We start from the raw sequence: 54,682 nt of genomic DNA, 5'->3' as shown, positions 1-54,682 counted from the left end.
GCGGACACGTCGACACCCCCGAGGCGGAACGTCGTCGGCGAGAGCACGAGCTCCCCGTCCTCCGCCACCGCGGACAGCCGCACACCCAGCGGGATGGTCGCGCCGAAGACGGACAGCTCGGTGTCGAGGGCGACCTCGGGGGCGTCGAGCGACACCGCATCCACCGGGAATCCGTCGACGCGGGTGAGGATGCCCCGCACCTGCTGCTCGTCGAGGACGACGACCGCGCGGGCGCTGCTCCAGTCGCCGCCGCCCCACACCGGGGCATCCTGGATGTCGACGTCGACGTCGCCCGAGACACCCTCGATCTCGACGTCCTCCGCCGCCAGATGCATCTGCGGGATGCTGCCGACCACCAGCTGCGGCAGCCGCAGACCCGGGATGTCGACGTCGATCGCCTGGTCCTCGGCGAGGCCCAGGTTGGCGACGAGCTGCGACCTGACGACCTGCGGCACGATCGCCCGCGCCGCGAATTCGAGGGCGACGACCAGCGCCGCCAGGACGACCAGCACCACGATCGCGACGATCCAGCCGCGGGGACGGCGACGACGGGCGGCGGCGGTGGTCATGTCACATCCGCTCGGGTGCGCTGACGCCGAGGAGGTCGAGACCGTTGCGCAGCACCTGGCCGGTGGCGTCGTTCAGCCACAGACGCGTGCGGTGGAGGTCCGTGATCTCCTCGTCGCCGAGGGGCGTCACACGGCAGCTGTCGTACCAGCGGTGGTACAGGCTCGCGAGCTCCTCGAGGTAGCGGGCGATGCGGTGCGGCTCGCGAAGCTCTGCGGCGAACGCGACGAGCCGCGGGAACTCCTGCAGCGCGCCCAGGAGCGCGGACTCGGTCTCGTGCGTGAGCAGCTCGGGGGCGAACGCGTCGCGCGCGACACCCGAGTCGGCGGCGTTCCGCGCGACGTTGTGGGTGCGGGCGTGCGCGTACTGCACGTAGAAGACAGGGTTGTCGTTCGTGCGCTTCTGCAGGATCTCGGGGTCGAGGGTCAGCGGCGAGTCCGCCGGCGACCGCTCGAGGGAGTAGCGCAGCGCATCCGTGCCGAGCCATTCGCGCAGGTCGTCGAGCTCGATGATGTTGCCGGCCCGCTTCGACAGCCGCGCCCCGTTCACCGACACGAGCTGCCCGATGAGCACCTCGATGTCCTTCTCGGGGTCGTCGCCCGCCGCGCCCGCGAGCGCCTTGAGACGGTGGACGTAGCCGTGGTGGTCGGCACCGAGGAGGTAGATCTTGTGCGCGAAGCCGCGGTCGCCCTTGTTCAGGTAGTAGGCGGCGTCGGCGGCGAAGTAGGTGTACTCCCCGTTGGAGCGCCGGATGACGCGGTCCTTGTCGTCGCCGAAGTCGGTCGTCCGCACCCAGACGGCACCCTCGGAGTCGAAGACGTGCCCCTGCTCGCGCAGCCGGTCCACGGCCTCGTCGACGAGGCTCGGGCCGCCGTCCTCGCCCGCCGCATGCAGCAGGCGCTCACTGAAGAACACGTCGAAGTGGACGTTGAACTTCTCGAGGGATGCCTGGAGCTCGCCGAGCTGGAACGCGTACGCACGGTCGCGAGCGAGGATCAGCTGCTCGTCGTCGGGCAGGTCCAGGATGCCGGGCTCGGCATCCTTCACGCGGTCGGCGAGGTCGTCGATGTACGCGCCGGCGTACCCGTCCTCGGGCGCCGGCTCGCCCTTCACCCGCGCAAGAACGGAGCGTCCGAAGCGCTCCATCTGCGCGCCGGCGTCGTTGATGTAGAACTCCCGCACGAGGGTGGCCCCGCTCGCGAGCAGCAGACGCGCGATGGCGTCGCCGAGCGCGGCCCACCGCGTGTGGCCGATGTGCATCGGCCCGGTGGGGTTCGCGCTGACGAACTCGAGGTTGATGGTGTTGCCGTCCTGCGACCGGTTGTGACCGAACGCGGCGCCCGCCTCGACGATGGTCTTCGCGAGTGCGCCGGCGGCTGCGGCATCCAGTCGGATGTTGATGAACCCCGGGCCGGCGACCTCGACCGACGCGACACCGTCGACGGCGGCGAGCGCCGTCGCGACGTCGGCGGCGAACTCGCGCGGGTTCGCACCGATCTGCTTCGAGAGCTTCAGGGCTGCGTTGGAGGCCCAGTCGCCGTGGTCGCGGTTCTTCGGCCGCTCGACCGGGAAGTCCGCAACGGTCAGCGCGTCGCTCGCACCGGGTCGTCGCGCCTCGACGAGGGGGGCGATGACGGCGAGGAGGGCTGCGGAGAGGGCGTCGGGAGTCATAACCCGTCAAGTCTACGGTCGCGCCCGCCCGGCCATGCGCGGCGCCGGCGCGCTCACGAGACGGGGAGGACCACCCACACCCGCGCACCGCCGAGCGGCGAATCGTCGATCCCCATGCGCCCGCCGTGGGACTCCGCGATCCGGCGGCACGTCGCCAGGCCGATGCCGAAGCCGGGCGCCGTCGTGTTCGACCCGCGCTCGAGGGGCTCGAACACGAGCTCCCGCTCGGCGAGGGGCACGCCGGGGCCGTTGTCGTCGACAGCGATCTGCACGCCGCCGATCGTCGGACGCACGGTGATCTCCACGCGGGCCGTGCCTCCGGCTGCGCCGGCGAACTTGACGGCGTTGCCGACGAGGTTCTGCACGAGCACACCGAGCAGCGTGGGATCGCCGTCGACCGCGACGGTCGTGTCGACCGTGATGTCCGCGCCGTCCGCCATCCCCGCCGTCCGCAGGTCCTCGACCGCCGATGTGACCAACGGGCGGACGTCGACAGAGGTGCGGCGAACGGGCGCGCCCCCGACGCGGGCGTAGTCGAGCAGGCGTCCGATCATGCCGGTCATGCGGTCGGCGACGGATTCGGCGCGGGCGAGGGCGCGGGATGCCGCCGGCAGCCCGGCCACCTCGGGCACCTCCGAGGCGAGCTCGATGTACCCGGCGAGCGCCGTCAGCGGGTTGCGCAGGTCGTGGGCGACCTGCGCCGCGAAGCTCTCGAGCTGCTCGTTGGACTCGCCGAGCTCCCGGGTCAGACGGCGGAGCTCGAGGACGTCCACGATCTGGTGCGCGATCAGCTTCAGCGCTTCGCTGTCGGCGTCGGCCAGTTCGCGCGGTGTCTCGTCGAAGACGCAGATGGTGCCGATTGGCACACCCATGGGGGTGATGAGCGGGCTCGACGCGTAGAAGCGCACGTTCGCGATCTCGCCCGTCACGAACGGATTGGTCGCGAACCGCTCGTCGAGGGTGACGTCCTCGATCACCGTGTGCCCGGGTTTGCGGAACACCACCGCGCACATCGAGTCCTCGCGGCTGCAGACGGCGGGCTCGATCCCGACCGCCGCGATCTGGTGCTGGAAGCGGTCGTCGATGATGTTGATGACGGCGGTCGGCGCATCGCAGACGGTGGCCGCGAGCTGCACGAGTCCCTCGAGGTCGGGTTCGGGCGCCCGCCCGACCACACCGTAGTCCTCGATGATCGCGCGTCGGATCGCGTCGTCAGCCGTCTGCACGTGTCCATCCCCCCAGGAAGTCTCGCGATTCACCCTAGCCATGCCGACGAGGGGACGGGTCCGTGTCGCGTCGGCGTCACGACAGGGAGACGAGCTCCGCGCGGTCATCGAGGAGGGGGTCGGATGCCGCGGCGACGAGCTCGACATCCCCCTCGACGCGCGCATCGACGAACATCCGCCGCAGGGTGAGGTTCGCGCCGTAGTAGCTCAGGAAGGCGCAGTCCGCGGCATCCCTCCCCGTCGCGATGCGCACGAGGCCTCGGCGGTGCGAGAGCCGCGTCGCGTCGACGACGAGCCACCGGCCGTCGATCCACGCCTCGGCCACGGCGTGGAAGTCCATCGGGATGAGACCCGGCGCGTAGCAGGCGACGTATCGAGCGGGCACGTCCATCGCGCGCAGGAGCGCGATCACCAGGTGGGCGTAGTCCCGACAGACCCCGCGGCCGGTCGCCAGTGTCGTCACCGCCGAATCCGTCCCGAGCGACAGCCCCGGTGAGTACGTCACCGTCTCGGCGACGAAGCGCTCGACGGCGCGCAGGAGGTCGGCGCCGCGCAGCGCGCCGAACTGCCTGCGCGCCTGTGCGAAGACGGAGTCCGAAGGCGCGTAGCGACTCGGCCGCAGGTAGACGGCGGTGTCGAGGGACGAGGCGGCGGCCGGCGGGCCGGCGTCGCCGACGACCGCGTCGTAGCGGATCTCCAGCGGTCCTGGTCCGACCCGGAGGCGATGCAGCCGGCTGCCGGTCGCGTCCAGGACGACCTCGGGCTCGAGGTACTCGCCGTCGCGGCTGAGCGTCATGCGCTCGCTGTGCCGGGGGACGCCGTCGGCCACCGCGACCGAGAGGATGAGGTCGAGTTCGCCCTCCACCTCGAGGTCGAGCTCGGACCGGACGACGCGCTGCACCGGGCAATCCTCGCACGGGGCATCCCCCACCGGCCGATCCCTCGGCATGGCGTTCGCGGGTCGCGTTGCTCGCGCCGAGAATTCATCGCACTGGATGCATCCGTCATCGCTTACCCTCGTTCGCATGACTTCTGAACGACGTGCGCGGACCTGGGGGCTCGCCGTCGTCGCCACCGGTGTGGCCGCGATCGTCGCCCTCTCCGCCTGGCAGCCGTGGCGTACTGCGGCGACCCTCGACGCCGCGTCCGGTGCCGCGTCGGCGTCGGACGTCGAACCGCTCTCGGTGCCGGCCGACGCGCGGGTGCTCGTCTTCGGGGACTCCTGGACCTACGGGGCTGCGGCGAACCGCCCGACCGAGGGGTATGCGTACCGCCTCGGGGAGCTCGAAGGATGGGATGTCACCGTCGACGGCGTGCGCGGCTCGGGGTACATGCGCGCCGGCATCGACGGTCCGGACTTCGCCACCCGCGCCGAGTACCTCGACCCCGACGCCGACTACGACCTGGTGATCATCCAGGGGTCCATCAACGATCGTCTGCAGGGCGCCTTCGGGTATCGCGACGCCGTCGACGTCGCCTGGGACAGGTTCGAGCGCACCTACCCGCGGGCGCAGTTCGTGATCCTCGGACCGACGCCCCATGCGTTTCCGGTGCACGAGGGGACGGGCCGCATCGACCGCGACCTCCAGGCCGAAGCCGCGGAGCGCCACTGGTGGTATATCTCCCCGCTGCAGGAGCAGTGGATCACGCCCGCCAACTACCTCGACGTGATCGACCCGGGCGCGGGTCGGTGGCACCCCTCGACCGAGGGGCACCGCTACCTGGCCGAGCGACTGGTCGCCGCATTGGCCGAGCGGACCGCGACGACGGATGCCGGTGCTCCGGCCGACGAGGATCTGACCCCGGTCGTGCCCTGACCGCCGGGGGCCCTCACGACCCCGATCGGCGTCAGCCGCGGATCGCCTCGGCGATCGGTGTCTGCCCCGCGTTGAACGAGATGGTGCGCCGGACCGTCGTCGCATCGTCGACGGTCGCCGCGATGACCGCCGCGACGTCTGCCCGCGAGACGGACTCGCCCTGCTCGGCGTCAGCGTCGATCCGCCCCGTGGGCTCGTCCAGCGTGAGCGCGGACGGCGCGAGGATCGTCCAGTCCAGACCACTCGTGCGCAACCGCTCGTCTGCGGCGGCCTTCGCCTCCGCGTAAGCGAAGAAGGCGTCTTCGGGGTCCACGCCGTGATCCGCGCCTGCACCGAAGTACGACACCATCACGTAGCGCGGGACGCCCGCGGCCTCGGCGGCCTCGATCGATCGGATCGCGGCGTCGCGGTCGACCGCCCAGGTGCGCTGCGGGTCGCCCCCGCCGGCACCCGCGGACCACACGACGACGTCGTTGCCCGAGACGAGGTTCGTGAACTGGCCGAGGTCGAAGCCTTCGACGTCGGCGACGAGGGGCGTGGCGCCGGTCGCGGCGACCTCCTCCTCGTGCGCGGGGTTGCGGAACACCGAGGTCACGTGATGCCCCGCCTCGACCAGGAGGGGGGAGAGCAGGAGGGCAACCTTGCCGTGTCCACCGATGAGCAGGATGCGGGCCATGACGGCTCCTTTCGTCGACTCACGACCCTAGGTCGGACATCTCGACGAGCGGGTCCCCTTGCGCTTGTAGCCTCGACGTGGAAGACGGCGCGACCGCCGGCGAAGGGGGACCCTGATGACCGAGACCGTTGCCGCCGGCTGGTATCCGGCGCCGCACGCCGGAGGCGAGCTGCGCTACTGGGATGGTGCGGCCTGGCATGCCGCTCCCCCGTTCGTGCCGCCGGGGACGGCGCCGGGCATGTCCCGTCCGCACCCGTACGGGCCTGCGGCGCCGACGGCACGCCAGGGCGTGGCGGTCGCCGCGCTCGTCGTGGGCGCCGGCGCGCTGTTCCTGGGTCTCGTGCCGTTCGTGGGTGCCGCGATCGCCCTCGCCGGTACGGTTCTCGGGATCGTTGCGCTCGTGAAGCGTCAGCACAGGGTGCTGTCGGTCCTCGGCCTCGTGCTCTCGGGGGTCGCCCTGGTCTGGGGCGGACTCGTGACGGCAGCCGTCGTTGTCTCGATCGTCGATGCCGCCGGAAGCAGCGTCGATGCCGAGGCGCCGTCGGCGCCGGCGCCTGAGGCATCCGACCCCTCGGACGGGACCGGGATCGGCCCGCTCGCCCCCGAGTCCGGAGCGGGCTCGTTCGCCGAACCGCTCCCCCAGCCCTACGTGTCCGAGGGCTCATCCGGCGTCGATTACCGCGCCGAGGTGCGGATGTGGGACGACGACGCCACGGCCGAGGTCGCCGCGTGGAACGAGTACAACCCCGCCCCGGGCGCGGGCGAGAAGTACGTGCTCGTCGAGATGACGGTCACGGGCGGCAACCCCGAGGGGACCGAGGCCTCGTATGCGGCATACGATCTCTCGCTCGCCACCTCGGCGCAGGATGTGTACGGCCCCGCCTTCATCCTCGGCGAAGAGGGCGGCGTGCCGCTGCTGACCGACTTCGGAACCCTCGACGAGGGTGAGCGCGTCACCGGCGTCGTGGCGTACCTCGTGCCCGTGGGCGCAGAGGACTTCGAACTGGCCGACTACCGGTCCTTCTACGACTTCTGAGGCTCCCGGCCGGCAGGGGGAGCCGGCAGCGGGATGACCCGGGAGGCATCCCATCGTTCGTCCCACCCGAGCCGGGACAGCAGGCCGTCCAGGATGAGGGCGGTGAACCCCCAGACGAGCCGCTCGCCGCGCGCCGTCGGCAGGAGGAAGGCGGGACCGCGGAACTCCCCGCGGTCGCTCCGGACGATCGTCACACCACGGTTGGCGGGATCGACCAGGTCGGCGACAGGCGCACGGAAGACGTCCGCCGACTCGGCGACGTCCATCACCTGCACGGGCGACGGCCGTCGCCACCAGCCGACCACCGGGGTCACGAGGTGACGCGAGAAGGCGAGGGGGATGCGCTCGAGCACACCCAGCACCTCGACGCCCGTGACATCCAGCCCCGTCTCCTCATGGGCCTCTCGGAGCGCGGCGGCGACGGCATCCGCGTCCTCGGGGTCCACCCGGCCGCCGGGGAAGGCGACCTGACCGGGATGCGCCCGCAGCGTCTCGGCCCGCGAGAGGAGCAGCACGTCGAGATCGCGCGAGACCGCACCGTCCTGTGGCGCACTCCGCGAGGGCGAGCGGTCGAGCACGCCGAAGAGGATGAGCACCGCCGCATCGCGCGCGTCGGCGGCCGCCGGCATCGACCGGAGGGCGTCGAACGCCGCATCCGATCGCCCCGCCGTGACGTCTGCGATGACGGCCTGCAACTGCTCGCGCGCCGTCGACGGTCGCGCGGTCAGGTCCATGACGACAGGCTAAGCGACCGGGACGACGGCGGCGCGGGGACGGTCTCCACCGGTGATAGTCTCGACCGGTGCGCCTCCGTAGCTCAGGGGATAGAGCGCTGGTTTCCGGTACCAAAGGTCGGGGGTTCGAATCCCTCCGGGGGCACAGGAGAAGCGAAGGGGACTCGGCCTAGCCGGGTCCCCTTCACTGTTGGAGCAGCCGTCAGTCGCTCTGCTCGTCCTCTTCGGGCTCGAACGTCGACGTGGTGCCGGTGTGACCGGCGGCCACGCCCTCGGGGTCGCTCGGGATCGTCCCGTCCTGCCCGAGACCGTCGGGCTTCGGGGTCCCTTCGTCGTCGTGGGTGGGCACTTCGACGTCTGCACCCTCGTACGCGTTCTCGTCGCGGTCCAGCTGGCTGTCGTCGGACATTCGCTCCTCCTGTCGCAGGCGGCCGGCCCCGCCTCGCGAGGCTGCCGATGCCGCGACGGTAACCCTGGCAGCAGGTGCTCTGCGCGGGGTTGACAGGGTGGGCGCGCTCAGTCCGACACGATCTTGAGGCCGACGATGCAGGCGACGATGCCGAGCAGCAGCAGCACCTTCACGATGGACACCGACTCGGCGCCCGTGATCATCGCCCAGGCGACCGTCAGCGAGGCGCCGACGCCCACCCACACCGCGTACCCGGTGCCGGTGGGGATCTCCCGCAGGGCGTATGCGAGACCGCCCATGCTGGCGACGAGTGCGACGCCGAAGGTGACGGTGGGCCAGAGTTTCGTGAAGCCCTCCGAGCGCCCGAGCGCCGTCGCCCAGACGGCTTCGAGGATCCCCGCAAGGATGAGGATGACCCAAGACAACATCACTGACCTCCTGGCCAGTCTTGTCGCTCACCGGGTACTGATCCGTCGTCCGGAGGTCCGATCGGGACCCGCGGGGAGTCTATAGAGCCGGCCTGGGCACCGCCTGGGCAGGGTGCCGCGTCTCGGTTCACCTGTCGTGACATGCCGTGGGGCGCTGCTCTTCGCGACAGGGGAACCGGGGGTGGGATGCAGACCCACCACCGCTCTCGCGAGCGACATCATCCTCAAGGATGACCACGTCGAGCCCGCGGGCGGACGCGCAGCGGTAGGGCCGATTCATACCGTCGAATCATGGCCACAGCGACCCTCTCGACTCCCTCGACCTCACGTGCGCGCAGCACCGCGTCAGCGGCAGTGCTCTCAATCCTCGGCAGCGTCGCCGCCATCGCGATCGCCGCCGTGGGCCTGCTCGTCGTCCCGGTCGCGCTCGCGATCGTCTTCTTGCCGACAGTGATCGAGCTGTTCTGACATCTCCGACGCGGGAGCGCCCGCCCACATGAGAACCGCCGCCGCGCTGCAGGCGAACTGCGCGCGACGGCGGGTCGGGGTCGATCAGGGGTCAGCCGCCCGAGGGGTTCTCGATGGGCGTGCCGTCCTCATCGGTCGTCACCGGCGGATTCTCGTCGGGCGAGCCGCCCGACGCGGTGTCGGCCTCGGTCCCCTCATCCGGGACGCCGTGGGTGTTGTGCTGGTCCGAGCCGTTCGTGTCGCTCATCGCGGTCCTTCCGGTCGCTGTCGGTCACGTGATCGCGACGCTACGCATCGCTTCGGCCGACACGGAGGGCCTTGACAGTCCGCGCCGATCAGAGGTCGACCGTCTCGTTGCGGCCCTCGTAGGGCTCGCCCGTCACCTTCGACTTCACGAGACTCACGATCGACGCGACCACGCCGCCGGGGCTGCTCCAGTACTCCCCCGACACCGCGTCGATCTTGGCGAGCGTGATGTTCGGGTCCTCCGGCCCGTCGGGGAACCAGGCCTCGACGGCCGGCGACCAGTACTCGCGCAGCCGGGCGGGATCGTCGACGATCTCAGCCCGACCCGCGAGCGACACCCACGCGTCGTTCGTGCTGAGTGCGACCCCGACGCGCGGGCGCTGCGCGATGTGGGCCGCGAACGATGAGTCGCGGGCGACGATGAACCACAGATCGCCGTCGAACTCCCTGTCCTGCACCGTCAGCGGACGCGCCGTCAGCGCGCCGTCCTCGTCGGTCGTCGTGACCATCGCGAAGCGGAACTTCGGCAGCAGGTCGATGAGTGTCGCGCGCGGATCCTTCTCGGTGGCCATGCGGCCCTCCTTCGTCTCACCGTCAGGCTCGCACCGCACCGGCGAGGGCTCGCAGGGCTTGACAGCCGCGGGGACTGCGCGTCCGGGATGCCGCGACGGCGGCGCGTGTGCCAGGCTCACCGCATGTCGACGCGACAGCTCCGCATCCTCATCGCCGTCCTCGGGACCGCCGCCGTCACGGCCTATGCCGTGGTTCTCCTCCGCCAGATCACCGTCTGGAACCCGATGGCCGCCGTCCCGGGGCTCACGCTGGAGGAGATCGGCGCCCAGGCGGCGGCGCGGGGCGACACGGTCTTCAGCGCCTTCCCCCCGTTCGTCGCCGGCGCCGGGATCGTGGTGGCGGTGGGAATCCTCGTGCTTGCGACCGTGTCGAGGCGCGGGAGTGCGCCCGCGTTCGCGGCGATGTACCTGGCGCTGCTCGTCGGTGGCGCACCCGCCTACGTCACCGCATCGTTCGGCCCCGGGATGGCGATCGCCGATGCGTTCGCGACGAGCGGCGGCGATCACGCTCCCGGCGGCTCGTACCTCATGGCCGTCAGCGCCGCCGCCGGTGTCGCACTCGTCGTGTGGGTCGTCGCCCTCGCCACGTCGTCCCGTCGCGTTCAGGCCGCGCCGGCGCGCTGAGCCCGACGCGCGTCAGGGCGACGGGACGAGGAAGATCGCGTCCAGCAGGCCGGGGTTGTGCGCATGGACGAGCACACCGAAGACGACCGCGTCGAACAGCAGGTGGACGGTCACGACGTAGGCGAGAGACTTCGTCCGCAGGAAGATCACGGCCTGGAGCAGGGCGAATGGGATCGTCAGCGCGGGACCCCACGCGCGGTAGCCGAGCTCCCACAGGAACGAGACGAAGACGATCGCCTGCAGCACGTTGGCCGTCGCATCGGCGAAATGCCGACGCAGGAGCGCGAAGCACGTGCAGATGAAGAACAGTTCGTCCCAGATGCCGACGGCGCCGACCCCGACGAACAGCCGGGCGATGAGGTCCGAGGTGTCGACGACGGGCCAGTTCTCGTAGACGCCCGACGTGATGAAGTAGAACGGCAGCAGCAGCCAGCCGAGGACGAGCACCCCCACCAGCCACGCCCACTGCCATCCGGTCCACCGGCCGCCACCCCGCCAGGGGAACCGGATCGCGTGATCACGGTAGACGAACCGCGACACCAGGTACGGGACCAGCACCGCGCCGCCGAGCGCCAGCGTGAACCGGAGCATCGCCGCGTTGTCGAGCTCGGCCTTCAGCGGGATGACGCTGACGATGAGCAGTCCGACCGCGATGAGCGAGAGGTCGCGCGTCAGCGATGGGGTGGATGCCGCGGCATCCCGCCGTTCGATCAGCACCGCGACCGCGAGCCCCGCGGCCAGCAGCAGCCACCCGAGCCACGGGATCAACGCGACGAAGAACGCGGGAGCCGCGAGACAGACGAGCAGCGCCGGCACGACGCGCACGTCGACGACCGGCCTGACTGCGGCGTCCCCGCGGACCATCAGGGGGTCCGCGGCCCGCGCCGGTACGTGAGGTCCCGGATGTCGCGTCCCTTGGCGATGCCCTTCCGCTCGAACGCGGTCATGATGCGGCCGTCGAAGCGCTCGGCCCACTCCCCATCGAACGCGGGCACGAGATCCGCTGCGCCCGCGAGGACCTCCCGCATCTGGAGCGCGTAGTCCTCCCAGTCGGTCGCGAGGCGCAGGATGCCGCCGTCGCGCAGCGCGCGGGCGGCGAGGGCGGGGAACTCCCCCGCGACGAGGCGGCGCTTGTTGTGCCGAGCCTTGTGCCACGGGTCGGGGAAGAAGATCCACAGTTCGTCGACGGATGCCTCGGGCAGCAGGTGCTCGAGCACCTCGGGCGCGTTCGCCTCGACGAGACGGAGGTTCCGGGCGCCCGCCCGGTCGGCGTCGAGCATCGTGCGGGCAAGGCCCGCGCGGAACACCTCGACGGCGATGAAGTCCCGACCCTGGTCCGACGACGCGGCGTGCACGATGGCGTGCCCCTGGCCGGAGCCGATCTCGACCACGAGGGGTGCGGCGCGGCCGAACTCGAGCGCCGGGTCGATCGTCGTCCCGGGGCGGATGCTGGTGGCCGCGGCATCCCGTTCGACCTCGAGCAGGTACGTGCCCGAGAGTTCCTCCCAGGCCCGTTCCTGCGCGTCGCTCATGCGACCGCTGCGGCGGACGAACGAGACGGGCTTGTCGCGGAAGCGCGGCGCGGACTCCGGCGCGTCAGGGTCGGGCATGCCACCAGGGTATCCGGCGGTCGCCGGCGGACCCGCGGGGCCCTTGCGCCTGCCGCTCACGCGGTCACGAAGTCGATCAGCTCCTCGACACGGCCGAGCAGGGCCGGGTCGAGGTCGCGATAGGTCTTCACCGAGCGGAGGATGCGCTGCCAGTTGCGGGCGAGGTCGACATGGTCGTCCGCGGGCCAGCCGAGCGCGCGGCTGACGCCGGTCTTCCAGTCGATCCCCCGCGGCACCTGCGGCCACGACGGGATGCCGAGGGTCGCCGGCAGCACGCACTGCCAGACGTCCACGTGCGGGTGCCCCACGATCTTGAGGTGTCGGCCGTGCGGCCCGCGGAGGATCTGCTCCGCGATCCGGGTCTCCTTCGACCCCGGCACCAGATGGTCCACGAGCACGCCGTAGCGCCGCTCCGCGGTGGGCGGCTCGTCGCGGAGCAGCTCGTCGAGCAGGTCGATGCCCTGCAGGAACTCGACGACCACGCCCTCGATCCGGAGGTCGTCGCCCCAGACCTTCTCGACGAGCTCGGCGTCGTGCTTGCCTTCGACGAGGATGCGCGACGCGCGCGCCACCCGAGCACGTGCCTGCGGCGCCGCGAACGATCCCGAGGCCGTCCGCGCACGTCCGGCCGGTGCGGGGGCGGCGGGCGGCGTCAGCTCGACGGCCGCGCCGTCGACGAGGAATCCGCCGCCGAGCGGGAACAGCCGGATGCGGCCGTGGCGGTCCTCGAGCTCGACGTGGCCGGACGCCACGCGGGTCACCGCGCCGACGTAGCCGTCGCCGGCGACCTCGACGACGAGATCCCGCTCGGCGGCCACCTTCGCCACCACCGGGCGTCCTCGATCGCGCCATCCCTTCGCGAGCACATCGCTTCCGTACCGGTCGTCCATCGGCACCTCCCGAAGGCGCGAGCCTAGGACACGAACACATGGTGAACGCACAGGCGCACCGCGCGGATGCCGCTATCGAGACATGCGGAACGCGGCATAGACTCGCGAGAGGCGGTTCCGACCGCACCGAGCGACTCCCCGGAGGACTGGACGATGCGATTCCGCGTGCCAGCCGCACTCGCGGCCGCGGTCGCCGTCGCGCTCGCACCGATCGCATTGCCCGCGGCATCGGCGACCGAGCCCGTGACCCTCGACGCCGACCAGGTGCTCGATCAGGCAGGCGTCCTCTCCGACGACGAGGAGGCGCAGCTGAACGCTCGCCTGGACACCCTCGCCGAAGAGGCCGAGGTGGGGCTCTGGGTCGTCTACGTCGACGCGTTCACCGACCCGGCGTCGGCACGCGAGTGGGCGAACGACACCGCGGAGCTCAACAGCCTCGGTCCGAACCAGTACCTGCTCGCGATCGCCACCGAGGGCCGCGCGTTCTACCTTTCCTCGGACTCGTCGGGACCCATCGCGGACGACCGGATCGGGGAGATCGAGCAGGACGCCGTCGCGCCGCGTCTGGAAGCGGGCGACTGGACGGGCGCGGGCGTCGCCGCGGCCGACGGACTGCAGGAAGCACGCTCGGGTGGCGGGATGGGCGGTCTCTGGGTCGTCCTCCTCGTCGTGGCGGCCATCGCTGCCCTCGTCGTCTGGGCGGTGCTGCGACGACGTCGTCAGCGCGGCACCCAGCCCTCCGCGGCACCGCAGGTGCCGCTCGAGGACCTCGAACGGCAGGCAGGGACCGCCCTCGTGCAGACCGACGACGCGGTCACCGCGAGCGCGCAGGAGCTCGGTTTCGCCAAGGCGGAGTTCGGCGACGCCGCGACCGTCGAGTTCGAGCAGGCCATCGCCGCTGCGCGAACCGCGCTCGAGCGCGCGTTCGCGCTGCAGCAGCAGATGGACGACGAGACGCCCGACACCCCTGAGCAGCGACGCGCCTGGTACACCGAGATCATCGAGCTCTGCCGGAACGCGGACGCGGCACTCGACGAGAAGGCCGACGCGTTCGACGCCCTCCGCAGCCTCGCGAAGAACGCACCCGAGGCACTCGGGCGCGTCCAGGCTCGCCGCGCCGAGGTCGCAGCGAGCCTCGACGCCGCATCGACCCGGCTCGACGAGCTCCGCGGGGACTACGCCGCCGGCGCCCTGGCCACGGTCGCCGACAACCCCGCACAGGCGCGGGACCGGTTGGCCTTCGCCGACGAGCGGCTGACCGAGGCCCAGACCGCGGTCGAGTCGGGCGACGGCGCGGCGGCGGCTGTCGGCATCCGCGCGGCCGAGCAGGCCGTCGACCAGGCGGCAGTCCTCGAGGAGGCGATCGATCGCCTCGGCGCAGACCTCGCCACCGCGGAGCGCGCCGCCGCCGCACTGCTGACGGACCTGGACGCCGACCTCGCCGCCGCTGCGGCGACCCCCGATCCCGAGGGCCGCCTGGCGCCGGTCGTCGCCTCGACCCGGCAGAAGGTCGACTCGGCGCGTCAGACGCTCAGCGGCGCAGCGCGCGACCCGCTCGCCGCCGTCGCCTTGCTCGACGGCGCGAACGCCGAGATCGACGCGGCACTCGGCGCCGTCCGCGACGCGCAGCAGCGCGCCGACCGGGCGCGGTCGGTGCTCGCACAGACGATCCTGCAGGCCAAGGCCCAGGTGTCCGCGGCCGAGGACTTCATCAGCGCGCGCCGCGGCGCCGTCGGTGCGACCGCAAGGACGCGACTGGCCGAAGCGGGCGCCACGCTCGTCCAGGCGACCCAGCTGCAGGACACCGACCCCGAGCGGGCACTGTCCCTCGCCCAGCGCGCCGGCGCTTTGGCCGGTCAGGCGACGCAGCACGCGCAGAACGACGTCGGGTCGTTCGCCGGCGGCGGAACCGGTGGCGGCGGAGGCGACTTCGGCGGCATGCTGGGCGGCATCATCCTCGGATCGCTGCTGAACGGCGGCGGGGGCGGCTTCGGCGGCTCCAGCCGACGGAGCGGCGGATTCGGCGGCGGAGGGTTCGGCGGCGGTGGCGGCTTCGGCGGGCCGTCCCGCGGCCGCTCCTCCGGCGGCCGCAGCAGCGGCTCCCGATCCCGACGAGGGGGCGGTCGATTCTGATCTTCCGACGACGTGCCCCGCAGAACCAGACCCCACGACCTCCCGCTAGGAAAGGAAACACGATGGCAAAGCAGTCCATCTTCGGACGCATCTCGACGCTGGTGAAGGCGAACATCAACGCCCTCCTCGACTCCGCCGAGGACCCGCAGAAGATGCTCGACCAGCTCGTCCGCGACTACACGAACAACATCGCGGACGCCGAGACGGCCATCGCCGAGACGATCGGCAATCTGCGTCTGCTCGAGCGCGACCACGATGAGGACGTGAAGGCCGCCGCCGAGTGGGGCAACAAGGCCATCGCCGCCAGCCGCAAGGCCGACGAGCTGCGGACCTCGGGCAACACCACGGATGCCGACAAGTTCGACAATCTCGCCAAGATCGCCCTGCAGCGTCAGATCAGCGAGGAGAACGAGGCCCGCGCCATCGCCCCCTCGATCGCCGCCCAGACCGAGGTCGTCGAGAAGCTCAAGGACGGCTTGAACGGCATGAAGCAGAAGCTCGACCAGCTGCGGTCGAAGCGTTCGGAGCTGCTCGCCCGGGCGAAGACGGCCGAGGCGCAGAACAAGGTGCACGACGCCGTCAAGTCGATCGACGTCCTCGACCCGACGAGCGAGCTCGGCCGCTTCGAGGACAAGGTCCGGCGCCAGGAGGCCCTCGCGGCCGGCAAGGCCGAGATCGCGGCATCCTCGATCGACGCCCAGTTCAACCAGCTCGAGGACATCGGCGAGCTGACCGAGGTCGAGGCGCGCCTGGCCGCGCTGAAGACCGGCGGCAACGCCGGCGCGATCGAGCAGTAATCAACCGCACGAGACGGCGCCGGGCCCTGGGGTCCGGCGCCGTCGTGCTCCCGGAGGTGCCCCATGACCCGATTCATCGTCGCCCCGCAGTGGCAGGGCTCGCCGTCCGCGCGTGCGATGCGCCTGATCGACGGTGCGGAGGCGATCGCCGGGGACCTGCCGCGCTCCGCGGTCACCCGCGTCGGTGTCCCGGCCGAAGCCGGTGAGGCGGTGGGCACCGGCATCCGACGGTTCAGCACGCTCAGTCGGGTCCGCGACGACATCGCGGACGCCCTCGACGGCGAGCGCGATCGGGTGATCGTGATCGGGGGCGACTGCGCCGTCGCCGTCCCGGCCATCCGGCACGCGGCCGCGCAGCACCCGTCGCTCGCGGTCGTGTGGTTCGACGCGCACGCCGACTCGCACACCGTCGACTCGTCGCCCTCGGGCGCGCTCGCGGGGATGGCGCTGCGGGCGGTGTCGACCGCCGGACCGTTCGTGGACGATCCGCCCGTTCCGCTGAACCGCGTCGTCCTGGCGGGGGCCCGCACCCTCGACGACGCCGAGGTCGATCACGTCACGGGGTCGCCGCTCACGCACCTGACCGTCGACGCCCTCGTCGACCCCGCGGCGCTCGCCGACGCAGTCGCCGCCACCGGCGCCGACGCCGTCTACGTCCACGTCGACCTCGATGTGCTCGACCCGGCCTCGATCGACGGCGTCCTCGAGCCGGTGCCGTTCGGGCTCGAGCCGGCCGCACTCACGGCGGCCCTGGCACGGCTGCGGGAGCGGATGCCCCTGGTGGGCGCATCCGTGGCCGGATTCGCGCCGTCGTCCCCGGACGCGGCGGTCGACGACCTCGGCACGATCCTCCGCATCGTCGGGGCACTCGCGTGAGTCCCGTCCCCCCGGCCGGGTGGGAGGAGCGGGCGGCACGGGCCGTCGAGCGCGGCCGGCGGTGGGACCGGTGGATCCCCGGCATCCTCCTCGACTCACCCCTCAGCCATGCCGGGTACGCCTTCTTCACCGCGTTCGGCTTCTGCTGGGGCCTGCTGTGGTCGACCGGACGGGTCAGTCGGCGCGGCGGCCTGTGGGTCTTCCGCGGCATGCCGAACGCCACCTTCGGCCGCGGCGGCGTGTGCGTCGGCGGATGCTTCCTGACCGGCGCCGGGCGCATCGACGACCGTCTGCTCGCGCACGAGGCCACCCACCGCGACCAGTGGCGCCGCTACGGCGCCCTCATGCCGTTCCTCTACCTCGCCGCGGGTCGCGATCCGCTGCGGAACCGGTTCGAGATCGAGGCCGGCCTCGAGGACGGGCGGTACGTCCCGCGGCGCTGACCGTGCTCAGCCGACGAGGACGCGGCGGAGCGCTGCGACCTCGTCGTCGCCGAGACCGTGCGCCCGCAGGTAGTCGACCGGGCCGCCGTAGCGGGCGCGGAGATCGTCGAACACGCCCCGCATCGCCGACGCCGGCGACCTCGTCGCGAGGTCCTCGAGGTGGCGCGCGTGCGGATAAGTCCCCCGCAGGAACCCCAGGATCCGTTCGTTGCGGGCGACCGGCAGCAGAGCCTCGGTCCGCGCGTAGTCGGCGATGACGGCGTCCTCGTCGACGCCCGCAGCGGCGAGCGCGAGTGCGACGCTCACCCCCGTGCGGTCCTTGCCGACCGTGCAGTGCACGAGCACCGGCTGCGCGGTGACGACGGCGCGCACGACCTCCACCAGGCGCGACGCCGACCCGTCGACGATGGCCCGATAGAGGTCCGCGAGCGACAGGTCGTCGTCGAAGAACGACGCCACCGACCCCGCGAACATCGGCAGATGCACGACGTCGAACGGCAGATCCCCGAGGAGCGAGGGCTCCCACCGGCGTTCGCCGTCATCGCGCAGGTCGACGACACGACGGATGCCGAGGGCCGCCACGGCCGCACGACCGTCGTCGGTCAGGTGCGCGAGGTTCCCCGAGCGGAACAGCACACCGGCGCGGGTCTCGCCGCCGCGGGCGGGCAGGCCGCCGACGTCGCGGAAGTTGAAGGCGCCCGGGACGTCGAGGGCGCTCACGCGTCGTCCGCGGCGGCCTTCGGGGCCGAGCGACGCGGGAGGACCGGGTACCGACCCGCGATGGCGACGCGGTTGAAGGCGTTGATCGACACCAGGAGCCAGCTGAGGGCGACGTACTCCTCCTCCGAGAGGATGCCGCCGACGCGGTCGTACACCTCGTCCGAGACGCCTTCCTCGTGGATGAAGACGTGGGCCTCGGTGAGCTCGAGGGCGGCGCGCTCGCGCTCGGTGAAGATCGACGACTCCCGCCAGACGGCGATCTGGCCGACATCGTCGGCGGTCAGGCCCGCCTTGACCCCGCGGTCGGTGTGGAGGCGGACGCAGTACGCGCAGCCGTTCAGCTGCGAGGCGTGGATGAGGCTCAGCTCCTTGAGGCGCTCATCGATCCCGGCGTCGACGGCGAGGGCCGCCACCGTCTTGGAGAAGGTCTCGAGCGCGTCATAGGCGGGCCGGGCCGCACGCGACAGATGGACGCGGTGCTGGGTGCTCTCCAAGGCCTGTTCGCGCATGAACGCACCCTATCCGCCCGGCGCCGCGATGGGGCCGGCGACGCCGCGGCATCCGTCAGAATGGTCTGCGTGAGCGACGCCGCCATGGACGAATTCTCCTTCCTCCCCTCGCAGGCCGAGGCCCTCGGCGTGCCCGTGCCGGCGGCGCGGCGTGTCTCGCACCGGCTCGCCGACGGCAGAACCGTGAGCGCGCTCCAGTACGGCGACGCACCCGGCGTGACGTTCCTGCACGGCGCGGGCCTCAATGCGCACACCTGGGACACGACCGTCCTCGCCCTCGGCGTCCCGGCGCTGGTCCTCGACCTGCCGGGACACGGCGACTCGTCGTGGCGGGAGGATGCGACCTACACCGGCGCGACCCTCGCCGACGACATCGCCCCGGCGCTCGCGGCATGGACCGACCGGCCGCAGCTCGTCGTGGGGCACTCGCTCGGCGGCCTGACCGCGGCCGCGCTCGCGGCGAGGCATCCGGAACTCGTGTCGGCCCTCGTCCTCGTCGACATCTCCCCCGGCATCGACCCGAACGGCGCCGCCGCGTCCGTCCGCGCGTTCTTCGCCGGGCCCACGGACTGGGCGAGCCGCGATGACCTCGTCGAGCGGGCGCTGTCGTTCGGCCTGGGCGGCACCCGCGAGGCCGCGACGCGGGGCGTGTTCCTCAACTCGCGGGTCCGCGAGGACGGACGCGTCGAGTGGAAACACCACTACGCCCACCTCGCGAACCGACTCGCGGCCGATCCGGGCGCCGCGGAGGCGGTGGATGCACAGCAGCGCGCCGGCGCAGGCATCCTGTCGGCATCCGGGTGGGAGCACCTGGCGGCCGTGACCGCCCCCGTCACCCTCGTCGTCGGCGCCCGGGGATTCCTGACCGACGCCGACCGCGACGAGTTCGCCCGGCGGATGCCGCAGGCCCGGATCATCACGCTGGATTCGGCCCACAACGTGCAGGAGGAGCGGCCGCGCGAGCTCGCCGACGTCGTCCGCGACGCGCGTGACGGCCTGTGACGAGCGCGGCGCCGCGAACCCTGGGCCGTCCGGGACTCTAGGCTGTAACGCGCACCCGAGCACCGCGGCCGCGTCGGCAGCGACGACGCCCGCGCTCCCTGCGAAAGGATCCCCCCACATGTTCCGCCGCTCCGCCCTGGCCGCAACGGCCCTCCTCGCCGCCGGCGCACTCCTGCTCGCCGGCTGCACGGGCACCCAGCCCGGGCCCTCGCAGTCCGCCGGCACCCCCGACCCCGACGCATCCGTCGCCGTCCGTCTGGTCCTCGAGCCGAGCAACCTCGACGTGCGGACCACCGCCGGTGCCGCGCTCGACCAGATCCTGATCGACAACGTCTACCAGGGACTCATCGCCCGCACGCCCGACCAGGACATCGTGCCCGCGCTCGCGAGCGACTACGAGGTGTCGCCCGACGGTCTGACGTACACGTTCACCCTGCGCGAGGGCGTGACCTTCCACGACGGCCAGGAGCTGACGCCGGAGGACGTGGTGTGGTCGCTCACCCAGGTGCGCGACACCGCCGAGTTCCGCGACTCCGCGCGGCTCGCGAACGTCGAGGACATCTCCGCCAAGGGGCAGACGATCACGCTGACCCTCAGCGCGCCGGACTCCACGCTCCTGTGGAGCCTGACCGGCCGCGCGGGGCTCATCCTCAAGGAGGGTGACGACATCGACCGTCAGACCGACGCCAACGGCACCGGTCCCTTCGAGCTCGGCGAGTGGCGTCAGGGCGACAGCATCGTCTTCGACCGCTACGCCGACTACTGGGGCGAGCCGGCCGCCGCCGCCGAGGTCGTCTTCTCCTACGTCCCCGACAACCAGGCGGCGCTCAGCGGCGCCCTCGCCGGGGAGTTCGACGTCCTCACCGGCTTCGACGCGAACCTGAAGGACCAGATCGAGGCGAACGGCGACTTCGCCCTCTCCGTCGGCGACTCCACCGACAAGGGGACGCTCGCCATCAACCAGACCGAGGGCCCCCTGGCCGACGTCCGCGTGCGCCAGGCCATCCGCCAGGCCATCGACACGCAGTCGATCGTCGACGCCCTCGGCGCAGGTCAGACGCTGTACGGCCCGATCCCCTCCCTCGACCCGGGCTACGAGGACCTCTCCGACGTCGCCCCCTTCGATCCCGAGGCCGCACGAGCCCTGCTCGCCGAGGCCGACGCCGAGGACCTCACTCTCACGCTGACGATCCCGTCGGCATACGGCACGACCGTCCCGCAGATCCTCGTCTCGAACCTGCGCGACGTCGGCATCACGCTGCAGGTGAACCCCGTCGAGTTCCCCGCCTGGCTGAACGACGTCTACGTCAACCGGGATTACGAACTGAGCTTCGTCCTCCACACCGAGGCGCGCGACTTCGAGAACTGGGCGAACCCCGACTACTACTTCACCTACGACAACCCCGAGGTGCAGGAGCTGTACGCACAGGCCGTCGCATCGACCGACGAGGCGGAGGCCGCCGACCTGCTCGCGCAGGCCGCCCGCATCGTCTCCGAGGACCACGCCGCCGACTGGCTCTACAACGGCGCGTCCGTGCTCGCGATCGGGTCGGATGTCAGCGGGATGCCGACGGTCAACGTCAACGAGCGGCTGAACGTCGCCGAGCTGGCCAAGAGCGAGGGGTGATCCGCTACGCGCTGACGAGACTGGCCCTGCTGGTGCTGGGCCTGTTCGTCGCCAGCGCGCTGATCTTCGTGACGCTGCGGGTCCTCCCCGGCGATGTCGCGCAGCTGATCGCGGGCGTGAACTCCACGCCCGAGCAGATCGCCGCCATCCGCGAAGGGCTCGGACTCGACCGCCCGCTCCTCCAGCAGTACGGCGAGTGGATCGCGGGCGTCGTCACCGGCGACCTCGGCCGCTCGCAGCTGACCGGGTCGTCGGTGGCCGCCGAGCTCGCGCAGAAGGCCGAGGTCACGGTGCCCCTCGGCATCCTGTCGCTGCTCATCGCCCTGCTGGTCGCGGTGCCCTTCGGGGTCCTCGCCGCCGTCCGCCACCGTCGCGCCGACGGCATCGCGGTCTCGATCGGCGCGCAGGCGCTCGCCGCGGTGCCGGTGGTGTGGGCCGGGATGATGCTCGTCATCGTCTTCGCGGTGGGCCTCGGCTGGCTGCCGGCGCAGGGCTTCCCGCGCGGCGGCTGGTCGGACCCCGCGGCGGCGCTGCGCGCCATCACGCTCCCGGCGATCACGATCGGCGTCGTCGAGGGCGCCGTGCTGCTGCGCTTCGTGCGGTCGGCCACCCTCCAGGCGATGGGACAGGACTTCGTGCGGACCGCCGCGGCGAAGGGACTCACCCGCACGCGGGCGCTCCTGCAGCACGGGCTGCCGAGCGTCGGCCTGTCGATTGTCACGGTCCTGGGCCTGCAGGTCGCGGGCATCATGGTCGGCGCCGTCGTGATCGAACAGCTCTTCAGCCTGCCCGGCATCGGACGGATGCTGGTGGAGGACACCGGCAACCGCGACCTCGTGAAGGTCCAGGGCGAGCTCCTCGTGCTCACCGGGCTCGTCCTGCTGATCGGATTCCTCGTCGACCTGCTCCACCGCGTCCTCGACCCCCGACAGCGGGAGGCAGACCGATGAGACCGGCATGGGTGCGACGGCTCTGGGCGACGGCGTCGGGGCGGTTCGGCGTGATCGTCGTCGCCGTGATCGCGCTGACGGCGCTCGTCTCGCTGTTCTGGACGCCGCACGACCCGCAGCGCGTCGATATCGCGAACCGCTGGGCGACACCCGGCGGCGATCACCTCCTCGGCACCGACGGCTCGGGCCGCGACATCCTGAGCCTGCTCATGGTCGGGGCACGGACCACCGTCCTCGTCGCCGTCGGCGCGGGCGTCATCGCGACCCTCGTCGGTCTCGCCCTCGCCGTCGCGGGCGCGCTGACGGTGCGGCCCGTGCGCGAGGTCGTGGCGGTCCTCGTCGACATCCTCATCGCGTTCCCCGTCCTCCTGATCGCGATGATGATCTCGGCGGTGTGGGGCGGATCGCTGCTCGTCGTCGTCGTCTCCGTCGGGATCGGCTTCGGCGTGAACATCGCCCGCGTGACCCGGCCCGAGCTCCGTCGCGTCCTGCACAGCGACTTCGTCCTCGCCGGCCGCGCAGCGGGGCTCACGCCCGCGCAGAACCTGTGGCGGCACCTGCTCCCCAACGTCGCCCCCGTCTTCATCGTGCAGCTGTCCTGGGGGATGGCGGTGGCCGTGCTCGCCGAGGCGGGCCTGTCCTATCTCGGGTTCGGGGCGCCGCTGACGCAGCCCTCCTGGGGGCTGCTGCTGTCCGACCTGCAGCAGTACATCAGTGTGCATCCGGGCTCGGTCGTCTGGCCGGGGCTGGCGATCACGCTCACCGTGCTCGGCTGCAACCTGCTCGGCGACGGCCTGCGCGACGCCACCGACCCCACGCTGGCCCGCCGCGCCGCGGCATCCCCTGTCCCCGCGGTGACCGCATGAGTCTCGTCGTGCGCGGTCTCACGATCGACATCTCGGGTCGCCGCGTCGTCGACGGCCTCGACCTCGACGTCGCTGGCGGCGCCCGCGTCGGGCTCATCGGCGAATCCGGATCCGGCAAGTCGCTGACCGCGCTCGCCCTGCTCGGGCTGCTCCCCGACGGGGCGACGGTGTCCGGCAGCATCCGCTGGGACGACCGGGAGCTCGTCGGCCTGCGCGACCGCGACCTCGCGCGCCTGCGCGGCGACGAGATCGGCATGGTGTTCCAGGAGCCGCAGACGGCACTGAACCCCATCCGCACGGTGGGCCGGCAGATCGCGGAGTCGATCCGCATCCACGAGCGCGGCGCGACGCGGAAGGATGCCGCGGCCCGGGCGGTCGAGCAGGCGCGCCGGGTCCGTCTGCCCGAGCCGGAGCAGATCGTCAGGCGGTACCCGCATCAGCTCTCGGGCGGGCAGCGGCAGCGGGTCGCGATCGCCATGGCCCTCGCCTGCCGTCCGCGGCTGCTGATCGCGGACGAGCCGACGACCGCACTCGACGTGACGATCCAGGCCGAGATGCTCGACCTCCTGCAGCAGCTCGTCGAGGAGGACGGCATGTCGCTCGTCTTCATCACGCACGACCTGGCCGTGCTCTCGCAGGTCGCGACCGACGCGGTCGTCCTCGACGCCGGCCGCGCGGTCGAGCGCGGACCGCTCACGACGCTGCTGACCGCACCCGCGTCCGAGGTGACGCAGGGGCTTTTGCGGGATGCGACCGCGACGCTGTGGAGACCGCGGGGGGACGCATGAGCGAGATCATCCGCGGGCGCGAGCTCACCCGCCGCTTCCGCACCCCCGGCACCCGGCCCTTCGAGCGGCCGCGGTGGACGACCGCGCTGGAGGACGCCGACATCGACGTCCGCGCACACGCGGCCCTCGGGATCATCGGCGAGTCCGGGTCGGGCAAGTCGACGCTCGTCCGACTCCTGATGGGGTTGGATGCCCCCACCTCGGGCACGGTCGAATTCGACGGCCGCCCGGTGGACGCGGGTGCGTCGGCGCGGTCGCTGCACTGGCTCCGCCGGCGCACGGGGATCGTGTTCCAGGATCCGTACGCGTCGCTGGACCCGCGGATGAGCGTCGGGCGCATCGTCGCCGAGCCGCTCGGCGCCCTCGGCATCGAGGGCGACCACCGCGCGCGGGTGCGCGAGGTCCTGGCCGACGTCGACCTGCCCGCCGACGCGGCGGAGCGCTTCCCGCACGAGTTCTCCGGCGGTCAGCGGCAGCGGATCGCGCTCGCCCGCGCGCTCGTGCACCGCCCGGACGTCCTCGTGGGCGACGAGCCCCTGTCCGCCCTCGACGTCACGGTGCGCGCGCAGATCCTGGGGCTCCTCCGCGACCTGCGCGAACGCGACGGCCTGACGCTCGTGATGGTCTCCCACGACATCGGCGTCGTTCAGAACCTCTGCGACGACGTCGTCGTGATGAAGGACGGACGCATCGTCGAGGAGGGCCCCACCGAGAAGGTGCTGCTCGAACCGCAGGTCGCCTACACCCGCCGCCTGCTCGCATCGATCCCGGTCATCGACCCGCGAGGCTGACGACCGGCGTGTCGGAGGATGCGGCTAGCGTGGCCGCATGCATCCCATCGTCCCGCCGTACCTGCTCGCCCGTCTCGCGGCCGCTCCGGCCGAACGATTCCCCGCCGCCGTGGCAGCCGCACGCGCCACGCTCGCCGTCGCGCGTCCCTACGCCCCGCTCCCCGCCCACCTCGACCTCTCGGTCGACGGCGACACCCTGGTCGTGTCCGCCACCCCCGATGCCGACCGACTCGTGTCGGACGCGCAGAACCGAGAGGAACTCCCCGGCACGCCCGCACGCGCCGAGGGCGCGGCGCCGACCGGCGACACCGCGGTCGATGAGGCCTACGACGGCCTCGGCGCGACGTTCGCGTTCTTCTGGGAGGCGTTCGAACGGGTCGGACTCGACGGCCGCAGCGGGACGCTGCTGGCGACGGTGCACTACGGCCGCGACTACGACAACGCGTTCTGGGACGGCCAGCGGATGGTCTTCGGCGACGGCGACGGCGAGGTGTTCGCCGGGTTCACGCGCTCGCTCAGCGTGATCGCGCACGAACTCGGCCACGGCGTCATCGAGGCCGCCGGCGGCCTGGACTACTCGAACCAGTCGGGCGCCCTGAACGAGTCGATCGCCGATGTCTTCGGCGCGCTCACCGAGCAGCACCACCGCGGACAGACGGCGGATGCCGCGACCTGGCTCGTGGGCGCCGAGATCTTCACGGACGCCGTCACCGGTTCGGCCCTCCGCTCCCTCGCCGCGCCCGGCACCGCGTACGACGACGATGTCCTCGGCAAAGACCCGCAGCCCGCCCACATGCGCGACTTCGTCGAGACCTCGGGCGACAACGGGGGCGTGCACATCAACTCGGGCATCCCGAACAAGGCGTTCCACCTCGTCGCGACCGCCCTGGGCGGCTACGCCTGGGAACGCGCCGGCCGCATCTGGTACCTCACCCTGACCTCGGGGTCGCTCTCGCCCTCGACGACCTTCGCGCAGTTCGCGGCCGCAACGGCGCGGACCGCGTCGGGCGAGTACGGTGAGGATTCTGAGGAGGCCGTCGCCGTCCGCACCGCGTGGGCGAGCGTCGGGGTCGTGGAGGATGTCGCAGCCGACTGAACGCCTGACCATCCTGGTCGTGCGCACCGGCGGGTTCGCCGGCATCCGCCGCGCCTGGCGCGTGCTCGCGGAGGGCGCCGACACCGAGGCGTGGACGCCGCTGGTCGACGCCTGCCCCTGGGATGCGGTGCACGCGGCCGAGGCCGTCGCGAGCAGTCCCACCGCGGGCGCGGACCGGTTCGCGTGGGAGGTGGCCGCCGCGCGCGGAGACGCCGACCAGCGCGCGCTGCTGTCCGAGACGGATGCCGCGGGCCCCTGGCGCGAGCTCATCGACCGCGTGCGCGCCGACGGCGAACCGGTGCCGCCCCACGCCGCGTGAGCGCTCGGGTCAGCGCACGCGGAGCTTCGTCAGCAGCGAATCCTTCTTCTTCGGCGTCAGATGCTTCTGGAGGTAGATGGTGCCGAGCGAGCGTCCGAACTTGAAGCCGACCTTGCCCATGCGACCGACCTCGACGAAGCCGAGCCGCTCGTGCAGCGCGAGCGAGGCCTCGGCTCCCTTGTCGCTCACGACGGCGACCATCTCGCGGATGCCCTTCTCCTCGCACGCCTCGATGAGCGCCTGGAGGAGTGCCTTGCCCAGGCCCTTGCCGGCGGCCGCCTGCCCCAGATAGATCGAGTTCTCGACCGTGTAGCGGAACCCGCTTTTGCCCGTCCACGGCGACACGAGTCCGTAGCCGAGGACCTGCCCCGTCGGTGAGACGGCGACCAGAAAGGGCAGGCCGAGCTTCGTCAGGTAGTCGTACTTCTCGACCCACTGCCGGTGCGTCCATCGCTTCTCGTCGAAGGTGACGACGGAGTTGGTGACGTAGTAGTTGTAGATCTCGCGGACGTCCGCCATGTCGGTGCGCAGCGCCGGACGCAGCTCGAAGGCGAACGATGCCTCGGGTTCGGCGCGGCGGCGGAGGTGACGAGGCAGGCGCCGACGGTCGCGCTCGTACTCCTCTTCCAGCATGTGCTCAGCCTAGGCCCCGACTGCACCGCTCACAGCGCCGCGGGCACGCGCCAGTCGATCGGGTCCGCGCCCTGCTGGACGAGCAGCTCGTTCGCCCGTGAGAACGGCCGGGATCCGAAGAAGCCGCGTCTGGCCGACAGTGGGGACGGATGCGGCGACACCACGGCGGGCGTCTCACCCAGCAGCGGCCGGAGGTTCGCGGCATCCTTCCCCCACAGGATCGCCACGAGGGGTCCGCCGCGACCGGCGAGGCTGCGGATCGCGTGCTCGGTGACCTGCTCCCAGCCCCACCCCCGGTGGGACCCCGCCTCGCCGGGCGCGACGGTGAGGACGCGGTTGAGCAGCATGACGCCCTGATCGGTCCACGCCGACAGGTCGCCGTGCAGGGCGCGCGGGATGCCGAGGTCGTCCTCGAGCTCGGCATAGATGTTCGCGAGACTCCTCGGCAGCGGACGGACGTGCCGCTCGACCGCGAACGACAGACCGATCGCGTGCCCCGGCGTGGGGTACGGGTCCTGGCCGACGATCAGCACCCGGACACGCGACAGCGGTGCGGAGAACGCACGGAGCACCCGGTCGCCGGCGGGGAGGTACCCGCGGTCGTCCGAGCGGAGTCGTTCGCCGAGCGCGGCGATGTCGGCACCCACGGGGGCGAGCGAGTCCGCCCACTCGGGGTGGATCAGCCCATCGGCCGCCAGCTCGGTCAGCGTGCGAGCGGTCATGCCCCGGCCGGCAGGCCCGCGTCCTCCTGCGCGACGGTGCCGCGGAAGGACCAGGGGAAGTCGATCCAGAGGTCGGTCTCGCGCCACGAGTAGTCGGGCACGGCGATCGAGCCGGGCTTGGTGTAGATGCAGACCGACCGCACGTCCGCTCCTGCCTCCTGGAGCATCCGCACCGCGAGGGCGAGCGTGCGGCCGCTGTCGGCGACGTCGTCCACGAGCAGCACGCGCTTGCCGGGGAGGTACCCCAGGTCGAGGTCGGGCGGGAGCAGCTCCGGGGCCTCGAGGACCGTGCCGATGCCGGTGTAGAACTCGACGTTCAGTGCCCCGCAGCTCTTCACCCCGAGGCCGTAGGCGATGGCGCCGGCAGGCAGCAGCCCGCCGCGGGCGATGGCGACCACGACGTCGGCCTCGAACCCGTCGGTGAGGATGCGTCGTGCCAGGTCTCGGGACGCGTCGCCGAAGCCGTCCCAGGTCAACGTCTCGCGCTCGGTGGTCACCGGCATCCCTTCGTCCATGTCCTTCCCAGCCTAGGCCGCGAGCGCCGCTAGGCTCCCCCTCGTGACCGGCATCCCGCCCCTGCCCTCCCCGACACGGTCGTCGGCCCTGCGCTCGTCCGCGCTCGGCATCACCGCGGGCCTCATCGGCTGGTTCATCGTCGTCGAGATCGTCAGCGGCATCCTGCAGGGCTTCTACGTGCCGCTGTTCAGCGACATCGTCATCGAGCTCGGCATCCGCGACGCGGACGTCAACTGGTTCGAAGCGGGGCAGCTCCTGCTGTGCGCGATCGTGGTGCCGATCCTTGCGAAGCTCGGCGACATGTTCGGGCACAAGCGGATCCTGCTCGTGGCCGCCGTCCTGACCGCCCTGGCGTCGTGGGGCCTCGCCTTCGCCGACTCGTTCTGGACGTTCCTGCTGTTCTGGTCGCTGCAGGGCTTCTACGTCGTCTGGCTGCCGCTCGAGATCGCCCTCATCTTCGAACGCGGTCGGCAGCAGAACCGGGGCGTGTCCCTCACCCGGCGCGCAGCGGGTCTGCTGGTCGTGGGCCTCGAGGCCGGCGCGATCATCGGCGCCCTCGCGGCCGGGCGCGTCTACGCCGCTACCGGCGGCGACCTCACCCTCACCCTCATGGTGCCGGCGGTCTGCGTCACCCTCGTCGCGGTGATCATCTGGATCTTCGTCCCGGAGTCGACCCCCAGCGGGGTGCGGTCCCTCGACACGAGGGGCGTCATCCTGCTCGCCTGGGGCCTGCTGCTCATCACGGGGGCGCTGGCGTGGATGCGGCTCATCGGCGAGCTGCAGCTCGGCGGGGTCGCCTGGGCCGGCGTCGCACTCGTCCTCGTGCTCGGCGTCGCAGTGCTCGTGTGGTTCGTGCGCCACGAGCTGCGGCAGGCCAATCCAGTGGTGGACATGCGAGTGCTCGCACAGCCCGAGATGTGGCCGGTCCAGGCGACGGCGTTCCTCGTCGGGATCAGCCTGCTGGGCGCCCAGGGACCGCTGTCCACCTACGCCGGCACCGACAGCTCTCTCGGGTACGGTCTCGGGCTGGACGCGACCGAGCGCTCCTACGTCATCGGGCTCTATCTCGTGTCGCTCATCGTGGGCGCCGTCGGCTTCGCCGCCACCTCACGCCGGCTCAGCCCCCGCATCGTCCTCATCGTCGCCGCCGTCCTCGTGGGAGTCGGATACGCGCTGTTCCTGCCGTTCCACGTCGAGGTGTGGCAGGTGCTGCTGAACCTCTCCATCGCGGGGATCGGATGCGGCGCGCTCGTGGGCGCGATGCCCGCGGCGGCAGCCGCAGCAGCGCCGTTCGGCAAGACCGGCGAGGCGTCGGGCATGACGAACACGACCAAGACGGTGGGCGGGGCGTTCTCGTCGGCGATCTTCGGCGTCGTCCTGGCCGCGGGCGTCGGCGCCGTCGCCGGCCAGACCGCGAGCAGCCTGGGCGGTTACATGACGGTGTGGGCGATCTGCGCCGCGGGCGGGTTCCTCGCGGCGATCCTCCTCATGGCCGTACCGAAGGTCGCCTTCGCCGACGCCCCCGTCGCCTGACCCGCGGGTCAGTCCTCGATGTTGCGCGGATGCAGCGGCCCGCGCGCGAGCAGGTGCTGCGCCGACTGCGCGACCGGGCGCATGGTCACGAGGTCGAGGTTGACGTGCGCGGGAGCGCCCAGGGCGTAGGCGATGACGTCGGCGACGTCGCCGGCGGTGAGGGGGTCGGCGACGCCGTCGTAGACCTTCTCCGCGGCGGCGCGATCGCCCGCGAGCCGGTTGAGGGAGAACTCCTCGGTCTGCACCATGCCGGGTGCGATCTCGACGACGCGGATGGGCTCGCCGTTCAACTCGAGGCGCAGCGCGTGCACGAGCATCGACTCCCCCGCCTTGGCGGCGTTGTATCCGCCGCCGCCGGGGTAGGCCGTGGTCGCCGCGGTCGAGGTGACGTAGACCGTGTCGGCGTGCCCGTCGCTGTGGGCCGCCCGACGCAGCTGCGGCAGGAGCGCCGCCGTGAGCAGCTGGGCTGACAGGACGTTCGCCTCGAACATCCACCGCCAGTCCGCGGGGTCGCCGTCCTCGACGCGGTCGGTCCCCCGGGCGCCGCCCGCGACGTGGACGAGGGCGTGCACGGGTCCGGTGTCGTCGAGGTGGGCGGCCAGGGCGTCGACGTCCGCCTCGTTCGTGAGGTCGGCGGCGTAGGACTGCGAGCCGACCTCGGCGTCGAGCGCCTCGAGCCGGGCGGCGCGACGGGCGACGCCGACCACGTCCCAGCCCCGCGACCGCAGCTCCCGGACGACCGCCTCCCCGATCCCCGAACTCGCCCCGGTCACCACTGCACGTCGATTCGCCATGCCCCCACGCTAGCCATTCCCCCGCCGCCGCCGGACCACGCAGGTTACGCCCCGTGAACGGGGTCGTTGTCGTCCGCGCGCCGCCCTCGTAACGTCGTCGTCGGGACCGCCGCATCCGATTCGGCGCACCCCGTCCGCATTCGCTCACCCACAGACGCAGGGAGCCCGTCATGTCCGCACCCGAGAACTGGCGCTTCGAGACCAAGCAGATCCACACCGGCGCCGCTCCGGACCCGGTCACCAAGGCCCGTGCCACGCCGATCTACCAGACGACCTCGTACGTCTTCGACAACGCCGACCACGCCGCGAACCTCTTCGCGCTCGCCGAGTTCGGCAACATCTACACGCGCATCCAGAACCCGACGCAGGACGTCCTCGAGCAGCGTCTCGCGGGCCTGGAGGGAGGCACCGGCGCCCTCCTCGTCTCGTCCGGTCAGGCGGCCTCCACCTTCGCGATCCTCAACATCGCGCAGGCGGGCGACCATATCGTGTCGTCGAGCTCGATCTACGGCGGGACGTACAACCTCTTCAAGTACACGCTCGCCAAGCTCGGCATCGAGACGACGTTCGTCGAGAACCAGGACGACGCCGAGGAGTGGCGCCGCGCGGTCCGCCCGAACACGAAGCTCTTCTTCGCCGAGACGATCGGCAACCCGCAGATCAACGTCCTCGACATCCGTACGGTCGCCGACGTCGCCCATGCCTCCGGTGTGCCGCTGATCGTCGACAACACGATCGCGACCCCGTACCTGATCCGTCCGTTCGAGCACGGCGCCGACATCGTCGTCCACTCGGTGACGAAGTTCCTCGGCGGCCACGGCACGACCATCGGCGGCGTCATCGTCGACGGCGGCTCCTTCCCCTGGTCGGAGCACTCCGAGCGCTTCCCCGGCCTCACCACGCCCGACGAGTCGTACCACGGCGCGGTCTACACCGCGGCCGTCGGCGACGCCCTCGCCTACATCATCAAGGCGCGCGTGCAGCTGCTGCGCGACCTCGGCTCCGCGATCTCGCCGCAGAGCGCGTGGAACCTCATCCAGGGCGTGGAGACGCTGTCGCTGCGCATCGAGCGGCACGTCCAGAACGCGCAGGAGATCGCCGAGTGGCTCGAGAACCACACCGACGTCGCGTCGGTGAACTACTCGGGCCTGCCCACCTCGCCGTGGTACGCCGCAGCGAACCGCTATGCGCCCAAGGGCGTCGGCGCGGTGCTCTCGTTCGAGCTGAAGGGCGGCGTCGAGGCGGGTCGCGAGTTCGTCAACTCCCTGACGCTGTTCAGCCACCTCGCGAACATCGGCGACGTGCGCTCGCTCGTCATCCACCCGGCATCCACCACCCACTCGCAGCTCACCCCCGAGCAGCAGCTCACCTCGGGCGTCACGCCGGGGCTCGTGCGCCTGTCGGTGGGACTCGAGAACGTCGACGACCTGAAGGCCGACCTCGAGCAGGCCCTCGCCGCCGCACGCCGCGTCTCGGAGGCCGCGCGCGCCTGATCCTCCCCTCCTCAGGAGACCGACACCCCGCCCGGGTCCGACCGCGGCGGGGTGTCGTGCGTCCGGCGCCGGCACCCGGCCGCGTAACACTCCGCCGGGCCGTGTCCACGCCCGGGAGAATGGATGCATGGACTGGCAGACCTCGGAGGACACGGTGCCCTCGGCGCCGGTGACCGAGGCCGACGCGCGCCTCCTGCTCGGGCGCCCGCCCGCCACCGGCGCATGGCGGGACGGCGACCCGGTCGGCGACCGCCGCTTCGCGCAGTTCGGTGCGTTCACGACCGAGAGCGGGGCGGGGCTTCCCGGCATCCGTCTCGCGTTCGAGACGTGGGGCGAGCTGTCCCCCGCGCGTGACAACGCCGTGCTCGTCCTGCACGCCCTCACCGGCGACAGTCATGTCTGCGGCGACGCAGGGCCCGGTCACGCCACCGACGGCTGGTGGAGCGACATCGTCGGGCCGGGGGCCGCGATCGACACCGAGCGATGGTTCGTCGTCGCGCCGAACATCCTGGGCGGATGCCAAGGGTCGACCGGTCCCGCCAGCATCGGCCCGGACGGCTACGAGTGGGGCTCCCGCTTCCCGTTCCTCACCATCCGCGATCAGGTCGCCGCGCAGGTGATGCTCGCCGATGCGCTCGGCATCGACGTGTGGGCGGCGGTGATCGGCGGTTCGATGGGCGGCATGCACGCCCTCGAGTGGGCCGTCGGGCACCCCGAACGCGTCGAGCGACTGGGCGTCCTGTGCTCGCCGCCCACGACGACCGCCGATCAGGTCGCCCTGAACTCCGTGCAGCTCGCAGCGATCCAGACCGATCCGCGCTTCGCGGGCGGGCAGTACTACGACGCGCCCGACGGCGAGGGTCCGCATCGCGGGCTGTCCCTCGCTCGTCGCATGGCGCTGCTCAACTACCGCACCCCCACCGAGCTCAATCAGCGGTTCCAGCGCTCGTGGCAGTCCGAGAAAAGCCCGTTCGGCGAGGGCGGCCGCTACGCCGTCGAGAGCTACCTCGACTTCCACGGCAACCGCTTCACCCGCCGCTTCGACGCCAACGCGTACATCACCCTCGTCGAGGCGATGAACTCGCACGACGTCGGCCGGGACCGCGGCGGCGTCGAGGACGCACTGGCCCGGGTGACCGCGCGGACGCTCGTCCTCGGCATCGACAGCGACCGGCTGTTCCCGGTGGAGGGACAGCACCGCATCAGTCGCGGCATCCGGACCACCATCGATGACGAGACCGTCGTGCTGCACAGCGACTTCGGGCACGACGGGTTCCTCATCGAGACCGAGCCCGTCGGCCGGCACCTGCGACGCCTGCTCGCGGGCTGAGCCTCAGCCCTTCAGCCCCGACGTGCTGATCCCGCGGATGATCTGCTTCTGCGCGAGGAAGAACACGATGATCATCGGAACCGTCGCGATGACGCTCGCGGTGACGATGATCTCCCAGTGCCACTCACCGCCGAACCCGAAGGCGTCGACGAGCGATTTCAGCCCCCTCGGGATGGTGAAGGTCGCCGAGTCGCGCAGGTAGATGAGCCCTCGCATGAGATCGGTCCAGGCCGCCTGTACCTCGAAGACGAGCACGACCGCCAGCGTCGGCCGCAGCAGCGGCACCGCGATGCGCCAGAACACGGCCCACTGGCTCGCGCCGTCCACACGGGCCGCCTCGAAGAGCTCGCGCGGCAGGGTGAGGATGAACTGCCGCAGCAGGAAGACGTAGAAGGCGCTCGCGAAGAGGTTCTGCGCCCACATCGGCACGAGGGTCCCGACGAAGCCGAGCGAGTTCCAGATGAGGAACGTCGGGATCATCGTCACCGCACCGGGCAGCATCATCGAGGCCAGCACGAGTCCGAACAGCACGTTCCGTCCGCGGAAGCGGAAGTAGGCGAACCCCCAGGCGACCATCGAGCTCGAGATCGTCACGGTCACCGCGGCGAGCGCGGTGACCACGAGGGTGTTCACGAGCCAGAGGGCCAGCGGCGCCTCTTGCCAGACCTGGGCGTAGTTCTCGAGCGTGAAGGTGTCGGGAATGAGCTTGTTGTCGAACACCTCGCCGCGCGGTTTGAACGAGGCGCTCACGAGCCAGACGAACGGGTACGCGAACGCGATCGTCACGACGACGAGCAGGGCGATCGAGACGACGCGCGACGCCTTCGGTCGGCGACGGCGACGCGGCGCGGTCCCGACGGGGTCCGGGACGGATGCCGCATCCCGCCCGTCGGCCGCCGCCGCTCCTGCCGAGCCCGAGATGAGGCCGGTCATCGCCCGCCTCCTTCGTAATAGACGAGTCGCCGCGAGACGATCAGCTGCACGGCGGTGACGGCCATGATGAGGACGAACAGCAGCCAGGCCATGGCGGAGGCGTACCCCATGTTGAGGAACTGGAACGCCTGCTGGAACAGGTAGATCACGTAGAAGAGCGCCGCATCGTTGCTGTACGTCGAGTTGCCGGCGCCGAAGAACGCCGTGTACGCCTCGTCGAAGGTCTGCAGTCCCGCGATGGTGTTCACCACCACGATGAAGAACAGCGCCGGACTGATCAGCGGCAGGCTCACGTGACGGAACCGGTGCCAGCGTCCCGCACCGTCCAGTCGCGCGGATTCGTACAGCTCCTCGGGCACCGACTGCAGCGCCGCGAGCAGGATGATCACCGACGACCCGACGGTCCACAGACTCATGATCACGAGACCGGGCTTCACCCACGCGGGGTCGGTCGTCCACGCCGGCCCGTCGACGCCGACGCCTTCGAGCCCCGCGTTGATGAGTCCGTTCTGGCCGTTGAACAGCAGGAGGAACAGGATGCCGACGGCCACCGGCGGCGTCATCTTCGGCAGGAAGACCATCGTCCGGAAGAAGCCCGACGACCGTCCCGCGCTGTTCAGGAGCACCGCGAGGGCCAGCGAGACGATCACGTAGGCCGGCACCTGAATGACCATGAAGGTGAAGGTGTTCGCGAGCGCGAGCCCCACCTTCGGGTCCTCGAAGAGCAGGGCGTAGTTCTCCCAGCCGACGAAGGACGGATCGTTGATGACGTCGTAGTCGGTGAAGGAGAGGTAGGCGCTGTAGATGAGCGGCCACGCAGTGAAGACCGCGAAGCCGACGATCCAGGGCGAGAGGAAGAGCAGTGCCGAGCCGGTGTTGCGACGTGAGGCGCGGCGGCGGGACCGGGTGCGGTCCGCCCCCGCCGTGACGGTGGTCACCTCAGCGCTCCTCGAGCTCCGACCAGGCGTCGTCGAGCGCCTTCTGCGCCGACTCCTGCGCCTGCGCGAGCGCTGCGGCCGGCTCGGCCTGCCCGTTCAGCACCCTGTTGACGGCATCCTGCATCGCTGTCGTGAACTCGGCGTCGGCAGGGTTGGCCGGGAGGGAGAAGGATGCCTCGTTCGCCTCGTACATGGCCTCGACCGCGGTGTCCCACGGCTCGCCGCCCGAGGTCACCATCCCCTGGATCATCCGATCCGCTTCCGCGTTGCCGGTCAGGATCCCGGTGAACGGCTTGCCGTCGGCCTCGCGGAGCTCGAGGCGCGCATTCGCCGCGGCCTCCCACGCCTCCAGCGAGGTCATCGCGCGCGCCCAGCGGCACGCAGCCTCGGGGTTGGGGCTCCCCGACGGGATCGCCCACGCCGATCCCGAGGCGTAGGCGACGGTGTCGCCGTTCCTGGTGCGGACCGTGTCGAAGGCGAGCGGCGCATCGGGTGAGACGTCGTTCAGGACGTTGACGTACCACTGCTCCATCGGCATCGCACCGAGGACGCCGGTCGCGAACTGGTTGCCCTCGCCGAAGAAGTCCGCGGAGTCCCGGTACGCCTTCACGTCGCTGAAGCCGCCCTGCGCGTCGTAGATGCCGACCGCCCACTCGAGCGCCTCGACGACGGCCGGGTCGTCGAGCTGTGCGGTGCGTCCGTCCGCGGAGATGAGGTCCGCGCCGTTCGCCTTCGCCCACAGGGGCAGGAACTCGGGCAGCTTGCTGTCGACACCGATGACCTCGAGGCGACCGCCCGCCGATGCGGCGAGGGCGTCGTTCGCGGCGCGCATCGCCTCCCAGTCCGAGCCGTTGACGTCCTCGACACTCAGGCCGGCATCTGCGAGGAGGTCGGCGTTGGCCATCGTGATCTGGATCGAGTTGAATTCGGGGATGCCGTAGACCGAGCCGTCGAAGGTCACCTGGTCGAGGGCGGCGGGGACGTACATCCCGGTGTCGATGCCCTCGCCGTCGATGCAGGAGTCGAGCGGGACGATGGCGCCCCGGGCCGCGAGCGAGCCGATCTGATTGCGGTTCGCATAGACGACGGCGGGCGGCTCACCTGACGCGACGGCGGAGAGGAACTGCTGCAGGTCGAGCTCGCCCTCGACGAGCGAGACGTCGACGTCCGCGCCGAGTTGCTCCTCGGCCAGCTCCATGCGGCTCGTGGCGACCTCGTCGACGCCGCTGAACCCCATGACCTGCAGCTCGCCCGTGAGCTCGGTGTCCGATCCGTAGTCGGCGTCGCCGTCTCCCTGACCGCCGGTGCCGACGGCGCAGCCGACGAGCAGCGCCGTCGCTGCGAGCATTCCACCGCCGGCGAGCAGCCCGCGTCGCGTCGTGTGTGTCATGTGAGCCTCCTGGTGCGAAGCGCCCACACGGGCGCGTGACGCGCACGCTATGGACGGCACCGCCGCACCGGGGAGGGGATTGATTCGGCCCGAGAAGTGGTTTAGGCGCGCGTCACCGCGGGGACAGATCCGGCGACACCCGGGTGCCGAACGTGTGCCGGAGGGCCGACCGCGCGGCGTGCCACCCGGCGAGCCCGTGGACGCCCGGGCCCGGGCTCGTGGACGCCGAGCACAGGTAGACCCCGTCGACCGGGGTGCGCCACGGGTCCGCGGACACCACCGGACGCTTGAGCAGCTGCCAGAGTGCGGGGGCGCCCGCTGCGATGTCGCCGCCGGGGTAGTTGGGGTTCTCCGCCTCGACCTCGACCGCGTTCCGCGAGTTCACCGCGACGATGAGGTCGCGAAACCCCGGGGCGAACCGCTCGATCTGCCGGATGACGGCCTCGGCGCGATCGGCCGTGCTGCCCGAGGGGACGTGCGTGTACGTCCAGAGCGTGTGTCCACCTGCGGGCGCCCGCGAGGCGTCGAACCCCGACGGCTGGGCGACGAGCACGTACGGCGCGTCCGGCAGGCCGCCGCGGGCGATGAGGTTCTCGGATGCCGCCATCTCACCGCGCGTGCCGCCGACGTGCACCGTCCCGGCGGAGCGGACCTCCGCGTTCCGCCACGGCACCGGCCCCGACAGCGCGAAATCCACCTTCGCGACCGCACCGCCGTAGCGGAAGCGCTCGAGTGCCCCGCGGTAGCCGGCGGGCACGACATCGCCGGCGATGCGCAGGAAGTCCCGCGGGATGACGTCCATCAGCACGGCTCGGGCGGGCGGCAGCTCGGCGAGCGAATGCACCTCGTGGCCCGTCACGATCTCGCCGCCGTGGGCGCGGAGGTCGGCGGCCATCGCGTCGACGATCCGTTGGCTGCCGCCGATCGGGATCGGCCATCCGCGTGCGTGCCCGTAGGTGGACAGCGCGAGCCCCGCCCCCGCTGCGGCGAGGCTCGGCAGCGACAGGATGGTGTGCGCGGCGACGCCGGTCAGCAGGGCGGGCGCGGCATCCTCCCGGAACCGCGCGTTCCACGCCGGGCCGCCCTGCTCCAGCGCCCGCAGTCCGAACCAGACGGCGGCCGACGGGTGGCGGGGCAGGCGGAGCAGCGGATGCCCCGTGAAGTCCGCGACCTGCGATGCCCGTTCGACCAGCGGACGCAGAAGACGTGCGTAGGCATCGCCGTCGCGTCCGAGCGTGTCGGCGGTGCGATCGAGGTCGCGGTAGGCGATGGCCGCTCGGCCACCGTCGAGCGGCTGCGCGAACGAGGCATCCGGGACGGCGAATTCCACCCGGCGGGTGAGCCCGAACTCGCGGAAGAACCGGCTCTCGAACGCGAGCGGGTGCACCGCCGAGCAGACGTCATGCCGGTAGCCGGGGAGCGTCATCTCCGCCGTCCGCGCACCACCGCCCAGCTGGTCGCCCTTCTCGTAGACCCGCACCGCCAGGCCCGCCCGCGCGAGCGTCACGGCGGCGGCGAGGCCGTTGGGGCCCGACCCGACGACGACCGCGTCGAGGTTCCGGTCGGTCATTCGCCGACGCCCTCGTCCTCGGCGGTGGTCTCGTCGGTGGGCCTGCTCGCACGCCCCTCGGCCAGGTAGGCGAGTCGGTGGAGCGTCTCGGCGTTGCGGAGCTGCAGCGGGATGTCGAGCAGCGGCTTGGGCACGAGACCCCCGGGACCGGCGACCGCCTCTTCCTGGATGCGGACGATGGCGCCCTCCGGGTGCGGCTTCACCTGGATGTCCACGCGCGCCTCGCCCATGGGCCACCCCTTCGCGCGGAGGACGATGTGCCGCGGGTGCTCGTACTCGAGGACCTCGGTCGCGTCGTCGATGAGGACCGGCCAGACGCCGAACGAGTGGTGGAGGCGGGATCCGACCTGCGGCCACGACTCGGCGACCTCACGCATCCGCGACGCACCCACCACCCAGGAAGGGAAGAGCCAGCCGTCGGCGAGGACGGCGAAGACGTCGTCAGGGGTGCAGGCGAACAGACGCGTGTTGCGGGACATCCCCCGACGCTATCGACTGGTCGGCATCCCGGCGGACGGGGTTGCGTGCGCCGGGCGGTCGTGTCAGACCAGCGCCTCGGCGCGCCGCGACGACCGCCGCTCGAGGGCGACGCTGAGCACCGCGATGCCGAGTCCGCCGACGGCGAGCGCGAGGCCCACCCATACCGGTGCGGTGAAGCCGAGTCCCGCCGCGATCACGGCGCCGCCGAGCGCGGCGCCGAGCGCATTGCCCGTGTTCAGCGCGGAATGGTTCAGGGCCGCGGCGATCGACTGGTTGTCGCCGGCGACGTCCATCAGCCGGGTCTGGATCGTCGGGCTCACGGCCGACGAGGCGAACCCGACGAGGAAGACGAAGGCGACCAGCGTGACGATCCAGCCCGAGGTCAGCGCGAGGAGCGCCTGCGCGAGGATCAGCAGTCCCATGAGGCCGAAGAGGGCACGGATGAGGTTGACGTCGGCGAGGTGCCCGCCGATGAGGTTGCCCACCGTCATCCCGATGCCGAGGATCACGAGGACGATCGGCACCGTCCACGCGGGCGACCCCGCCACCTCGGTCACGAGCGGCGCGACGTACGTGTAGACGGCGAAGAACCCACCGAAGCCCACCGCGCCGATGCCCAGCGCGAGCCAGACCTGCCCGATGCGGAAGACGCCGAGCTCGGCACGGATGGTGCGCGAGGGCTCCCCCGCGTGGGCGGGCACGGTGGCAGCGATGAGGGCCGTGGCGGCGGCGAAGATCGCGACCACGAGGACGAAGGCCCACCGCCACCCGAGGTGCTGCCCGAGGAAGGTGCCGAGCGGGACGCCGACGACGTTCGCGACGGTGAGACCGGTGAGGACGAACGCGACGCCCTTCGCGCGGTTGCCGGGTCCCATGACGTCGGCTGCGACGAGGGCGCCGATGCCGAAGTATGCACCGTGCGGGAGACCCGCCAGCAGGCGGGACGCCGCCACCAGCTCGAACGTCGGCAGGAAGAGTGTGAGTGCGTTGCACACCGTGAGGGCGAGCGCGAGGAGCAGCATCACGCGATGGCGGGGGTACTTCGCGACGGACGCCGCGATGGTCGGGGCGCCGATCACCACGCCCAGCGCGTAGAGGGTGATCAGCCATCCGGCCGACGCGATCGCGTCGGCCTGCGATGCGGCCCATGCGGACGGGAGCAGCTCACGGGCGATCTCGGGCAGGAGGCCCATCACGACGAACTCCGTCATCCCGATCCCGAAGCTGCCGACGGCGAGGGCGAACAGCGCACCGGTCGCGGCGCGCCGAGGAGTGGGGGAAGACGTCACTCCGGGAGTGTAGTGCCGCTCCCCTGCCCGTCACGAATCGATTCGATCGCCGACTCGAGGCGCTCGACCTTCCCGTCGAGTTCGCCCGTGTACCCGGGTCGGATGTCGGCCTTGAGCACGAGCGAGACCCGCGAGCCGAACGGCTGGACCGCGTCGACGGCGCCCTTCACGACGGCCATCACCTCGTCCCACTCCCCCTCGACCTCCGTGAACATCGACGTCGTCCGATGCGGCAGCCCGGATGCACGCACGACGGCGACCGCGGCCGCCACGGCGTCGTGGACCGAGCCGTCGGAACGGCCCGTGCCGCTGGGGGCGACGGAGAAGGCGATGAGCATGAGGACCTCCAGGTGCGGAACGGATCAGGACGAGGCGATGACCACAGGATGCCGCGCCGGCGCCGGCAGGCGGACGAGACGGACGAGCATCCAGACGAACAGGGCGGTGAGCGCGAGGTTGCGCGCGGTCAGGACGGTGACCGCGACCGGCTCGGGGACGAGGATCCCGGCGTACAGCACCGGGTACACGGCCTGGGTGAGCGCAGCGGCCAGGAGGACGAGGAGTCCCGGGCGGGCCCAGCGACGCCGGTCGACCACGAGACCGAAGACGACGATCGGGAACAGCCAGGTCTGGAACTGCGGCGAGCCGACCTTGTTGAAGACGATGAGCGCCGTGACGAGGGACAGTCCGAGCACCGGGAAGAGCCGCACGAAGGGCACCCCGCGCCGCACCTGCCACGTGCCCAGACCGGCGACCGCGAGCGCCGCGACGGCGAGGAGCGGCGTCATCGCGGCGATGACGATGTCGACGTGCGTCCCGGTGACCTGGAAGGTGAGCAGCTCCTGGTCGTAGAAGACCCAGAATCCCTCCAGCCCCAGGAGGGCGCCCCAGAGGTAGACCGCGCTCACCGGCGCCTCGACCTGCAGTCCGCGACCGGCCTGCCCCGCGACGAAGCCCAGCGCGTGCTCCGCGCCGCCGGCAGCCACGACTGCGGCCAGGACGACCGCGGTGACGACCGCGGCGCCGCCGACGATGGCGCCCCGGCGCCGCACCGCGATCACCGCTGCCGCGAGCAGCGCAGCCGGCCACACCTTCATCCACGTCGCCGCGGCGAGGAGGACGGACGCGAGCCACGGTCGGCCGATGAGCCACAGGCATCCGAGGATCGCCAGCGGCACCGTCACGCCGTCGATCCGGTACATGCCGACCGGTCCGAGACAGGCGATCGCCACCAGCCAGAACCACGCCGCCACCGCACGGCCGTGCGCGCGCCCCGACCCGAGCAGCACCCGGAAGGCGACCGCGTCGACCACCGTCACCAGGACCGCCCAGCCGAGGATGTAGTCGCCGACGAGCATCGCGGGTCCGTGTGCGAGGAGCATCGGCACGAGGGCGAGCTGCGGGTAGACCCACTGCTCGGTGACCCCGACGACCCCGCGTCCCTCGAACGCGGCGCTCGACCACGGCTCGTAGACGCGGTACACGTCGCCCATCGGCTCGTTCGGCATCAGGAAGCCGAGGACGGCGACGCCCACGTGCACGACGGCGAACGCGACCCAGAGTACGGCGCGGTTCGTCACGCGTCTCAGCCTAGGACGATCGCTCCGCGCTCACGCCGCCCCGCCGATCGCCTCGGCCACCGCGCGCGGCAGGTGCTCGGCGACGTCGAGCGCGGCGATCGGCCCGCCTGCCCGCTCGTCCGCGGCGAGTCGCCCTGCCCGTCCGTGCAGCCACACCGCGGATGCCGCGACCCGCTGCAAGGCCGTGAGGCCGGTCTCGTGCGAGGCGGCGACGGCGGCGCCGAGCGCTCCGGCGAGCACATCGCCCGTGCCCGCGGTCGCGAGCCAGGACGTCGGCGCCTCGACCGCGATCGGGGCCTGCCCGGGTGCGGCGACGCGCGTGGACGCGCCCTTGCGGACCACGACGGCCCCGAGCGCCTCGGCGGTCTCCTGGACGTCGTCGACGTCGGGGTCCAGGCCGAGCGACGCGCGCAGCCGGGCGTGCTCGCCCGCGTGCGGCGTGACGAGCACGGGTGCGCCTGCGCCCGCCGCGAGTCCGAGCGCCCCCGCATCGACGATGACGGGCACGTCCCCCTCGAGGATGCGACGGAGGGCCGCCGTCTCGCGTGCGGACCGGGCCTCGGCATCCGTCCCCGAGCCGATCACCCAGGCCTGCACCCGGCCGTCGGCGGTCACCGTCTCGGGGCGTCGCGCGAGCACGAGATCCTGGGCCCGGCGCGGCCCCGTGTACCGGACCATCCCGATGCCGGTGCGCCACGCGGCCTCGACACCGAGGACGGCCGCGCCCGGGAATGCGTCGGATCCGGTCCGAAGACCCACCACACCGCGGGAATACTTGTCGTCGGAGGCCACCGGCCCCCGGAGCACGGCGGACACGTCCGCCTTCGTCCACGCCCGCGCCGTCATGGCGCCACCCTACTTCGACGGAGACCCCCATGAGCCTGCTGCTGAGCCCTCTCGCGATCGACGGGCGGACCGTCCGCAACCGCCTGTGGGTGTCGCCGATGTGCCAGTACTCCGCCACCGACGGTCTGCCGGGCGAATGGCACCACGTGCACCTCGCGCAGTTCGCGTCGGGCGGTGCCGGCCTCGTGATCGCCGAGGCCAGCGCCGTCGTCCCCGAGGGCCGCATCAGCCCCGGCGACACCGGCCTGTGGAACGACGCGCAGCGGGATGCCTGGGCTCCGATCGTCGCGGCGATCCACTCCCGCGGGGCGGCCGCCGGCATCCAGCTCGCCCATGCCGGGCGCAAGGCGTCGACCTGGCGTCCGTTCGACGACGAGCGCGGCAGCGTCCCGGTCGAGCGCGGGGGCTGGGCGACGGTCGCGCCGTCGGCGATCGCCTTCGACGGCTACGCCGAGCCGGCCGCGCTCGACACCGCCGGGATCGAGCGGCTCGTGACGTCCTTCGCGGACGCCGCCCGACGTGCCGACGAGGCGGGGTTCGACCTCCTCGAGGTGCACGCCGCGCACGGGTACCTGCTGCACCAGTTCCTCTCGCCGCTGTCGAACCACCGGGACGACGAGTACGGCGGGTCGCTCGAGAACCGCGCACGCCTGCTGCTGCGGGTCGTGGAGGCCGTGCGGGATGCCGCGCCCGGCCGGATCCTCGCGGTCCGGTTCTCGGCGACGGACTGGGCGGACGGCGGCTGGCACGTCGACGAGACCGCGACGGTCGCCGGGTGGGTCGGCGGGCTCGGCGCACGCGTGATCGACATCTCGACTGGCGGGCTCGTCGCGCATCAGCGGATCACGACGGGGCCGGGCTACCAGGTGCCGTTCGCGGCGACGGTGCGCGAGCGCACCGGTCTGCTCGTCACCGCCGTCGGCGAGATCAGCGACGGTCCGCACGCGGAGCGGATCCTGCAGGACGGCCTCGCCGACGCGGTCATGGTCGGTCGCGGCTGGCTGCGCGACCCGCACTTCGCCCTTCGCGCCGCCGCCGAGCTGGCCGACGACGACGCCGCCGCGGCGCTCTGGCCGCCGCAGTACGTCCGCGCCCGGCCGCGCGCCTGACGGACGCACGAGGGGCGGGGATGCGACGCATCCCCGCCCCTCGTCGGCTCACCGGCGGCGAGTCGCGTCATGCACCTCGCCGACGAGCTCCTCGATGATGTCCTCGAGGAACAGCACCGCGGTGGTCTCCCCCGCCGAGTCGCGCACCTGCGCGAGGTGCCGGCTCGAGCGCCGCATGAGCGCGAGCGCGTCCTCGAGGTCGGTCGTCTCGCCGATCGGGATCATGTGGTGGATCCGCTTCGGCTTGATGGGGCGCGCCACGGTGTCCTCGGACCCCTCTCCCTCGGCCGCGCGCAGGACGTCCTTCAAATGGACGTAGCCGAGCGGCATCCCCTCGTCGTCGACGATCACGTACCGCGAGAAGCCATGCCGGGCGACCGCCCGCTCGATCTCGTCCGGTGTGGTCGACTCGGGCAGAGTCACGAGCTCCGAGAGCGGGACCGCGACATCCTTCGCCTTCTTGTCGGTGAACTCCACCGCCATCGCGACCGCGCCCGAGGCGTCGTCGAGCAAACCCTCCATCCGCGACTGGTTCACGATCGTGGCGACCTCGTCGAGGGTGAAGGTCGAGGCGGCCTCGTCCTTCGGCTCGACGCGGAACAGCCGCACGATGTGGTTGGCGATCCAGTTGAGCGCCACGATGATCGGGTGGAAGACCCGCGAGACGAACACGAGCGGCGGAGCGAGCATGAGCACCGCACGGTCGGGCAGCGAGAACGCGAGGTTCTTCGGGACCATCTCGCCGAACACGACGTGCAGGTACGAGACGAGCAGCAGGGCGATGACGAAGCCCGTGACGTCGACGACCGCGTAGGGCAGCCCGATGGCCTCGAGCGGCACGGCGAGCAGATGGTGGATCGCCGGCTCCGACACGTTCAGGATCAGCAGCGAGCAGATCGTGATGCCGAGCTGGCAGGTCGCGAGCATCAGGGTCGCGTGCTCCATCGCCCACAGCGCGGTCTTGGCAGAGCGCGAGCCCTTCTCGGCGAGCGGCTCGATCTGCGACCGGCGCGCCGAGATGACGGCGAACTCGGCGCCGACGAAGAAGGCGTTGGCGACCAGCAGGACGACCAGCCATGCGATTCCGGCCCAGTCGTTCATCGTCGCTCACCCCCTTCGGTCTCGGCTCCGACAGGCACGGGCGCGGCCACGAACTTGACGCGGTCGACGCGCCGGCCGTCCATGCGCTGCACGGTGATGGTGCCGTCCTCGATCCGGATCTCGTCCCCGACGGCGGGGATGCGTTCCAGCGTCGCCATGATGAAGCCGCCCACGGTGTCGTAGACGTCCCCCTCCGGGACGCGGATGCCGGTGCGGTCGAGCACCTCGTCGGGTCGGAGGTCGCCCGGGAAGATGATCGAGCCCTTGGCACGCACCACGCCCGCGCGGCTGCGGTCGTGCTCGTCGAGCACCTCGCCCACGATCTCCTCCACGAGGTCCTCGAGGGTCACGACGCCCGCCGTCCCGCCGTACTCGTCGACGACGACGGCCATCTGGTAGCCGCGGGAGCGGAGCTCCGACATCAGCCCGTCCAGGTGCACGGCCTCGGGGACGCGGAGCGGCTCCTCGGCGATGGCTGCCACGGGGACGTCGCCGCGACGCTCCCGGGGCACCGACACGGCCTGCTTCAGATGCACGATGCCCGAGATGTCGTCCATGGACTCGCCGTACACGGGGAAGCGGCTGTGGCCCGTGCGGCGCGCCAGCTGGATGACCTCTTCGACGCAGTCGTCGGCGGCCACCGCGTGCAGGCTGGGGCGCGGTGTCATCACATCTGCCGTGGTCAGCCGCGAGAAGGTGAGGGTCCGATCCAGCAGCGACGCGGTGTCCTTCTCGAGCACGCCCGCGCTCGCCGATCGGCGGACGAGGCTCGACAGCTCCTCGGCGGTGCGGGCGCCGGAGAGCTCCTCCTTGGGCTCGACGCCTATCGATCGCAGCACCGCGTTGGCGCTGCCGTTGAGGAGTGTGATGGCGGGACGGAACACCGTCGTGAAGACGGTCTGGAACCCGATGACGAGCTTCGCGGTCTGTCGCGGCACGGCGAGGGCGAAGTTCTTCGGGACGAGCTCACCGATGATCATCGAGAAGATCGTCGCAGCCGAGATGGCCACGACGGTCGCGATGGGGCGGGATGCCGCTTCGGGCACGCCCCACGCGGTGAACAGCGGGCTCATCAGGTTCGAGAGCGCGGGTTCCATGGTGTAGCCGGTCAGCAGCGTGGTCAGGGTGATGCCGAGCTGCGCGCTGGACAGGTGCGTCGAGGTGATCCGCAGCGCGTTGATCGTCAGCGACAGTCGGGATTCGCCGGCCGCGCGACGCGCTTCGAGGTCGGCGCGGTCGAGGTTGACGAGCGCGAACTCGCTCGCCACGAACAGGCCGGTCCCCACTGTCAGCAGGAGCCCCACGCCCAACATGACGTAGTCCATCACGCGTCACCCCCGTCCGTCGGGGAGCTGGGTCGGTGGGGCGAGGGTCTACTGGGAGGGTCGTCCATTGTGCCGACGATTCTACGGCACGCCCGCACCCGCGCGGCAGCCCGGCGGACGCACTCCGGTCACCAGCTGACGGGCAGCGCCTTGCCCTCCTCGTAGCCGGCGGCGGACTGCAGCCCGACCGTCGCGCGCCCGTGGAACTCGGGTACCGTCGCCGCGCCGGCGTACGTGAACGAGGACCGCACCCCGGAGGTGATCATGTCGACGAGGTCCTCGATGCTGGGCCGCAGCGGGTCGAGGTAGATCCGGGACGAGGAGATGCCCTCGGCGAAGAGCTCCTTGCGGGCGCGCTCGAAGGCGTCGAGGCGACCGAAGCGGCCCTGGACCGCCTTCGTGGAGGCCATGCCCCACGACTCCTTGTAGACGCGTCCTTCCGCGTCGGTGCGCAGTTCACCGGGCGCCTCGATGGTCCCGGCGAACCACGAGCCGACCATGACGGATGCCGCGCCTGCCGCCAGGGCGAGGGCGACGTCGCGCGGGTACCGCACGCCGCCGTCCGCCCAGACGTGGGCGCCCGCGGCCCTGGCTGCTTCCGCGGTCTCGAGGACCGCGGAGAACTGCGGACGCCCGACGGCGGTCATCATGCGCGTCGTGCACATGGCGCCGGGGCCTACGCCCACCTTGAGGATCGTGGCGCCCGCCTCGACGAGATCGGCGACGCCCTCCGCCGTCACGATGTTGCCCGCGACGATGGGAAGGCCGAGCTTCAGCTCGCCGACCGTGCGCAGCGCCCGCAGCATGCTCTCCTGATGGCCGTGCGCGGTGTCGACCACGAGGGCGTCGACACCGGCGGCTGCGAGCGCCGTCGCCTTCGCGGCGACGTCGCCGTTGATGCCGACGGCGGCGGCCACGATGAGCCTCCCGTCCGCGTCGACCGCGGGACGGTAGATCGAGGCGCGCAGCGCGGTGCGCTGCGAGAGAGTGCCCACCAGGTGCCCCTGGTGCAGGACGGTGACGATGTCGGCATCCGCCGCGACCAGGAGGTCGAAGGCCGCGCGGGCACCGTCCACGTCGTCGGCGTCGATGGATGCCGCGCGCCCTCGCACGAGATCCCCCAGCTTCGCGTCGGGCAGCGCCGTCCCGAGTCGCTCGGCCGGGACGATGCCCAGGATGTCGTCGACGCGGACATCGGGGCCGCCCGTCGCCACGACGACGCCGTGTCCCGGAGCAGGCGGCAGCAGGGCCGCCGCGTCGGCGACGAGTGCCTCGGGCGGGAGGACGAGCGGGGTGTCCCACGGAACCGGCTGCGCCTTGACCCATCGGATGCCGGCATCCACATCCTGCAGCGGCATGTCCTGCGGCAGGACGGCGAGGCCGCCCCGGCGCGCGAGCGCGGCCGCGAGCCGCGGTCCCGTCACGGAGTTCATGTTCGAGGCGACGAGCGGGATGGTGGCGGGGGTGCCGTCTCCGGGGGACAGATCGACGTCGAGACGGCTCGACACGCCGGAGCGTCGCGGGACGAGGAAGACGTCCGAGTACGTGAGGTCGACGGTGGGCCGCTCGCCGGAGAAATGCATACGTCCACGGTAGGCGACGGGCACGGCCGGGAGGGGGCCCCGGCGGGTCGTCGGGGGGTGAACCTGGGATACCCTTGACATCTGTGCGCGAGGCCGCGCGGGCACCGCACATCTCGAACTCGACGACGAAAGCAGGCGGAACCGTGTCCAGTCAGGCGACCGGCGTGGGAACTACGAGTGACGGGGAGTTCGGAGCCAACGAATGGCTCGTCGCAGAGCTGTACGAGCAGTACAGCCGCGACAAGAACTCGGTCGACAAGGAGTGGTGGCCGATCCTCGAGGCCTACACGCCCGACGGCGGCACCCCCGTCGCACCGACTCCGGAGGCATCCGCACCCGCTGCCCCCGCCGCACCGGCCGCTGAGGCGCGTCCCGCCGTGAACGGGAGCAACGGCACGCAGCCGGTCGCGCGCACGACCGCCCGCCCCGCCGCGCCGCAGCCGATCCCCGCCGAGGCGCCGAAGAAGGCGCCCGCCGCCGAGCGCGCCGCCGGGGACGACGTCGTCACGCCGCTGCGCGGTCTGCCGAAGACCCTCGCCGCGAACATGGACGAGTCCCTGACCGTCCCCACCGCCACGAGCGTCCGTACGATCCCGGCCAAGCTGATGATCGACAACCGCATCGTCATCAACAACCACATGTCCCGCACCCGCGGCGGCAAGGTCAGCTTCACCCACATCATCGGCTGGGCGCTCATCCAGGCGCTGAAGGCCTTCCCGACGCAGAACGTCTTCTACGCGGAGGTCGACGGCAAGCCCTCGGTCGTGGCCCCCGCGCACATCAACCTCGGCATCGCGATCGATCTGCCGAAGCCGGACGGGACGCGCGCGCTCATGGTCCCGAGCATCAAGCGCGCCGAGGAGCTCACCTTCGGCGAGTACCTCTCGGCCTACGAGGACCTCGTCCGCCGCGCGCGCGGCAACAAGCTCACCGCCGCGGACTTCCAGGGCACCACCGTTTCGCTGACCAACCCCGGCGGAATCGGGACCGTGCACTCGGTCCCCCGCCTCATGAAGGGGCAGGGCTGCATTATCGGCGCCGGCGCCCTCGACTACCCGGCCGAGTTCCAGGGCTCGAGCGAGAAGACCCTCAGCGAGCTCGGCATCGGAAAGACGATCACGCTGACCAGCACCTACGACCACCGCGTCATCCAGGGTGCGGGCTCGGGCGAGTTCCTGAAGATCGTCCACCAGCTGCTCATCGGGCAGGAGGGGTTCTACGAGGACATCTTCGCGGCCCTCCGCATCCCCTACAAGCCGATCCGGTGGTCGAGCGACATCAAGGTCGACATCGCCGAGCGCGTCGACAAGACCGCCCGCGTCCAGGAGCTCATCAACTCCTTCCGCGTGCGCGGCCACATGATGGCCGACATCGACCCGCTCGAATACGTGCAGCGCACGCACCCCGACCTCGAGATCGAGAACCACGGTCTGACGTTCTGGGACCTCGACCGCGAATTCGTCACGGGCGGCTTCGGCGGTAAGCGCACCATGAAGCTCCGCGACATCCTCGGCATCCTGCGCGACTCGTACTGCCGCACCGTCGGCGTCGAGTACATGCACATCCAGGACCCCGCGCAGCGGAAGTGGTTCCAGGACAACCTCGAGGTGAAGTACCAGAAGCCGGGCCACGACGAGCAGCTGCGCGTCCTCGGCAAGCTGAACCAGGCCGAGGCGTTCGAGACCTTCCTGCAGACGAAGTTCGTCGGGCAGAAGCGCTTCAGCCTCGAAGGCGGCGAGTCCCTCGTCCCGCTGCTCGACCAGGTCCTCCAGGGCGCTGCCGTCGAGGGGCTCGACGGCGCCGCGATCGCGATGGCGCACCGCGGACGCCTCAACGTCCTCACCAACGTGGCAGGCAAGACGTACAGCCAGATCTTCCGCGAGTTCGAGGGCTCGGTCGCGGTGGGCTCGAAGAGCGGGTCCGGCGACGTCAAGTACCACCTGGGCACCCAGGGCACCTTCGTCGCCGACGGCGGTGAAGAGCTGCCCGTGTACCTGGCCGCCAACCCGTCGCACCTCGAGACCGTCGACGGCGTGCTCGAGGGCATCGTCCGGGCAAAGCAGGACCGGCTGCCGATCGGATCGTTCTCCTGGCTGCCGATCCTCGTCCACGGCGATGCGGCCTTCGCCGGCCAGGGCGTCGTCATGGAGACGTTGCAGATGTCGCGCCTGCGTGGCTACCGCACCGGCGGCACCGTGCACGTCGTGGTCAACAACCAGGTCGGGTTCACCACCCTCCCCCTCGACGCACGCACCTCGATCTACGCCACCGACGTCGCCAAGACGATCCAGGCCCCGATCCTGCACGTCAACGGCGACGACCCCGAGGCCGTCGTCCACGTGGCCGAGCTCGCGTTCCGCTACCGCCAGGAGTTCAACCGCGACGTCGTCATCGACCTCGTCTGCTACCGCCGACGCGGCCACAACGAGGGCGACGACCCCTCGATGACCCAGCCGCTGATGACCAACCTCATCGAGGCGAAGCGCTCGGTGCGCAAGCTCTACACCGAGTCGCTCGTCGGCCGCGGCGACATCACCGAGGAGGAGTACGACACGGCGAAGCAGGACTTCCAGAACCGTCTGGAGATCGCCTTCGCCGAGACGCACGCCGCGCAGACCGGAACCTCACCGGTGGTCGCCGCCGACGAACCGCAGGAGCCCGCCGTCGGCGAGCCCGAGTCGACCGGGGTCGACCGTGCCGTCATCGAGCGTGTGGGCGACGCCTTCGTGAACAAGCCCGAGGGCTTCACGGTGCACACGAAGCTCCAGCAGCTCCTCGACAAGCGCCACGACATGAGCCGCAACGGCAAGATCGACTGGGGCTTCGGAGAGCTGCTCGCGTTCGGATCGCTCCTCACCGAAGGCACCAACGTCCGTCTGGCCGGCCAGGACGTCCGCCGCGGCACCTTCGTGACGCGTCACTCGGTGATGCACGACCGCGACAACGGCCAGGAATGGCTGCCCCTGTCGAACCTCAGCGACAACCAGGGCCGCTTCTACGTCTACGATTCCCTCCTCAGCGAGTACGCCGCCATGGCGTTCGAGTACGGGTACTCGGTCGAGCGCGCAGACACCCTCACCCTCTGGGAGGCGCAGTTCGGCGACTTCGCCAACGGCGCGCAGTCGGTCATCGACGAGTTCATCTCGTCGGCCGAGCAGAAGTGGGGTCAGCAGTCGGGCGTCGTCCTCCTGCTCCCCCACGGCTACGAGGGACAGGGTCCGGACCACTCGTCGGCCCGCATCGAGCGCTACCTGCAGATGTGCGCCCAGGACAACATGACCGTCGCGCGCCCCTCGACGCCGGCGTCGTACTTCCACCTGCTGCGCCGTCAGGCCTACGCCCGACCGCGCCGTCCGCTGGTGGTCTTCACGCCCAAGGCCATGCTGCGCCTGCGCAACGCGACGAGCGCTGTGGAGGACTTCACCCAGGGCAGGTTCGAGCCGGTGATCGACGACCAGCGCGGGCTCGACCGAGGCGCCGTCACGCGCGTGCTCCTGCACGCTGGCAAGGTGCATTGGGACCTCGTCGCGGAGCTCGACAAGAACCCGAACGAGCGCGTCGCCCTGGTGCGGATGGAGCAGTACTACCCGGCGCCGGTCGACCAGCTGAACGCGATCCTCGACAGCTACCCGAACGCGGAGCTGTTCTGGGTCCAGGAGGAGCCCGAGAACCAGGGAGCGTGGCCCTTCATCTCGCTCGAGGTCTCGAAGCACCTGCACGGCCGCACCATCCGCCGCATCTCCCGCGCCGCGGCGGCGTCGACGGCCACCGGGTCGCCGAAGGTGCACGCCCGCGAGCAGGCGTCGATCATCGAACAGGCGCTGTCGTTCTGACTGCTCCGCGGTCGTGATCGATCAGCCGCTGCATTGAGCAGTCCCGCGTGCGCGTCGCCCTGGTGATCAACCGGGCGGCGCGCGCGGGCGCGCCCTCGACCGTGCCCGGCGCTGTCGCCGACCTGCTCCGGGAGGCCGGGGTCGAGGTCGCGGTCCACCACCCCACGGATGCGGCATCCACGACCGGCGCGATCATCGACCTCGTCGCCGGGCGTCCCGACGCCGTCCTCGTCGCCGGCGGCGACGGGACGGTGGGCGCCGCGCTGGCCGTGGTGGCGGGCACCGGCATCCCCCTCGGTCTCGTGCCCACCGGAACGGGCAACGACCTGGCCCGCGACCTGGGCGTCCCAGTGCTCGACGCCCGGGCAGCCGCGGCGGCCGTGGTCGAGGGTCGCCGGCGCAGCATCGACCTCGCGCGAGTGCGGATCGACGGGTCGGAGCGTGTGTTCAGCACGGTGTTCGCCTGCGGATTCGACTCGCGCGTGAACGAACGGGCGAATCGGATGCGGTGGCCCCGGGGACCGCTCCGGTACACCCTCGCCGTGCTCATCGAGTTCATCGCGCTGCGGGCGACGCGGATGAGGCTGACGATGGAGTCGGCCGACGGCTCGACCCGGATCATCGACGAGGAGCTGCTCGTCGCCGCCGTCGGCAACACCGCGAGCTACGGCGGCGGCATCCCGATCTGTCCGGGGGCCCGGATCGACGATGGGCTCCTCGAGGTGACCCTTGTCCGACGCGCGGGCCGGCTGCGTCTGCTCGGGGTGCTCCGGCGGGTGTATGCCGGGACGCACGGCGTCTCCGCCTTCGTCGAGATGCACCGGGTGCGGTCAGTCACCCTGGAGGGCGCAGGGCTCATCGGGTACGCCGACGGCGAGCGCATGGGTCCGCTTCCCGCGCGGATCGAAGCGGTTCCCGCCGCCGCTGTCGTCCTGACGCCCCGCTGAGCCGGTCGCCACGGGTCTGCGGGCCCGCGCCGGGTCAGTGGTGCGTCGCCTGCTCCGCCCGGAGCGCCGCGAGCACCTGGTCGCGCAGCTCCTCGGGAGCCGCCTCCTTGCACGCGCGCGCGACCACTGCGGTCAGGGTCGTCGCGACGAGCGCCTCGTCACGACACGACGGGCAGTTCTCGAGATGTTCGGTGATGTCCGAGTGCTGCGTCTTGCAGACCTCGTTGCGGAGGTACTCCTCGAGGTCTTTGCGCGCCTTGTCACAGCCGCAGTCGGTCATCTCGCACTCCTCGTGGCGGGCACGTCGATGCCGCGCTCTTTCGCATAGTCGGACAGCAAGTCGCGCAGCTGGCGTCTGCCGCGGTGCAGGCGGCTCATGACCGTGCCGATGGGGGTTTTCATGATGTCCGCGATCTCCTGATACGCGAACCCTTCGACGTCCGCGAGGTACACGGCCAGTCGGAAGTCCTCGGGGAGGGACTGCAGGGCGTCCTTCACGACGGATGCCGGCATGTGGTCGATCGCCTCGGCCTCCGCCGAGCGCGCCGACGACGCGGTCGTCGACTCGGCACCGCCCAGCTGCCAGTCCTCCAGGTCGTCGATCGTCCCCTGGTAGGGCTCGCGCTGCTTCTTGCGGTACGTGTTGATGTACGTGTTCGTCAGGATCCGGTACAGCCACGCCTTGAGGTTGGTGCCCTGCGTGAACGACGACCACGCCGCGAATGCCTTGACGAACGTCTCCTGGACGAGGTCGGACGCATCGGCGGGGTTGCGGGTCATCCGCATCGCGGCGGCATAGAGCTGGTCCATGAAGGGCAGCGCCTGCTCCTCGAACTGGGTACGCGGGTCTTCGACCGCCTGTTCGTTCATCACGGGCCAGTCTACGTCGGCCCATTCGGCGAGCCCGGGCGCGTCCAATGCCGCGATCATCGTGCTCCCCTCGTCTGCGGTCGGTGGATGCCTGCTGATCGACGAGCAGGCACAGAGAGGTGAACCGGCACGCGGGGCTCGCTATTCCCGCCCGATCGGGCGGCGACGCTCGAGGGTCCGCAGCGGGGTCGCCGACGGTCGGTAGGCTGAAGGCGATGACCGACGCCGCGTTCCCCCCGCACACGCCCGCCGAGCAGACCACCGCGCCGTGGCCGGCTCCGACGCCGGGCGCGCCGGTGCACGCCCGCGTCACCGTCCCGGGGTCGAAGTCGCTCACCAACCGTGAGCTCGTCCTCGCGTCGATCGCCGATGGCCCGAGCCTGCTCTCCGCTCCGCTGCACTCCGACGATTCGGCTCGGATGATCGCCGCGCTCCGCTCGCTCGGGGTGTCGATCGTCGAGGTGCCGGGCGACGGCCCCTTCGGGCCCGATCTGGAGATCACGCCGCCTGCGACCTTCCGGGGTGGCACCACCGTCGACTGCGGTCAGGCGGGTACTGTCATGCGCTTCGTGGCACCCATCGCAGGGCTCGCGGTGGGCGACGTCCATCTCACCGCGCACCCGACCGCGATGCACCGCCCCATGGGGGCGATGATCCACGCGCTCCGCGAGGTGGGCGCCGACATCGACGACGCCGGCAGCTGGGCACTGCCCTTCGACGTCCGCGGCCACGGACACATCCGCGGCGGCGAAGTCACGATCGATGCCAGTCAGTCGAGCCAGTTCGTCTCGGGCCTGCTGCTGGCCGCGGCGCGCTTCGACGTCGGGCTGCGCCTCATCCACGAAGGCGAACGCCTGCCCAGCCTCCCCCACATCGAGATGACGGTCGAAGCCCTCGCCCGACGAGGCGTGCACGTCGAGCATCCGAGCCCGAACGAATGGCTGGTTCCCGCGGGCCCCGTCCGCGGGAAGGACATCGCGATCGAGCCGGACCTCTCCAACGCCGCGCCATTCCTGGCGGCAGCGGTCCTGACCGGGGGGTCGGTGACGGTCCCCGGGTGGCCCGCGCACTCCACCCAGCCCGGGGCGCTCCTCGCCGACATCCTGCCGGTGATGGGGGCGCGCGCCTCTCGTCGCGCCGGCGCGCTGACCGTGAGCGCCGGCGACGCGATCACGGGGGTCGACCTCGATCTGTCGGCCGCGAGCGAGCTCACCCCGACCCTGTTCGCGCTCGCCGCCTTCGCGGACGCGCCCACGACCTTCCACGGCATCGGCCACATCCGCGGCCACGAGACCGATCGGATCAGTGCGCTGGTCGAGAACCTGAGAGCCCTCGGCGGCGAGGCCGAGGAGCGCGAGGACGGCATCCGGGTGATCCCGCGCCAGCTCCACGGCGGGCTCTGGCGTGCGCACCACGACCACCGCATGGCGACTGCCGGCGCCGTGATCGGCCTCCGCGTGCCGGGTGTCGAGGTCGACGACATCGGCACCACCGCGAAGACGATGCCCGAGTTCCCCCAACTCTGGGAGGGCATGCTCGCGTGAGCTGGCTCGACGGCGACGATGACGACGACGACCTCGGCTACGACGAGGCCGACATCCGCGTCCGACCGAACCCGAAGGCCAACCGGCCGCGCACCAAGCGACGGCCCGCGCACGCGGACGCCGCATCCGCCCGCGTCCTCGGCGTCGACCGCGGCCGCTACACGGTCCTCGTGGACGAAGACGGTCCCGACGAACGCCCCGTGCTCGCCAGTCGGGCGCGCGAACTCCGCAAGCAGCCGATCGTCAACGGCGACCGCGTGCGGGTCGTGGGTGACACCTCGGGCTCCGACGGCACCCTCGCCCGGATCGTGACGGTCGACGAGCGCACGTCCCTCCTCCGACGCAGCGCCGACGACACCGACCACATCGAGCGGATCATCGTCGCCAATGCCGATCAGATGCTCGTCGTCGTCGCCGCCGCAGACCCCGAGC

57 protein-coding genes, 1 tRNA gene and 1 riboswitch (2 of these 59 cut by a window edge) are annotated in these 54,682 nt (G+C 71.6%); of the genes, 25 read left to right on the top strand and 33 right to left on the bottom strand.

Features of this window, described 5'->3' with window-relative positions; genetic code table 11:
* From KZX17_RS08675 to KZX17_RS08660, 4 genes are all read right to left on the bottom strand, one after another.
* Positions 1-569: the 5' portion of an LmeA family phospholipid-binding protein gene (locus KZX17_RS08675; RefSeq protein ID WP_248172153.1), read on the bottom strand. The gene continues 208 nt to the left of window position 1, outside the view; the window shows 569 of its 777 coding nt (coding positions 1-569); its start codon is at positions 567-569; its stop codon lies beyond the left edge, outside the window.
* A 1-nt stretch (position 570) separates the two neighbouring features.
* Complete coding sequence (locus KZX17_RS08670; protein ID WP_248172151.1) at positions 571-2,238, bottom strand: arginine--tRNA ligase; 1,668 nt, start codon at positions 2,236-2,238, stop codon at positions 571-573.
* Positions 2,239-2,291: 53 nt separating this feature from the next.
* Positions 2,292-3,464 carry a GAF domain-containing sensor histidine kinase gene (locus KZX17_RS08665; RefSeq protein ID WP_248172149.1) on the bottom strand — a complete coding sequence of 391 codons (1,173 nt, stop codon included), beginning with the start codon at positions 3,462-3,464 and terminating at the stop codon, positions 2,292-2,294.
* A 76-nt stretch (positions 3,465-3,540) separates the two neighbouring features.
* Positions 3,541-4,365 carry a transglutaminase-like domain-containing protein gene (locus KZX17_RS08660; protein WP_248172148.1) on the bottom strand — a complete coding sequence of 275 codons (825 nt, stop codon included), beginning with the start codon at positions 4,363-4,365 and terminating at the stop codon, positions 3,541-3,543.
* Between the two features lie 124 nt (positions 4,366-4,489).
* On the opposite strand from KZX17_RS08660, the gene KZX17_RS08655 reads away from it, so the two are divergent.
* A complete protein-coding gene (locus tag KZX17_RS08655) occupies positions 4,490-5,281 on the top strand; it encodes an SGNH/GDSL hydrolase family protein (RefSeq protein ID WP_248172146.1) in 792 nt (263 codons plus the stop codon).
* A gap of 31 nt (positions 5,282-5,312) precedes the next feature.
* Here the strand turns inward: KZX17_RS08655 and KZX17_RS08650 are convergent, their stop codons facing one another.
* Entirely contained in the window at positions 5,313-5,957 is a 645-nt protein-coding gene (locus tag KZX17_RS08650) for an SDR family oxidoreductase (RefSeq protein WP_248172138.1), read from the bottom strand.
* Between the two features lie 115 nt (positions 5,958-6,072).
* Here KZX17_RS08650 and KZX17_RS08645 point away from each other — a divergent pair, with 115 nt between their 5' ends.
* Entirely contained in the window at positions 6,073-6,993 is a 921-nt protein-coding gene (locus KZX17_RS08645) for a DUF2510 domain-containing protein (RefSeq protein ID WP_248172136.1), read from the top strand.
* On the opposite strand, the gene KZX17_RS08640 is transcribed toward KZX17_RS08645, so the two are convergent.
* On the bottom strand, positions 6,981-7,727 hold the full coding sequence (locus tag KZX17_RS08640; RefSeq protein ID WP_248172134.1) for a CoA pyrophosphatase: 747 nt from the start codon (positions 7,725-7,727) through the stop codon (positions 6,981-6,983). The two genes, KZX17_RS08645 and KZX17_RS08640, sit on opposite strands and share 13 nt — an antisense overlap.
* Before the next feature lie 72 nt (positions 7,728-7,799).
* Here KZX17_RS08640 and KZX17_RS08635 point away from each other — a divergent pair.
* Positions 7,800-7,872, top strand: a tRNA-Arg gene (locus KZX17_RS08635).
* Positions 7,873-7,929: 57 nt separating this feature from the next.
* Here KZX17_RS08635 and KZX17_RS08630 read toward each other — a convergent pair.
* Together KZX17_RS08630 and KZX17_RS08625 are read right to left on the bottom strand one after the other, a co-directional pair.
* The gene (locus KZX17_RS08630; protein ID WP_248172132.1) at positions 7,930-8,136 is read right to left on the bottom strand and encodes a hypothetical protein; all 207 of its coding nucleotides are present in this window, start codon (positions 8,134-8,136) and stop codon (positions 7,930-7,932) included.
* 107 nt (positions 8,137-8,243) lie between these two features.
* Positions 8,244-8,561: a multidrug efflux SMR transporter gene (locus KZX17_RS08625; RefSeq protein ID WP_248174761.1), complete on the bottom strand. Its 318-nt coding sequence runs from the start codon at positions 8,559-8,561 to the stop codon at positions 8,244-8,246.
* Between the two features lie 12 nt (positions 8,562-8,573).
* Positions 8,574-8,637: riboswitch (guanidine-III (ykkC-III) riboswitch) on the bottom strand.
* A gap of 218 nt (positions 8,638-8,855) precedes the next feature.
* Between KZX17_RS08625 and KZX17_RS08620 the strand changes: the two genes are divergently transcribed.
* Positions 8,856-9,032 carry a hypothetical protein gene (locus tag KZX17_RS08620; protein WP_248172130.1) on the top strand — a complete coding sequence of 59 codons (177 nt, stop codon included), beginning with the start codon at positions 8,856-8,858 and terminating at the stop codon, positions 9,030-9,032.
* A 91-nt stretch (positions 9,033-9,123) separates the two neighbouring features.
* On the opposite strand, the gene KZX17_RS08615 is transcribed toward KZX17_RS08620, so the two are convergent.
* Together KZX17_RS08615 and KZX17_RS08610 are read right to left on the bottom strand one after the other, a co-directional pair.
* A complete protein-coding gene (locus KZX17_RS08615) occupies positions 9,124-9,279 on the bottom strand; it encodes a hypothetical protein (RefSeq protein WP_248172128.1) in 156 nt (51 codons plus the stop codon).
* A gap of 88 nt (positions 9,280-9,367) precedes the next feature.
* Positions 9,368-9,850, bottom strand: a complete 483-nt coding sequence (locus tag KZX17_RS08610; protein ID WP_248172126.1) for a pyridoxamine 5'-phosphate oxidase family protein — start codon at positions 9,848-9,850, stop codon at positions 9,368-9,370.
* A 123-nt stretch (positions 9,851-9,973) separates the two neighbouring features.
* Here KZX17_RS08610 and KZX17_RS08605 point away from each other — a divergent pair, with 123 nt between their 5' ends.
* Entirely contained in the window at positions 9,974-10,474 is a 501-nt protein-coding gene (locus KZX17_RS08605) for a hypothetical protein (protein WP_248172124.1), read from the top strand.
* 12 nt (positions 10,475-10,486) lie between these two features.
* On the opposite strand, the gene KZX17_RS08600 is transcribed toward KZX17_RS08605, so the two are convergent.
* The 3 genes from KZX17_RS08600 to KZX17_RS08590 are packed head-to-tail and all read right to left on the bottom strand — an operon-like array spanning position 10,487 to position 12,974.
* The gene (locus KZX17_RS08600; RefSeq protein WP_248172122.1) at positions 10,487-11,338 is read right to left on the bottom strand and encodes a CPBP family intramembrane glutamic endopeptidase; all 852 of its coding nucleotides are present in this window, start codon (positions 11,336-11,338) and stop codon (positions 10,487-10,489) included.
* Positions 11,338-12,084 carry a tRNA (guanosine(46)-N7)-methyltransferase TrmB gene (trmB, locus tag KZX17_RS08595; protein ID WP_248172120.1) on the bottom strand — a complete coding sequence of 249 codons (747 nt, stop codon included), beginning with the start codon at positions 12,082-12,084 and terminating at the stop codon, positions 11,338-11,340. The genes KZX17_RS08600 and trmB overlap by 1 nt, the downstream gene beginning before the upstream one ends.
* Positions 12,085-12,140: 56 nt before the next feature.
* Positions 12,141-12,974, bottom strand: coding sequence for a DUF3097 family protein (locus KZX17_RS08590; protein ID WP_248172118.1), 834 nt, complete (start codon positions 12,972-12,974; stop codon positions 12,141-12,143).
* Positions 12,975-13,127: 153 nt separating this feature from the next.
* Here KZX17_RS08590 and KZX17_RS08585 point away from each other — a divergent pair, with 153 nt between their 5' ends.
* The 4 genes from KZX17_RS08585 to KZX17_RS08570 all read left to right on the top strand — a co-directional run bounded on the left by KZX17_RS08585 (position 13,128) and on the right by KZX17_RS08570 (position 17,223).
* The gene (locus tag KZX17_RS08585; protein WP_248175590.1) at positions 13,128-15,107 is read left to right on the top strand and encodes a TPM domain-containing protein; all 1,980 of its coding nucleotides are present in this window, start codon (positions 13,128-13,130) and stop codon (positions 15,105-15,107) included.
* Positions 15,108-15,169: 62 nt separating this feature from the next.
* A complete protein-coding gene (locus tag KZX17_RS08580; protein WP_248172114.1) occupies positions 15,170-15,904 on the top strand; it encodes a PspA/IM30 family protein in 735 nt (244 codons plus the stop codon).
* A gap of 63 nt (positions 15,905-15,967) precedes the next feature.
* A complete protein-coding gene (locus tag KZX17_RS08575; protein ID WP_248172113.1) occupies positions 15,968-16,780 on the top strand; it encodes an arginase family protein in 813 nt (270 codons plus the stop codon).
* On the top strand, positions 16,777-17,223 hold the full coding sequence (locus KZX17_RS08570) for a Fe-S oxidoreductase (RefSeq protein WP_248172111.1): 447 nt from the start codon (positions 16,777-16,779) through the stop codon (positions 17,221-17,223). Before KZX17_RS08575 ends, KZX17_RS08570 begins: the two co-directional genes overlap by 4 nt.
* A 6-nt stretch (positions 17,224-17,229) precedes the next feature.
* Here the strand turns inward: KZX17_RS08570 and KZX17_RS08565 are convergent, their stop codons facing one another.
* Both KZX17_RS08565 and KZX17_RS08560 read right to left on the bottom strand, forming a co-directional pair.
* Positions 17,230-17,943 carry a tyrosine-protein phosphatase gene (locus KZX17_RS08565; protein WP_248172109.1) on the bottom strand — a complete coding sequence of 238 codons (714 nt, stop codon included), beginning with the start codon at positions 17,941-17,943 and terminating at the stop codon, positions 17,230-17,232.
* Positions 17,940-18,452 carry a carboxymuconolactone decarboxylase family protein gene (locus KZX17_RS08560; RefSeq protein WP_248172107.1) on the bottom strand — a complete coding sequence of 171 codons (513 nt, stop codon included), beginning with the start codon at positions 18,450-18,452 and terminating at the stop codon, positions 17,940-17,942. The genes KZX17_RS08565 and KZX17_RS08560 overlap by 4 nt, the downstream gene beginning before the upstream one ends.
* 60 nt (positions 18,453-18,512) lie before the next feature.
* Between KZX17_RS08560 and KZX17_RS08555 the strand changes: the two genes are divergently transcribed.
* The 8 genes from KZX17_RS08555 (at position 18,513) to KZX17_RS08520 (ending at position 25,891) form a co-directional block, all read left to right on the top strand.
* Positions 18,513-19,454 (top strand): alpha/beta fold hydrolase, encoded by a 942-nt coding sequence (locus KZX17_RS08555; protein ID WP_248172106.1) that lies wholly within the window; start codon positions 18,513-18,515, stop codon positions 19,452-19,454.
* A gap of 118 nt (positions 19,455-19,572) precedes the next feature.
* A complete protein-coding gene (locus tag KZX17_RS08550) occupies positions 19,573-21,081 on the top strand; it encodes an ABC transporter substrate-binding protein (RefSeq protein WP_248172105.1) in 1,509 nt (502 codons plus the stop codon).
* On the top strand, positions 21,078-22,031 hold the full coding sequence (locus KZX17_RS08545; RefSeq protein ID WP_248172104.1) for an ABC transporter permease: 954 nt from the start codon (positions 21,078-21,080) through the stop codon (positions 22,029-22,031). Before KZX17_RS08550 ends, KZX17_RS08545 begins: the two co-directional genes overlap by 4 nt.
* On the top strand, positions 22,028-22,897 hold the full coding sequence (locus tag KZX17_RS08540) for an ABC transporter permease (RefSeq protein WP_248172103.1): 870 nt from the start codon (positions 22,028-22,030) through the stop codon (positions 22,895-22,897). The genes KZX17_RS08545 and KZX17_RS08540 overlap by 4 nt, the downstream gene beginning before the upstream one ends.
* Entirely contained in the window at positions 22,894-23,685 is a 792-nt protein-coding gene (locus KZX17_RS08535; RefSeq protein WP_248172101.1) for an ABC transporter ATP-binding protein, read from the top strand. Before KZX17_RS08540 ends, KZX17_RS08535 begins: the two co-directional genes overlap by 4 nt.
* Complete coding sequence (locus KZX17_RS08530; RefSeq protein WP_248172099.1) at positions 23,682-24,476, top strand: ABC transporter ATP-binding protein; 795 nt, start codon at positions 23,682-23,684, stop codon at positions 24,474-24,476. Before KZX17_RS08535 ends, KZX17_RS08530 begins: the two co-directional genes overlap by 4 nt.
* 37 nt (positions 24,477-24,513) lie before the next feature.
* Complete coding sequence (locus KZX17_RS08525) at positions 24,514-25,572, top strand: M4 family metallopeptidase (protein ID WP_248172097.1); 1,059 nt, start codon at positions 24,514-24,516, stop codon at positions 25,570-25,572.
* Positions 25,556-25,891: a protealysin inhibitor emfourin gene (locus KZX17_RS08520; protein ID WP_248172095.1), complete on the top strand. Its 336-nt coding sequence runs from the start codon at positions 25,556-25,558 to the stop codon at positions 25,889-25,891. The genes KZX17_RS08525 and KZX17_RS08520 overlap by 17 nt, the downstream gene beginning before the upstream one ends.
* Positions 25,892-25,900: 9 nt before the next feature.
* Here KZX17_RS08520 and KZX17_RS08515 read toward each other — a convergent pair whose 3' ends face one another.
* From KZX17_RS08515 to KZX17_RS08505, 3 genes are read right to left on the bottom strand one after another with little or no spacing between them, the layout of a single operon-like run.
* Positions 25,901-26,524, bottom strand: a complete 624-nt coding sequence (locus tag KZX17_RS08515; RefSeq protein WP_248172093.1) for a GNAT family N-acetyltransferase — start codon at positions 26,522-26,524, stop codon at positions 25,901-25,903.
* 29 nt (positions 26,525-26,553) lie between these two features.
* On the bottom strand, positions 26,554-27,246 hold the full coding sequence (locus tag KZX17_RS08510; protein WP_248172091.1) for a uracil-DNA glycosylase: 693 nt from the start codon (positions 27,244-27,246) through the stop codon (positions 26,554-26,556).
* Positions 27,243-27,761, bottom strand: coding sequence for a phosphoribosyltransferase (locus tag KZX17_RS08505; protein WP_248172089.1), 519 nt, complete (start codon positions 27,759-27,761; stop codon positions 27,243-27,245). The genes KZX17_RS08510 and KZX17_RS08505 overlap by 4 nt, the downstream gene beginning before the upstream one ends.
* Positions 27,762-27,849: 88 nt before the next feature.
* Here KZX17_RS08505 and KZX17_RS08500 point away from each other — a divergent pair, with 88 nt between their 5' ends.
* Positions 27,850-29,295, top strand: a complete 1,446-nt coding sequence (locus KZX17_RS08500; protein ID WP_248174759.1) for an MFS transporter — start codon at positions 27,850-27,852, stop codon at positions 29,293-29,295.
* A gap of 8 nt (positions 29,296-29,303) precedes the next feature.
* Here the strand turns inward: KZX17_RS08500 and KZX17_RS08495 are convergent, their stop codons facing one another.
* Positions 29,304-30,089, bottom strand: a complete 786-nt coding sequence (locus tag KZX17_RS08495; protein WP_248172087.1) for an SDR family oxidoreductase — start codon at positions 30,087-30,089, stop codon at positions 29,304-29,306.
* Between the two features lie 170 nt (positions 30,090-30,259).
* On the opposite strand from KZX17_RS08495, the gene KZX17_RS08490 reads away from it, so the two are divergent.
* Positions 30,260-31,582, top strand: coding sequence for a bifunctional o-acetylhomoserine/o-acetylserine sulfhydrylase (locus KZX17_RS08490; protein ID WP_248172085.1), 1,323 nt, complete (start codon positions 30,260-30,262; stop codon positions 31,580-31,582).
* Positions 31,583-31,709: 127 nt separating this feature from the next.
* Positions 31,710-32,912, top strand: coding sequence for a homoserine O-acetyltransferase (locus KZX17_RS08485; protein WP_248172083.1), 1,203 nt, complete (start codon positions 31,710-31,712; stop codon positions 32,910-32,912).
* Between the two features lie 3 nt (positions 32,913-32,915).
* Here the strand turns inward: KZX17_RS08485 and KZX17_RS08480 are convergent, their stop codons facing one another.
* From KZX17_RS08480 to KZX17_RS08440, 9 genes are all read right to left on the bottom strand, one after another.
* Complete coding sequence (locus KZX17_RS08480; protein ID WP_248172081.1) at positions 32,916-33,845, bottom strand: carbohydrate ABC transporter permease; 930 nt, start codon at positions 33,843-33,845, stop codon at positions 32,916-32,918.
* On the bottom strand, positions 33,842-34,783 hold the full coding sequence (locus KZX17_RS08475) for a carbohydrate ABC transporter permease (RefSeq protein WP_248172079.1): 942 nt from the start codon (positions 34,781-34,783) through the stop codon (positions 33,842-33,844). Before KZX17_RS08475 ends, KZX17_RS08480 begins: the two co-directional genes overlap by 4 nt.
* A 1-nt stretch (position 34,784) precedes the next feature.
* The gene (locus KZX17_RS08470) at positions 34,785-36,173 is read right to left on the bottom strand and encodes an ABC transporter substrate-binding protein (RefSeq protein WP_248172077.1); all 1,389 of its coding nucleotides are present in this window, start codon (positions 36,171-36,173) and stop codon (positions 34,785-34,787) included.
* A 112-nt stretch (positions 36,174-36,285) separates the two neighbouring features.
* A complete protein-coding gene (locus KZX17_RS08465) occupies positions 36,286-37,743 on the bottom strand; it encodes an NAD(P)/FAD-dependent oxidoreductase (protein WP_248172075.1) in 1,458 nt (485 codons plus the stop codon).
* Positions 37,740-38,222, bottom strand: a complete 483-nt coding sequence (locus KZX17_RS08460; RefSeq protein ID WP_248172073.1) for an SRPBCC family protein — start codon at positions 38,220-38,222, stop codon at positions 37,740-37,742. Before KZX17_RS08460 ends, KZX17_RS08465 begins: the two co-directional genes overlap by 4 nt.
* Before the next feature lie 63 nt (positions 38,223-38,285).
* Positions 38,286-39,512, bottom strand: a complete 1,227-nt coding sequence (locus tag KZX17_RS08455; protein ID WP_248172071.1) for an MFS transporter — start codon at positions 39,510-39,512, stop codon at positions 38,286-38,288.
* Complete coding sequence (locus tag KZX17_RS08450) at positions 39,509-39,850, bottom strand: thiamine-binding protein (protein WP_248172070.1); 342 nt, start codon at positions 39,848-39,850, stop codon at positions 39,509-39,511. The genes KZX17_RS08455 and KZX17_RS08450 overlap by 4 nt, the downstream gene beginning before the upstream one ends.
* Before the next feature lie 24 nt (positions 39,851-39,874).
* Entirely contained in the window at positions 39,875-41,092 is a 1,218-nt protein-coding gene (locus KZX17_RS08445; protein ID WP_248172068.1) for a hypothetical protein, read from the bottom strand.
* Positions 41,093-41,122: 30 nt separating this feature from the next.
* On the bottom strand, positions 41,123-41,938 hold the full coding sequence (locus KZX17_RS08440) for an ADP/ATP-dependent (S)-NAD(P)H-hydrate dehydratase (protein WP_248172066.1): 816 nt from the start codon (positions 41,936-41,938) through the stop codon (positions 41,123-41,125).
* A 29-nt stretch (positions 41,939-41,967) separates the two neighbouring features.
* On the opposite strand from KZX17_RS08440, the gene KZX17_RS08435 reads away from it, so the two are divergent.
* Positions 41,968-43,047 (top strand): NADH:flavin oxidoreductase/NADH oxidase, encoded by a 1,080-nt coding sequence (locus KZX17_RS08435; protein ID WP_248172065.1) that lies wholly within the window; start codon positions 41,968-41,970, stop codon positions 43,045-43,047.
* A 48-nt stretch (positions 43,048-43,095) separates the two neighbouring features.
* Here the strand turns inward: KZX17_RS08435 and KZX17_RS08430 are convergent, their stop codons facing one another.
* The 3 genes from KZX17_RS08430 to KZX17_RS08420 form a co-directional block, all read right to left on the bottom strand.
* A complete protein-coding gene (locus KZX17_RS08430; RefSeq protein WP_248172063.1) occupies positions 43,096-44,148 on the bottom strand; it encodes a hemolysin family protein in 1,053 nt (350 codons plus the stop codon).
* Positions 44,145-45,473: a hemolysin family protein gene (locus tag KZX17_RS08425; RefSeq protein WP_248174757.1), complete on the bottom strand. Its 1,329-nt coding sequence runs from the start codon at positions 45,471-45,473 to the stop codon at positions 44,145-44,147. The genes KZX17_RS08430 and KZX17_RS08425 overlap by 4 nt, the downstream gene beginning before the upstream one ends.
* A 128-nt stretch (positions 45,474-45,601) precedes the next feature.
* On the bottom strand, positions 45,602-47,056 hold the full coding sequence (locus tag KZX17_RS08420) for a GuaB1 family IMP dehydrogenase-related protein (protein ID WP_248172061.1): 1,455 nt from the start codon (positions 47,054-47,056) through the stop codon (positions 45,602-45,604).
* Positions 47,057-47,199: 143 nt separating this feature from the next.
* Between KZX17_RS08420 and KZX17_RS08415 the strand changes: the two genes are divergently transcribed.
* Positions 47,200-50,889: a multifunctional oxoglutarate decarboxylase/oxoglutarate dehydrogenase thiamine pyrophosphate-binding subunit/dihydrolipoyllysine-residue succinyltransferase subunit gene (locus tag KZX17_RS08415; protein ID WP_248174755.1), complete on the top strand. Its 3,690-nt coding sequence runs from the start codon at positions 47,200-47,202 to the stop codon at positions 50,887-50,889.
* A 47-nt stretch (positions 50,890-50,936) separates the two neighbouring features.
* Positions 50,937-51,836: a diacylglycerol kinase family protein gene (locus KZX17_RS08410; protein WP_248172059.1), complete on the top strand. Its 900-nt coding sequence runs from the start codon at positions 50,937-50,939 to the stop codon at positions 51,834-51,836.
* A 34-nt stretch (positions 51,837-51,870) separates the two neighbouring features.
* On the opposite strand, the gene KZX17_RS08405 is transcribed toward KZX17_RS08410, so the two are convergent.
* Positions 51,871-52,116 carry a zf-HC2 domain-containing protein gene (locus tag KZX17_RS08405; protein ID WP_248172057.1) on the bottom strand — a complete coding sequence of 82 codons (246 nt, stop codon included), beginning with the start codon at positions 52,114-52,116 and terminating at the stop codon, positions 51,871-51,873.
* Positions 52,113-52,766, bottom strand: coding sequence for a sigma-70 family RNA polymerase sigma factor (locus tag KZX17_RS08400; RefSeq protein WP_282443653.1), 654 nt, complete (start codon positions 52,764-52,766; stop codon positions 52,113-52,115). The genes KZX17_RS08405 and KZX17_RS08400 overlap by 4 nt, the downstream gene beginning before the upstream one ends.
* 155 nt (positions 52,767-52,921) lie before the next feature.
* Here KZX17_RS08400 and aroA point away from each other — a divergent pair, with 155 nt between their 5' ends.
* Together aroA and rsgA are read left to right on the top strand one after the other, a co-directional pair.
* Entirely contained in the window at positions 52,922-54,250 is a 1,329-nt protein-coding gene (aroA, locus tag KZX17_RS08395) for a 3-phosphoshikimate 1-carboxyvinyltransferase (RefSeq protein ID WP_248172055.1), read from the top strand.
* Positions 54,247-54,682 carry the 5' end (the start) of a ribosome small subunit-dependent GTPase A gene (gene rsgA / locus KZX17_RS08390; protein ID WP_248172053.1) on the top strand. The gene runs 608 nt beyond the window's last position, so the window shows 436 of its 1,044 coding nt (coding positions 1-436); it begins with the start codon at positions 54,247-54,249; its stop codon lies off the right edge, out of view. The genes aroA and rsgA overlap by 4 nt, the downstream gene beginning before the upstream one ends.

This window comes from Microbacterium sp. EYE_78 (assembly GCF_023149035.1).
Lineage (GTDB): Bacteria > Actinomycetota > Actinomycetes > Actinomycetales > Microbacteriaceae > Microbacterium.
The sequence above is the reverse complement of the archived record's forward strand: the minus strand, read 5'-3'. Positions and strand labels throughout refer to the sequence as shown.

Excerpts from the sequence above, each read along its gene's own strand:
- KZX17_RS08670 (WP_248172151.1), bottom strand. The coding sequence starts at position 2,238 with ATGACTCCCGACGCCCTCTCCGCAGCCCTCCTCGCCGTCATCGCCCCC.
- KZX17_RS08655 (WP_248172146.1), top strand. The coding sequence starts at position 4,490 with ATGACTTCTGAACGACGTGCGCGGACCTGGGGGCTCGCCGTCGTCGCC.
- KZX17_RS08650 (WP_248172138.1), bottom strand. The coding sequence starts at position 5,957 with ATGGCCCGCATCCTGCTCATCGGTGGACACGGCAAGGTTGCCCTCCTG.
- KZX17_RS08645 (WP_248172136.1), top strand. The coding sequence starts at position 6,073 with ATGACCGAGACCGTTGCCGCCGGCTGGTATCCGGCGCCGCACGCCGGA.
- KZX17_RS08640 (WP_248172134.1), bottom strand. The coding sequence starts at position 7,727 with ATGGACCTGACCGCGCGACCGTCGACGGCGCGCGAGCAGTTGCAGGCC.
- KZX17_RS08630 (WP_248172132.1), bottom strand. The coding sequence starts at position 8,136 with ATGTCCGACGACAGCCAGCTGGACCGCGACGAGAACGCGTACGAGGGT.
- KZX17_RS08620 (WP_248172130.1), top strand. The coding sequence starts at position 8,856 with ATGGCCACAGCGACCCTCTCGACTCCCTCGACCTCACGTGCGCGCAGC.
- KZX17_RS08615 (WP_248172128.1), bottom strand. The coding sequence starts at position 9,279 with ATGAGCGACACGAACGGCTCGGACCAGCACAACACCCACGGCGTCCCG.
- KZX17_RS08610 (WP_248172126.1), bottom strand. The coding sequence starts at position 9,850 with ATGGCCACCGAGAAGGATCCGCGCGCGACACTCATCGACCTGCTGCCG.
- KZX17_RS08605 (WP_248172124.1), top strand. The coding sequence starts at position 9,974 with ATGTCGACGCGACAGCTCCGCATCCTCATCGCCGTCCTCGGGACCGCC.
- KZX17_RS08600 (WP_248172122.1), bottom strand. The coding sequence starts at position 11,338 with ATGGTCCGCGGGGACGCCGCAGTCAGGCCGGTCGTCGACGTGCGCGTC.
- trmB (WP_248172120.1), bottom strand. The coding sequence starts at position 12,084 with ATGCCCGACCCTGACGCGCCGGAGTCCGCGCCGCGCTTCCGCGACAAG.
- KZX17_RS08590 (WP_248172118.1), bottom strand. The coding sequence starts at position 12,974 with ATGGACGACCGGTACGGAAGCGATGTGCTCGCGAAGGGATGGCGCGAT.
- KZX17_RS08585 (WP_248175590.1), top strand. The coding sequence starts at position 13,128 with ATGCGATTCCGCGTGCCAGCCGCACTCGCGGCCGCGGTCGCCGTCGCG.
- KZX17_RS08580 (WP_248172114.1), top strand. The coding sequence starts at position 15,170 with ATGGCAAAGCAGTCCATCTTCGGACGCATCTCGACGCTGGTGAAGGCG.
- KZX17_RS08575 (WP_248172113.1), top strand. The coding sequence starts at position 15,968 with ATGACCCGATTCATCGTCGCCCCGCAGTGGCAGGGCTCGCCGTCCGCG.
- KZX17_RS08560 (WP_248172107.1), bottom strand. The coding sequence starts at position 18,452 with ATGCGCGAACAGGCCTTGGAGAGCACCCAGCACCGCGTCCATCTGTCG.
- KZX17_RS08555 (WP_248172106.1), top strand. The coding sequence starts at position 18,513 with ATGGTCTGCGTGAGCGACGCCGCCATGGACGAATTCTCCTTCCTCCCC.
- KZX17_RS08550 (WP_248172105.1), top strand. The coding sequence starts at position 19,573 with ATGTTCCGCCGCTCCGCCCTGGCCGCAACGGCCCTCCTCGCCGCCGGC.
- KZX17_RS08540 (WP_248172103.1), top strand. The coding sequence starts at position 22,028 with ATGAGACCGGCATGGGTGCGACGGCTCTGGGCGACGGCGTCGGGGCGG.
- KZX17_RS08535 (WP_248172101.1), top strand. The coding sequence starts at position 22,894 with ATGAGTCTCGTCGTGCGCGGTCTCACGATCGACATCTCGGGTCGCCGC.
- KZX17_RS08530 (WP_248172099.1), top strand. The coding sequence starts at position 23,682 with ATGAGCGAGATCATCCGCGGGCGCGAGCTCACCCGCCGCTTCCGCACC.
- KZX17_RS08525 (WP_248172097.1), top strand. The coding sequence starts at position 24,514 with ATGCATCCCATCGTCCCGCCGTACCTGCTCGCCCGTCTCGCGGCCGCT.
- KZX17_RS08520 (WP_248172095.1), top strand. The coding sequence starts at position 25,556 with ATGTCGCAGCCGACTGAACGCCTGACCATCCTGGTCGTGCGCACCGGC.
- KZX17_RS08515 (WP_248172093.1), bottom strand. The coding sequence starts at position 26,524 with ATGCTGGAAGAGGAGTACGAGCGCGACCGTCGGCGCCTGCCTCGTCAC.
- KZX17_RS08510 (WP_248172091.1), bottom strand. The coding sequence starts at position 27,246 with ATGACCGCTCGCACGCTGACCGAGCTGGCGGCCGATGGGCTGATCCAC.
- KZX17_RS08505 (WP_248172089.1), bottom strand. The coding sequence starts at position 27,761 with ATGGACGAAGGGATGCCGGTGACCACCGAGCGCGAGACGTTGACCTGG.
- KZX17_RS08495 (WP_248172087.1), bottom strand. The coding sequence starts at position 30,089 with ATGGCGAATCGACGTGCAGTGGTGACCGGGGCGAGTTCGGGGATCGGG.
- KZX17_RS08490 (WP_248172085.1), top strand. The coding sequence starts at position 30,260 with ATGTCCGCACCCGAGAACTGGCGCTTCGAGACCAAGCAGATCCACACC.
- KZX17_RS08485 (WP_248172083.1), top strand. The coding sequence starts at position 31,710 with ATGGACTGGCAGACCTCGGAGGACACGGTGCCCTCGGCGCCGGTGACC.
- KZX17_RS08480 (WP_248172081.1), bottom strand. The coding sequence starts at position 33,845 with ATGACCGGCCTCATCTCGGGCTCGGCAGGAGCGGCGGCGGCCGACGGG.
- KZX17_RS08470 (WP_248172077.1), bottom strand. The coding sequence starts at position 36,173 with ATGACACACACGACGCGACGCGGGCTGCTCGCCGGCGGTGGAATGCTC.
- KZX17_RS08465 (WP_248172075.1), bottom strand. The coding sequence starts at position 37,743 with ATGACCGACCGGAACCTCGACGCGGTCGTCGTCGGGTCGGGCCCCAAC.
- KZX17_RS08460 (WP_248172073.1), bottom strand. The coding sequence starts at position 38,222 with ATGTCCCGCAACACGCGTCTGTTCGCCTGCACCCCTGACGACGTCTTC.
- KZX17_RS08450 (WP_248172070.1), bottom strand. The coding sequence starts at position 39,850 with ATGCTCATCGCCTTCTCCGTCGCCCCCAGCGGCACGGGCCGTTCCGAC.
- KZX17_RS08440 (WP_248172066.1), bottom strand. The coding sequence starts at position 41,938 with ATGACGGCGCGGGCGTGGACGAAGGCGGACGTGTCCGCCGTGCTCCGG.
- KZX17_RS08435 (WP_248172065.1), top strand. The coding sequence starts at position 41,968 with ATGAGCCTGCTGCTGAGCCCTCTCGCGATCGACGGGCGGACCGTCCGC.
- KZX17_RS08430 (WP_248172063.1), bottom strand. The coding sequence starts at position 44,148 with ATGAACGACTGGGCCGGAATCGCATGGCTGGTCGTCCTGCTGGTCGCC.
- KZX17_RS08425 (WP_248174757.1), bottom strand. The coding sequence starts at position 45,473 with ATGGACTACGTCATGTTGGGCGTGGGGCTCCTGCTGACAGTGGGGACC.
- KZX17_RS08420 (WP_248172061.1), bottom strand. The coding sequence starts at position 47,056 with ATGCATTTCTCCGGCGAGCGGCCCACCGTCGACCTCACGTACTCGGAC.
- KZX17_RS08405 (WP_248172057.1), bottom strand. The coding sequence starts at position 52,116 with ATGACCGACTGCGGCTGTGACAAGGCGCGCAAAGACCTCGAGGAGTAC.
- KZX17_RS08400 (WP_282443653.1), bottom strand. The coding sequence starts at position 52,766 with ATGATCGCGGCATTGGACGCGCCCGGGCTCGCCGAATGGGCCGACGTA.
- aroA (WP_248172055.1), top strand. The coding sequence starts at position 52,922 with ATGACCGACGCCGCGTTCCCCCCGCACACGCCCGCCGAGCAGACCACC.